This is a genomic window from Methylobacterium sp. NEAU K, from assembly GCF_030700285.1.
GTDB lineage: Bacteria > Pseudomonadota > Alphaproteobacteria > Rhizobiales > Beijerinckiaceae > Methylobacterium.
Genome location: NZ_JAUYZJ010000006.1, coordinates 115,344 through 170,956 on the forward strand (window position 1 = coordinate 115,344; position 55,613 = coordinate 170,956).

Consider the following 55,613-nt stretch of genomic DNA (forward strand, 5'->3'; position numbering starts at 1 on the left):
ATCGAGCCGATCCAGGGTGAGGGGGGCGTGCGCGTGATTCCGCATGCGGACCTGCGCCGGCTGCGCGAGATCTGCGACGCGAACGGCCTGATGCTGATCATGGACGAGGTCCAGACCGGGGTCGGGCGGACCGGCAAGCTGTTCGCCCACGAATGGTCCGGGATCACCCCGGACATCATGAGCGTGGCCAAGGGTATCGGTAGCGGCTTCCCGCTGGGCGTCTGCCTCGCGACCCGCGAGGCGGCGCGGGGTATGACGGCGGGCAGCCACGGCACGACCTTCGGCGGCAACCCGCTCGCCATGGCGGTGGGCAACGCGGTGCTGGACGTGGTGCTGGAAGACGGCTTCCTCGACCGGGTCGCCCGTTCCGGGTTGCTGCTCAAGCAGAAGCTCGCAGCTCTGCGTGACCGGCACCCGCACATCGTCGAAGAGATACGCGGCGAGGGTCTCATGATCGGTCTCAAGCTCGGTGTGCCGAACACCGATTTCGCCGCGGCCGCCCGGGCGGCGCACCTGCTGGTGATTCCGGCCGGCGACAACGTCGTCCGCCTTCTGCCGCCCCTGATCATCGGCGAGGCCGAGATCGACGAAGCGGTCCGGCGGCTGGACGAGGCCGCCTCCAGCTTCGAAGCCCTGCGCGGGGCCGCCGAGTAGGCAGGTCCCGCACTTTTCGAATCACCGTCCGCCGCCGCGACCCGGCGATTGGCGGTGCGAAGCGTTTTCGGGCGCGGCGGATCCTGCCGCGCATGACGAGAATGCCCCTCACCAGGAGATAGAGTGTCGTTCATGATCAGGTGATCGTGGAGCAGGCTCTAGCGAACGTGACGCGATGAAAGCCCAGATTGACGGCCGGGCGGGCGCCCCGGCCCCGCACCGGAACGGTGCCGGCCCCCGCCACTTCCTCGACCTCAAGGATTTTTCCGGGGCGGAGCTGCGCGGCGTCCTCGACGCGAGCGCCGCCATGAAGGCGCGCCGCAGCAAGGGGCAGCGGGACACCGAGCGCCCGCTGGAGGGCAAAACCCTCGCGATGGTGTTCGACCGGCCCTCGACGCGCACCCGCGTCTCGTTCGACGTGGCGATGCGTGAGCTCGGCGGAGAGACCCTGATGCTGACCGGCTCCGAGATGCAGCTCGGCCGGGGCGAGACCATCGGCGACACGGCCAAAGTGCTGTCGCGCTTCGTCGACGCGATCATGATCCGCATCCTCGACCATGGTCAGATGCTGGAGCTGGCCGAGCACGCCACCGTGCCGGTGATCAACGCGCTGACCAAAGTCTCGCATCCCTGCCAGATCATGGCCGACGTGCTGACCTTCGAGGAGCATCGCGGGCCGATCCAGGGCCGCACCGTTGCGTGGTCCGGCGATTCCAACAATGTGCTGGCAAGCTGGGTCCACGCGGCCGCACGCTTCGACTTCACCCTCAACATCGCGAGCCCGCCGGAACTCGCGCCACCGCCCGGCCTGATGGCCTGGGCGAAGCAGGAGGGTGCGAAGGTCCGCGTCACCACCGACGCTTTCGCGGCGGTGGCGGGTGCCGATGCCGTGGTGACGGATTGCTGGGTGTCGATGGGCGACGACGACGAGGGCCACCGGCACAACCTGCTGAGCCCGTACCAGGTCAACGCCAAGCTGATGGCGGCCGCGAACCCGGACGCGATCTTCATGCACTGCCTGCCTGCCCATCGCGGCGAGGAAGTAACGGCCGAGGTCATGGACGGGCCCAATTCGGTGGTGTTCGACGAGGCCGAGAACCGCCTGCACGCGCAGAAGGGGATCCTGGCCTGGTGCCTGGACGACGGCTCACGCTGAGCCCCGGGCTCGCGCTCGCGCTCGCGGGAGTGGCGCCCCATATGGCCTTGAGCGGGCGGCTCACGCGGCCCGCTTCCCCATCACGGCTGCCGGATGGCAGTCTCCCCGCGACGGATGTGGCGCATGGCGCTCCCTCTCCTGTGCGGGCGCGGGCGGGGTGAGGGATCAGATCTATCCGGACAGGTCACATTCCTCACGCCATCCCTCTCCGCACGCGAGAGGAATCCGTGCCCGGCCTCGCCGGAGCGGCCGCCGCGGGGGCAGGACGTATCGATCGGAGAGGGCATGACCTCAGGAACAGAGTCGCAAACCCAGCCGCAGCACCAGCATGGCGGGAACGGCCATGCCGGCGAGGACGACGCCGTGCTGCCCTTTGCCGTCGAGGCGCTCGACGTACGCGGGCGCGTGGTCCGGCTCGGCCCGTCCGTGGATACGATCCTGCGCCGGCATGGCTACCCCGATCCCGTGGCCCGGCTGCTCGGCGAGGCGGCAGCCCTGACGGTGCTGCTCGGCTCGTCGCTGAAATTCGAGGGGCGTTTCCAGCTCCAGACCAAGACCGATGGCCCGGTGGCGATGATCGTGGTCGACTTCGAGGCGCCGGACCGCCTGCGCGCCACCGCCCGGTTCGACGCCGAACGGGTCGTCGCCCTAGGCTCCGGCCCGCTGAAGGATGCCGAGCTGATCGGGTCTGGACATCTGGCCATGACCATCGACCAGGGCACCACCGCCAGCCGCTACCAGGGTGTCGTCGCCCTCGAGGGCCAGAGCCTCGAGGAGGCAGCACACCAGTATTTCCGCCAATCCGAGCAGATCCCCACGCAGGTGCGCCTCGCTGTGGCCGAGGCCGTGGAGGAGGGCGCGGGACGCTGGCGGGCGGGCGGCCTGCTCGTGCAGTTCCTGCCCCAGTCGATCGATCGGGCCCGCTTGGCCGACCTGCCGCCGGGTGACATCCCGGAAGGCCATACGCACCTCTCCGGCGAGGCAGCCGAGGACGATGCCTGGGTCGAGGCGCGCTCCCTGGTCGGGACCGTGGAGGACCACGAACTGGTCGATCCCCACGTGTCGAGCGAGCGCCTGCTCTACCGCCTGTTCCATGAGCGCGGCGTGCGGGTCTTCGACCGCCAGCCGGTGCGCGAGACCTGCCGTTGCTCGCGGGAACGCGTGATGGGGATGATCCGCTCGTTCTCGCCGCAGGAGCGGCGCGACATGGTGGCGGATGACGGCCGCATCGTCATCACCTGCGAATTCTGTTCCCGGCGCTACGACCTCGATCCGCAGGAGGTCGAGTCGGAAATCGGCGCCCAGCCGAATCAGTAGATCCAAGGCCGTTCGCTGCAAAGGATCGATCACGCCGCCACCTTATGGCCAAGCTTCCACCCTTTAACGCTCGAATATCGGTATTCGTTGCGTGAATTTTTGGCGCTTTCGGTGCGAACCATTCCGCGACCTTCGACGTTGCGTGGCAGATTCAACTTTGGAGGATTTGCCATGCGAAGGTTGTCGATTGGATTGGCCGCGCTGCTGGTCAGTACCTCGGTCTATGCGCAGCAGCAGGGCGGCGCGGAGCGTAGCCCTGCAGCTGGTGGTCGTGCCAGCCAGGGCGGGACCGAGTCGAGCATGAAGGCCGGCGGCGAACGCGGTGCCATGCAATCCGACACGCGCGCCAACGCCGGCCAAAGCGGCGCCGAGACGGGCCGGTCCGCACAGGGCCGTGAGGCCGGACGCGATGCCGGCGGCGAGGGCAGGATGGCTCAGGACCGGGGTCGTGCCGGTCAAGACCGAGGCGACCGCGATGGCGCCCGTGCAGACCGGGCTGACCGCGGTGATCGCACCGGCGCGCGCGCCGAGCGCGATGGCCGTGGCGAACATCGTGGCGACCGCGCCGGCTTCCGCGGACGTACGGATGTCAGCAGCCGCACCGATGTGCGTTCCGACCGGGTCGCGGGCGGCTTCCGCCGAGAAGGGCGCTACGTGGTCATCGGCGGTCGTCGAGTGGTGTACGGCTCGCCCGAATACCGGCGGCTGATCGTCACCGAGAACCGCGGCCCGCGCGTACGTTATGTGGTCATCCGCGGTCAGCGCGTCCTCTACGGCTCACCCGAGTACCGGCGTCTCGTCAGCATCCGCGAGCACGGCCCACGGGAGCGCTATGTGGTGATCCGCGGTCACCGCGTCCTCTACGGCTCGCCCGAGTATCGGCGCCTCGTGTCGGTACAAGAGGATCGGTTCGTGACCATCCGCGGCCACCGCGTCCGCTACGGCTCCGACGAATATCGTCGCCTCAGCGGCGGGGGCACGGTCAATGCCAGCTTCCGCACGGAAAACCGCGCGAGCGCGCGATTCGACGCCCGCGGCGGGCGTGACGGTGTCCGGAACGCATCGCGCAACGAGGGCCGGGCGATGGATCGCGGCGCCGACCGGGGCATGGATCGGACAGCCGGTCGCGACGGAAAGGGGGACGGCAAGGGCAACGGCATGCGCAACAGCGACATGCGCGGCGGCCAGCAGGACGGGATCCGGAACGTCTCTGATCGCGGCGGCCAGCAGGGCGCCACGAAGCCGGCCGGCAACGAGGGCGGTCGGATGTCCGGCGCCGAGCGCGGCGGCCAAGGTGGTGGCATGGGTGGCGGCCAGGGCGCCGGCAAGGCCGGACGCGAGCCAGGTGCCGGCCGCTGATCGGCTCTGACCTTCAAGGGGAGGGGCCCGTTGCGGCCCCTCCCTCAGGCCTTGAGCACGGGTTCGGCGATGTCGCCGCTGCCCCGGGCCTTGAGATAGTCCGGCTGGAACAAGCACATCCGCACGGCGTCGCGATAGCGGCCGTTCACGAAGAACTCGTCCTTGAGCACGCCCTCCGGGCGGAAGCCGCAACGCTCGTAGATGCGCACAGCCCGTCCATTGTCCCGGTCGACGTGCAGGTAGAGCTTGTGGATGTTGAGCACGCTGAAGGCGTAATCCATGGCAATCCGGGTCGCCTGCCACGCGTAACCCCGGCCCTGGAAGCTCGGATGGATCGCGATCTGGAACTCGCAGCGGCGATGCAGGTGGTTGATCTCGACGAGCTCGATCAGCCCCGCCGGCTCTCCGGATGGATCGGCCACGATGAAGCGCCGCTCGGTCTGGTTGTGGATGTTGCGCTCATAGAGCTGCTGCAGTTCGGCGAAGGACTCATAAGCCTCCTCGAACCAGTAGCGCATGATGCTGTCGTTGTTGTTGAGCTGATGCACGAAGCGCAGGTCCTCGCGCTCCAGGGGCCGCAGCTTGATGGTGATTCCAGAGAGCGCGTTCATGACGCACAGGCCTCGATCAGGGCTCGCAGGAACCGTTCGCCTCGGCGGAGGGCGTCGAGGGTGATGAACTCGTCCGGCTGGTGAGCCTGTGCGATGTCCCCGGGCCCGCAGACGATCGTCGGGATGCCGGCCCGCTGGAAGCGCCCGGCCTCGGTGGCATAGGGCACCGCAATGGTACGGTTCCGCCCGGCGAGACGCAGGCCGAGTCGCTCGGCCTCCGAGCCGGCTTCCGGCGCCAAGCCCGGGATGTCGACCTCCTCGAGAGTCTCGATGCGCCCATAATCACCGTAGCGATTCAGCCGTTCGCGCGTGACCCTCTCGACCTCGTCCGCAAACAGACGTGGGATCTCGCCCGGATCGAGGTCCGGCAGGCCCCGATACTCCCAATGGAAGCGGCACACCTTGGCGAGGATGTTACGGGCCGTGCCGCCATGGATCGTGCCGACATGGACCGTGGTGGCGGCGGGATCGAAACGCCCCGATGGGTCGCCGCGCTCAATCATCAGATCGGCGATCCGGTTGAGGCCGGCAACGAGTTCACAGGCGGCCGCCACCGCATTCGCCCCGAGCGCCGGCCGGGCGGAGTGGGCCTCGTGCCCGTGCACGGTGGTGAGGCAGGTGACGATGCTCTTGTGTGCGTCGGCCACCTCCATGCCGGTCGGCTCGCCGACGATCACGGCGCCCGGCCGCGGCACGTCGGCGCCGAACCGGGCGATCGCGTCCATCGAACCGAGGCAGGTCGTCTCCTCGTCGTAGGAGAGCAGGATGTGGATCGGCCGCTTGAGATCCGCCGCGAGCATATCGGGCACCAGCGCCAGTACCAGCGCGTCGAAGCCCTTCATGTCGACGGCGCCGCGGCCGTAGACCCGGCCATCGGCAACCCGCAGCACGAACGGGTCGCTGCTCCAGGACTGGCCGGCCACAGGGACCACGTCGGTATGGCCGGAGAGCACGACGCCGCCATCGATCGCCGGGCCGATCGTGGCGAACACGGCCGCCTTGTCGCCTGTCGCATTGGGCAGGCGCAGACAGGGGACGCCCCAGCCCTCCAGATAGCTGCAGACGAAATCGATCAGGGCAAGATTCGGCTTGTCGCTCTCAGTGTCGAAGGACACGAGGCGGGCGAGCATGTCGAGCGGGCTGAAGCGCTCGCCGTTCCCAAGCATGGATCCCTCCGGAGCGAGGCCCCGAGACCGGGACCTCAGTGCAGGCTGCGGCGCACGTGGGGGCTGTCGAGGGAGAAGGCGGGGATCTCGGCCTCGAAGCTCTCGCCGGCCACCGTCGCCATGGTGTAGCTGCCGGCCATCAGCCCGTCGGGCGTGTTGAGCGGGCATCCGCTCGTGTAGCAGAACGACTCGCCCGGCTCCAGCACCGGCTGCTTCCCGACGACGCCCGTGCCGCGCACCTCCTGGCAGGCGCCGTGCCCATCGATGATGCGCCAGTGGCGGGACCGCAGCTGAACCTGCTCGCTGCCATTGTTCACGATCTCAACCGTGTAGGCGAAGAAATAGCGACTTTCGTTCGGAGAGGATTCCTCCTCCACGAAGCGCGGTTGGACGGTCACACTAATTCCCCGCGTCTCGGCCTTGTACATCGCCCTATTAGTCCCTTCTTCGGACCGTGCGATTCGTTGAAGACGAATTGAACGCGCCTCACAGTGGCGTGGTAGTAGGCGGCGGAATCGGCGTCAATTGCGGCGGACTACCTCGCAAGGAGGATGTGTCCAGCCACTTCCGAGACGCCACCGCGGCGGACGGGTGCATGCTGGGACAAGTTGGGTTAAGCCCACATTAGCCAGTCCGGGCAGAGAACGTACGACGACGCGGATCCGGCGGGGAGCGCGCGAGGGAGTCGAGGCGCGATGAACGCGGGCGCAGGCATGCAGGACGCCGATCCGGGCGCGGAGACCCGCGCCGGCATCCTGCCGGCCCAGGCGATCGCCGCCCTCGCCGAAGCGGGCGGCATCCGGGCTGCGAGCGCCTTCGCGAGCGACCAGATCCAGCCCGCGAGCCTCGACCTGCGCCTCGGCGCGAAGGCCTACCGGGTGCGCACGAGCTTTCTGCCCGGGGCCACCCGCACCGTCCAGGCCTGCGTCGCGCGTCTGTCGCTGCACGCGATCGACCTGCGCCCCGGTGCCGTGCTGGAGACGGGCTGCGTCTACATCGCCGAATTGCAGGAAAGCCTGGCGCTGCCGGGCGATCTGGCGGCGGCCGCGAACCCGAAAAGCTCCACCGGGCGCATCGACGTGTTCACCCGGGTGATCACGGACCGGGGCGAGGCGTTCGATCAGGTCGAGCCCGGATATCGCGGCCCGCTCTACGCGGAGATATCGCCGCGCACCTTCCCGGTTCTGGTCCGGACCGGCTCGCGCCTGTCCCAGATCCGCTTCCGCCGCGGGGCGCCGCGGCTGACGGAGTCGGAACTCGGCCTGCTGCACGCGCGATCGGCGCTGGTCGACGTGGGCAGCCCGTCCTTCCAGGGCGGCGTGGCGGTCTCGGTGGACCTGTCCGGCTTCGACGGCCTGATCGGCTACCGGGCCAAGCGCCATACCGGTCTCGTCGACGTGGACGCACCGGGCCGGCACCGCGCCGCAGACTTCTGGGAGCAGCTGGCGGCCGACGGATCGGGCAGCCTGATCCTCGATCCCGGACAGTTCTACATTCTGGCCTCCAAGGAATCGGTGCAGGTGCCGCCCGACCACGCCGCCGAGATGGTGCCGTTCGATCCCCTGGTGGGCGAGTTCCGGGTGCACTACGCCGGCTTCTTCGATCCGGGCTTCGGCCATGCCGGGGCCGGCGGCGAGGGCGCCCGCGCCGTGCTGGAGGTGCGCTCGCGCGACGTGCCGTTCCTGCTGGAGGACGGGCAGATCGTCGGCCGGCTCGTCTACGAGCGCATGCTGGCGGTGCCGGGCACGCTCTACGGGGCGGGCGCGGGCTCGAACTACCAAGCCCAGGGACTGAAGCTCTCGAAACACTTCTCCCTGTAGGCGCGTCGGCCCGGAAACCGGACGGGAGCATCGATCGCATGGATGCGGTGGACCGGAAGATCCTGGACGTCCTCCAGCAGGATGCCTCGCTGCCGGTTGCCGCGTTGGCCGAGCGGGTGGGCGTGAGCGTGGCGCCCTGCTGGCGCCGGGTCAAGAAGCTGGAGGCCTCGGGCGTGATCCGGCGCCGCGTCGCGCTGGTCGATCGCCGTAAGGTCAACGTCTCCACCACGGTGTTCGTGGCGGTTAAGGCACCCCGCCACGCCGCCGACTGGTCCGACGCGTTCCGACGGGTCGTCTCCGGTTTCCCGGAGATCGTCGAGGCGTGGCGCCTCACCGGCGAAGTCGACTACCTGCTCCGCATCGTCGTGCCCGACATCGAGGCCTACGACGCCGTCTACCAGCGCCTCATCGCCAAGCTCGACTTCTCGAACCTCTCCTCCTCCATCGCCATGGAGGAGTTGAAATACACGACCGCCGTACCGACGATCTACGTGGAGTAGGGCCCGAAGCCCGACCTCGCGCTTCAGGCGGCCGCAACCGCGTAGGTGCGGTGGATCGAGGACGATTGGGCCCGGTGATCATACCCGTAGACGTGGATCGAGATGGCCTCGTCAGGGCCGTCATTGGCGATCCGGTGCAGATTTGGTCCCGAGGGCATCATGCAGGCGACATAGCCCGGCTCACGGACCGCATCCCTGGAGGCGACCGCGTGCGTGTCGCTGATCGGGCGGTACCACGTCTCGCGCAGGCGGCCGGTCAGCAGGCCGAAGCAGCAGGAGCAACAATGGTCGTGCACGGGCGTGACGGCCCCGGGGCTCCACACCATTGCCCAGACGCTGATCTCTTCCGTCCCGAACAGCAGATTGCGGCCGAGATCCCCGCTCTGGCGGACGAGCCGCGTCCGGTCGAGCAGTGCCGGGCGCGCCAGCAGCCGCAGCAGGCTCGACCGAGCCGCGGCCAGATAGGCGTCCGGGGAGTGCCGGGCAGACACGGCGAGGTCCGCCATCGTCGCTTCGACCTCGGGCGGCATGGTCAGCGGCATGATACTCGGTCTCCTTTGACACGCTCCGTCGGCCAGCGAAGAGCCTAGCCCGCCGCCGCCGGCGAACGGTTGCGAAGTTTCCCGCCCAAGCGGCAGATACGGCAATGCCATTGCGCAGATCGGGGCAGAGGCAGAATTTCGTTTCGCACTCGCTCGCCGTCATGTTGGTACGCGCGCGACGGGGGCGGAACCCCCGCAACGGCGCGGTTGCCCGGCGGCTCGGGCGCAGGCAGGACGAAGCGTCGGGTAGTGCATGACCATGTCGGACAGGGGCTTGGCCGCGCCCGGATCGCGGGACGCGGATCAGGACCCCGCGACGGAACGCTCGAAGGCGCGCACCAGGGCGGCGTCGAGCTTACCGTCCATGCCTTTCAGGATCTTCAAGGCCTCGGCGGCCGGCATCGGCGCCCGGTAGGGACGGCGCTCCACCAGGGCCGCATAGACGTCGCAGACGGTGATCAGGCGGACGATGTCGTCGATGGCGTCGCCCGCAAGCCCGTCCGGATAGCCCGAGCCGTCGAGCAGCTCGTGATGGTGGCGCACCACCGCCAGCACGGCATCGTCGAAGCCACCGGCACGGACCAGGATCTCGTGACCGAGCACTGCGTGCTCACGCATCACGGCCCGCTCCGCCGGGTCGAGGGGGCCGGCCTTGTTCAGGATCTCCAGCGGGATCTTGGCCTTGCCGACATCATGGACCAGGGCGGCGCGCACGAGCTGCTGGCGGTCGGCCGCCGAGAAACCGAGGTCGATCGCGAAGGTCGCGGCGAGGCCCGCTACCAGGAGGCAGTGCTGATAGGTGGCGTCGTCGTACGCGCGCACCGTATCGAGCCAAGCGGTGAGGCCTCCCTGGCCAATCGCCCCGAGGATCGGATCGAGGCTGCGGTCGACGAGCGTGGCATCGACCGTCCCGGAACCGCGTGCGGCGTCGAGGAGCTTGGCGATGACCGCGCCCGCCTGGTCGGCGGCCTGCACGATCAGCGGGGCGCCGGCCGCGCGCTGGTCAGGTCCCCGCTTAGGTGCCGGCGGCGAGAGCTGGGCGCGCAGGGCCTCGACCACGGTTTCGGCGGGCGTATCCATCGGCAGGCAGAGCCGCGCGCCGAGGCTGCGCGCAGCCGACAGGCTCCGCTCGCCCATGCTGCGCATCAGGAAGACCCGCGGCAGCGCGGGGGTTTCGGCGATCAGAGTCCGGAGGCCGACGAGCGGCGAAGGCTGCAGAAGGTCGAGATCCGCGACGAGGGCAAGGCAGGGTCCGGAGGGCGGCATCGCGGCGGCGTCGAGCACGGCGCACGGTGCGATCTGCTGGAGCGCGAGCCGGAGGTCGGCGCGGCGCGCCGGCTGATCGGTGTAGAGGACGAGGGTGCCCGCGCGCATCTGGCCCTTCGTGGTAATGGACCGCCACGGCGACGCGGTCGGGTCCGAACGGCGCAGCCGACATGCATCGGTACCACACCGAGCTTGCCAGACCGTAACGCCCCGCGCGCAAGGTCAGCGCGCCGCAGCCTCATCGAGCAGCCACGCCACGTCGCCCACACTGGTCACGCGGCCCGCGGGCAGGTCCTCGCCGGCAGCGAGGCGGGCCAGGGGATCGCGCTTGCCGGCGCCGGTGACCAGGAACAGCACATGCCGCGCGGAGCCCAGCGCCGGCAGGGTCAGCGTGATGCGCGGCACGAACGGCGCCAAGCCGGCTTCGGGCACGGGCGCCACGAGACGCAGGGTCTCGGAAACCGCCGGCTTGCCAGGGAACAGGGAGGCGGTGTGCCCGTCTTCGCCGAGTCCGAGCAGCACCAGATCGAACAGCGGGCGGGCCGGATCGAGCGCATCGGCACCATAGAAATCGAGCAAGGAGCGCTCGTAGGCCCGGGCGCCGGCCTCCGCGCCGTCTTCGGAGGGCATGAAGCACAGATGAGTGGGCGGTATCCGGGAGCCGTGGCCGAACGCCTCGCGGACCATCCGCACGTTGCTGCGCGCGTCGTCCCACGGGACCACCCGGTCGTCACCGAAGAACCAGTGGATCCGCTCCCAAGGGACCCGAGCGGCAAAGTCCGGTCCGGCGAGAAGGCCGTAGAGCACCTTCGGCGTCGAGCCGCCGGACAGGCAGATCGCGATCCGCTCGGCGGCGGTCTCGCCGCAGGCCGCGATCAGCCGCTCAGCGGCCTCGCGGGCGACCGCTTGCGGGTCGGCCAGGACAAGAGTTCCGGCGGGAAGGCTCATGCGGGCGCCTCTCGGGCTGGGTCAGGACTTCTTGGGTTCCTGGTGGCCGCCGAAGCCCTTGCGCATGGCCGAGAGGAGCTTGTCGGCGTAGCTCGCCTGCTCGCGAGAGCGGAAACGGCTGTAGAGGGCATTGGAGAGGACGGTAGCGGGTACGCCCTCCTCGATCGCCGCATTGATCGTCCAGCGGCCCTCGCCGGAATCCTCGACATAGCCCGAGAACGCCTCGAGTCGCTCGTCGCCGGCGAGGGCCTGGGCGGTCAGGTCGAGCAGCCAGGAGGAGACGACGCTGCCGCGCCGCCAGACCTCGGCGATATCGCCGATGTTCAGATCGAAGCGGCGCTCGGCCGGCAGGGCCTCGGCATTGGCGTGGCGCAGGATGTCGAAGCCCTCGGCATAGGCCTGCATGAGGCCGTACTCGATGCCGTTGTGGATCATCTTCACGAAATGGCCGGCGCCGGTGGGCCCGGCATGGATGTAGCCGTGCTCGGCCCGCGGGTCGCGGCCCTCGCGGTTGGGCGTCTTCGGGATGTCGCCGATCCCCGGCGCCAGGGTCTTGAAGATCGGGTCGAGGCGGTCGACCGTCTCGGTGTCGCCGCCGATCATCATGCAATAGCCGCGCTCCAGACCCCAGACGCCGCCCGAGGTACCGACATCGACGTAGTGCAGGCCCTTCTCCTTCAGCGCGATCCCGCGCCGCACGTCATCGCCGTAGAAGGAGTTGCCGCCGTCGATGATGCAGTCGCCGGCCTGCATCAGGCCTGCGAGCGTCTGGACCGTCTTCTCGGTGATCGCGCCCGCCGGCAGCATCACCCAGGCCGCGCGCGGCACCTCCAGCTTGGAGACCAAATCCTCCAGGCTCGACGCGCCGACGGCGCCGGCCTCCGCCAGCGCCTCGACGGCCGCCGGGTTCTGGTCGAACACCACGGCTTGGTGCCCGTCCCGCAGGAGACGCCGGACGATGTTGCCGCCCATCCGGCCGAGGCCGATCATGCCGAGTTGCATTGCTGCCTTCCCTTACCGATCGCCCCCGCCGCGCGGGGCTCAAGTCTGTATCGGCTTCGTCGAAACCGATGCTTGGAACCGCCCTCTCCTCGACGCCTGTAACGCCGTGATACGTGACCCAAGATCCAGAGAGCCATGTGCAGCCAGGCGGCTCGATCTTGACCCAGCATCTTGAAGTCGCAGGCGTCGCGCCTTCTCGATCCGGATCCCGGGTCGCATTCCGCTCACGCCGCATGCGCCCGGGAGAGGGGCGGCGCGGAGTTCGACATCGCCTAAGCCACCGCGGCCTTGAGCGCCGCCGCGACGCGATTCAGGCCGGCGGCGAGATCGCCCTTGATGTGGACCCGCAGCGCCCGCCGGCCGCGCTCGGCGAGCACCGCGAAGTCGCCGCGCGCCTGCGCCGCCACCACCGTGCCGAAGCCGAGCGACCGGCCGGGGATCGGCAAGTCCTCGGCCGCATCCGCGGTGATCTGCAGGAACACACCGGTGTTCGGGCCGCCTTTGTAGGCCTGCCCGGTGGAGTGCAGGAAGCGCGGGCCGAATTCCAGGCAGGTGGCGACCTTCCGGGCATCGCGCACCGCGATGCGCGCTTCCTGCAGGGTCGCGGCGACCTCGGCGTTGCGCGGCACATAGGCCAGCAGCCCGAGGTAATCGCCGTCCTTCAGCCGGGCGATCTGAGCCTTGAGCGCACCCTCGAGTCCCGCAGAGGCCTGCGGAAGCCCCTCGGCGTTCTTCGGATCGGCATAGAGGGCGATCGCATCGTCCTCGAAGAGCGGTTCCTCGACCGGAAGGGCGCCGTTCCGCTCCGCCTCAGCGAACAACTTCTTGGTCTCGACCTTGCTGGCCTCGACGTCCGGCTGATCGAACGGGTTGATGCCGATCACCGCGCCCGCCACCGCGGTCGCGATCTCCAGGCGGAAGAATTCCTGCGGGAGCTGCTCGATCTTGTCGAGAATGATGCGGGCGATCGGGTGGCCGTCCCGCTCGAGGGCGCGCAAAGCCTCGTCCTGCCCCGCCTCGGCATGGCCGTCCAGGCGCAGGTAGATGAAGAACCGGTCTCGGCCGTAGACCGCCGGGACGCTGGCCGGCTCGCCATCCACCGGCACCAGGCCCTTGCCCTGCTTGCCGGTCGACTCGGCGATGAGCTGCTCGGCCCAGGCTCCGAAGCTGTCGAGGCCCGGAGAGGCGACGATCGTCACCTTGTCGCGGCCGGCGAGCGCCGCCGCGCCCATCGCGGCTCCGAGCAGCACGCCCGGGTTCTGGGCGGGCGGCACCAGCGGACCGCAGGAGCGGACCATCACGCGGGCCGTCTCGAGGAGCGCCTTCACGTCGAGGCCCATGGCGGCCGCCGGCACGAGGCCGAAGGCCGAGAGCACCGAGTACCGCCCGCCGATCTGCTTCACGCCGAAGAAGATGTGCTTGAACCCGTCCGCCCGGGCCGCGCGCTCCATGTCGGAACCGGGATCGGTCACGGCGACGAAGTGCTCACCGGCCCGGTCGCCGAGCGTCTCTTTCGCGCGGGCCAGGAAGTAGTCGCGGAAAACGTTGGGCTCCAGTGTCGAGCCGGACTTGGAGGCGACGATGAACAGCGTCCGCCCGAGATCGATGCTCGCCTCGAGGGCGCGCACCTGATCGGGATGGGTCGAGTCGAGGATCTGCAGCCTCGGGAAACCGTCGCGCTGGCCGTAGGTCAGGCTCAGCACCTCGGGGCCGAGGCTCGAACCGCCCATGCCCAGCACCACGGCGTCAGTGAAGGCTTGTGCCTTCACCCATTCCGAGAAGGCGGCATAGTCGGCGGCCTTCTCCAGCTCATCCTCGACGATGTGCAGCCAGCCGAGCCAGTTGGACTCGTCCTGGTCGGACCAGACCGAGGCATCTCCCGCCCAGAGCCGGCGGATCGCACCGCTCGCGCGCCAGGACTCGACGATCTTCTTGGCCTCCGTCGCGAGCGTGTCGTCCATGACCAGATTCTGGCCGTCGAGGCGCTGGCCCAGCAGCGCGGCGCGCTTGCCGGCAACGGCGCCCAGCAGGCTGTCGGCCGCATCGATGAAGAGCTGCACGCCCTCCTTCACCAGTTGCTCGGCTACCGCCTCGATGTCGATGCCGGCCCGGGCGAGCCGGGCCATGACCGCCTCGGCCCCCGGCACGTCCTCCTCGATCGTCGCCCGCACGGTCCCGTGGTCGCGGAACGCGTCCATGGTGGCGGGCGGCATGGTGTTGACGGTGTTCGGCCCGATCAGCTCCTCGACGTAGAGCACGTCGGAATAGGCCTTGTTCTTCACCCCCGTGGAGGCCCAGAGCAGCCGCTGCGCCTTGGCGCCCTTCGCGGCCAGCGCCGTCCACTTCGGCTCCGCGAAGATCCTGCGGTAGCGCTGGTACGCGAGCTTGGCGTTGGCGATCGCCACCTTGCCCTTGAGCTGGCCGAGCGCCGCCTTCTCGTCAGGATCGTTGGCCGCTCCGATCTTCTCGTCGAGCAGCTTGTCGACCAGCACGTCGATCCGGCTGATGAAGAAGCTCGCGACGCTCGCGATCTTCGAAACGTCGTGGCCTGCCTTCGCCCGGGCGTCGAGCCCGTCGATGAAGGCGTGTGCCACCGCCTCGTAGGCCTCCTGCGAGAACAGGAGCGTGACATTGATCGAAATGCCTTCGCTGGTGAGCTGGCGGATCGCCGGGATGCCCTCTCGGGTGGCCGGCACCTTCACCATCAGGTTGTCGCGGGCGACCGCACTGTGCAGGCGCCGCGCCTCGGCGAGCGTCGCCTCGGTGTCCAGAGCCAGGTAGGGCGAGACCTCGAGGCTGACGTAGCCGTCGGCCCCGTCACTCGCCTCGTAGACCGGCCGGAGCACGTCGGCGGCGGCCTGGATGTCGGCCACGGCCAACCCCTCGTAGAGGTCGATGACGCGCCTGTCGCCCGTCTCCTGCGCAGCCTTCAGGCTGCCATCGTACGCGTCCGAGTGGCCGATCGCCTTCTCGAAGATCGACGGATTGGACGTGACCCCGCGCAGGCCGTCCTGTTCGACGAGCCGCTTCAGCTCGCCCTTCTGGATGAAGCCGCGGGCCACGAAGTCGAGCCAGACCGCTTGATCCTGTTCGTCGTGCAGGGCCTTGAGCGCGTTCATGTCCGTTCCTCGTAGCGGTCTGCAATCCGCGCCGCTTCCAGATCTCCTCCCCCTGTCGGGGAGGGGCTGGAGGTGGGGGTCGTTCAGGATGGGGCATGACGGCGCCTTCTGCACCACCCCACCCCTGGCTCCTCCCCCCGCCCGGGGGAGAGGAAAGCGCCTGCCTTTCAAAGTGTTGAGATCGGGCAGGGACGCCTGAGTCGACAATCCCGCAAGCGGGACAGGCGCTATTTCTTGTGCTTGGCCAGCTGGGCCCTGGCGGCCTCCAGGACCTTCTCGGGGGTGAAGCCGAACTTGGTCTGCAGATCCTTGATCGGCGCCGACGCGCCGAACGTGTCCATGCCGATCACCGTCCCCTCGGTGCCCGCGTAGCGGTCCCAGCCGATCACGCTGCCCTGCTCGACGGTGACCCGTGCCTTGACGGCGGGGGGTAATACCGAGTCCCGGTACGTGGCGTCCTGGCGCTCGAACAGGTCCCAGGACGGCATCGAGACCACCCTGGCCTTCACGCCCTCGGCTTTCAACGCCTCGTAGGCGCCGACGCAGAGATGCACCTCGGATCCGGTGCCGATCATGATCACATCCGGCACGCCCTCGCAATCGGCGAGCACGTAGGCGCCCCGGGCGGTGCCCGAGGCCGCGCCATACTTGGTGCGGTCCAGAGTCGGCAGGGGCTGACGGGAGAGCGCCAGGACGGCCGGCTGGTCCTTGAGCGAGAAGATCACCCGGTAGGCCTCGGCGACCTCGTTGGCGTCGGCCGGGCGCAGCGTGACGAGCCCCGGGATGCACCGGAGCGACAGCAGCTGCTCCACCGGCTGGTGGGTCGGTCCGTCCTCGCCTACGCCGATCGAGTCGTGGGTGAAGATGTGGAAGACCGGCAGCTCCATCAGGGACGCGAGCCGGACCGGTGGCCGCATGTAGTCGGCAAACACCAGGAAGGTCGCGCCATAGGCCCTGAGCCCGCACAGGCCCAGGCCGTTGACGATCGAGCCCATCGCGTGCTCGCGCACGCCGAAATGCACGTTGCGGCCGCCCGGCGAGAATGGCCCGAACGAGCCCGCTCCCTCGAAGGTCAGGTTCGATTTGTTGGACGGGGCCAGATCCGCGGAGCCGCCGAGCATGAACGGCACGTGCTGGGCGATGGCGTTCAGCACCTTGCCGGAGGATTCGCGGGTGGCCATGCCTTTGGCATCGACGTCGAAGACCGGGATGTCCTTGTCCCAGCCCTCGGGCAGGCGGCCCTCCAGGAAGGCGTTCAGGTCCTCGGCATGGTCGGCATCGGCTTGCCGGGCCTTGGTCAGCAGGCCCTGCCACGCGTCGTAGAGGGCGGCCCCGCGCGTGCCGATCCCGTCGCGGAAATTCGCTTGGACGCCGTCCGGCACCAGGAACTGCGCATCCTCGGGCCAGCCGTAGGCCCGCTTGGCACCCTTGACCTCGTCCTCGCCGAGCGCGTCCGAGTGGGCCTTGGAGGTGCCCTGCTTCTTTGGGGCACCGTAGCCGATCACCGACTTGACGATGATCAGCGTCGGCCGGTCGCGGGAGGCGAGGAACGTCTCGATCGAGCCGGCCAGCGCGTGCAGGTCGTTGGCGTCGGCGACCCGGAGCACCTGCCAGCCATAGGCAAGGAACCGGGTCGCGACCTCCTCGCCGAAGGCCAGTTCGGTGTGCCCTTCGATGGTGACCGTGTTGTCGTCGTAGATCCAGCAGAGGTTGGCGAGCCGCAGGTGACCGGCGAGCGAGGCGGCCTCGGAGGCCACGCCCTCCATCAGGTCGCCATCCGAACAGATCGCGTAGACGTTGTAGTCGAAGAGCGGCAGGCCTGGCCGGTTGAGGTGCTGGCCAAGGAAACGGCCGCCCATCGCCATGCCGACGGAGTTCGCCACGCCCTGTCCGAGGGGGCCCGTGGTGGTCTCGACGCCGGTGGTGAAATGGTACTCCGGATGGCCCGGCGTCCGGCTGTCGAGCTGCCGGAACTTCTTGATCTCCTCCAGGGTCACCGCAGGCGCGTTGCCGCCGTCGCTCTCGGCGACGTTGGAAAGGTGCAGCAGCGCGTAGAGCAGCATCGAGGCGTGCCCGCACGACAGCACGAAGCGGTCGCGGTTCGGCCAGTGCGGATGCGCCGGGTCGTAGCGCAGATAGCGGTTCCACAGGGTGTAGGCGACCGGCGCTAGGGCCATGGGCGCACCGGCATGGCCCGAATTGGCCTTCTGCACCGCGTCGATCGCGAGCGTCCGGATGGTGTTGATGCTGAGCGTATCGATCTCAGCGAGAACCGCCTTGGCGGGAGTGTCAGCGCCGCTCATGATGTCGCGTCTTCCAGTTCGCCTCTTGCGTGCCGCTTCGCGGCTTCACGCTGCCGAAGGACGGCGGGTGGGGCTCCGTTGGCCTTACCACCCTGCCGATCCGCCGGCCCTTCGCCGCGCGTATAGCTGAGCAGCGTGTTGACGAGAGCGACATGGGTGAACGCCTGGGGGAAGTTACCCACAAGGCGCTTCGCCTGCACGTCGTATTCCTCGCTCGCAAGGCCGAGGTCGGTGCAGATGCCCACGAGGCGCTCGATGATCGCCCGCGCCTCGTCGCGCCGCCCCAGACCGATCAGGTTGTCCGCGTACCAGAACGTGCAGGGCAGGAACGCCCCCTCGTTGCCGGACAGGCCGTCCGTGGTCTGCCCCTCCGTCTCGTACCGCAGGATGAAGCCGTCGCGCATCAGCCCCTTGCCGATCGCCTCGACCGTGCCGACCACCCGGGGATCGTCCTGCGGCAGGAAGCCGGTATGGGCGACGAGCAGGAGGCTCGCGTCGAGCGCCTTCGACCCGTAGGATTGGACGAAGCTGTTGAGCGACGGATCAAAGCCCTTCGCACAGGCTTCGGCGTGGATCTCGTCCCGGATCTTTCTCCAGCGCGCGGCCTGGTCCTCGGTGGCTCCGGATTCGTGCATCTCGTGCATGCGCAGGGCCCGGTCGAAGGCGACCCAAGCCATCACCTTAGAATGGGTGAAATGGCGCGGACCGCCGCGCACCTCCCAGATGCCTTCGTCCGGCTGCCGCCACGCCGTCTCCAGATGGCCGAGGATCGCCAGACCGACGCGCAGGCCGTCCTTGCTCAGGGGCAGGCCCCGGGCATGGGCCTGATAGAGCGCGTCGAACAGCTCACCGTAGACGTCGAGCTGGAACTGGGCGGCCGCGGCGTTGCCGATCCGCACGGGCTTCGAGTTCTCGTAGCCGGGCAGCCAGTCCAGCTTGATCTCCGGCAGCAGCCGCTCGCCGGCGATCCCGTAGAGGATATGCGCCTGCTCCGGGTTGCCGGCGACAGCCCGTAGCAGCCAGCCCAGCCAGTTGCGCGCCTCGTCGATGTAGCCGCCATCCATCAAGGCGATCAGCGTCAGGGTGGAATCGCGCAGCCAGCAGAAGCGGTAATCCCAGTTGCGCTCGCCGCCGAGTCCCTCGGGCAGGGACGCGGTTGGCGCGGCGACGATGCCTCCGGTGGGCTCGTAGATCAGGGCCTTCAGCGTGAGCAGGGAACGCTGCAGCATCCGATCCCAGGCTGTGCCGCCGGCGCAGCGGCCAGACCACTCGCGCCAGGCCTGATCGGTGGCATCGAGCTCCTTGCGCGGCTCGATCGGAGGCGGATCATCCTCGTGCGAGGGGCCATAACTCAGAACGAAACGGTGTGACTCTCCGGCGTGGACGGTGAACTCGGCGACCGTAGTCTGCGCATCCGAGCCCCTGAGATGGACGTCGCTGCGCAAGACGACCTTGTGGGGCCCCGAGACGGCGCGCAGATCTCCGAGTTCCGAGCGCGAGACCCACGGCACGGCAGAGCCGTAATCGAACCGCACAGCCATCTCCATGCGCATGGCGACGCGCCCGTGCACGCCTTCGACGAGGCGCACGAGGTGAGATCCGTCGCCGACGGGCATGAAATCCGTGACCAGGACTTCACCCAGCCGGGTCTTGTGCCGCGTCTCGAGCACGAGGCTGCAGGGACGGTAGGCCCACGTCGTCTCGACGTGCTCGGCCTCGGGGTAGATCTTCCAGAACCCGTGCGCGTCCGTGCCCAGCAGGCCGGTGAACAGGGCGGCGGCGTCGAAACGCGGCCAGCACAGCCAGTCGATGCTGCCCTGCCGGCTGATCAGCGCGGCGCTGCGGCAATCGCCGAGAAGTGCATAATCCTCGATGCGTGCTGCCATCCGGCCCCGGCTCCGGTGCGCGCCGGCGGCCCGAGCCGTACGCTGCGACGCACCTAGGACGCCCGGTTCCGAGGACCAGTGGCCACGCGGCCAGCGCGTTCCGCAACCGGCCCGTCGCTGCCAGTTCGGCCTGTCCCGCTCAGCGCAGGCAGTCGACCACCGCCAGGGCGACGGACCCCTGGACCGCCGCCGCGCCGTCGCGCACCAGATCGGCCGCGTCGACGACGACTCGTGCGGCGGGCGCCAGCCTCTCCGCCACGGAAGCGGCGAACGGCAGCGCCAGCGGCGGCAGGTTGTCCGCGTCGGGCTCCGAGACCTCCGAGCGGGCTGCGGCGAGCGGATCGGCGGCGGGCTGCGGCGTGTCAGGGCAGCGGCGACCGGGGCAGGCGTGCCGGCCCGCGACGGCGACGTGCGACGTCGCCCGCACGGCCATCGCCGGACGAGGCGGAGTTGTGGCGGCCTCCGCAGGCGATGGCACAGCGAGCGGGTAGACGTCGGAGAAGGCCAGGGAAGCCGGGCGGCGTGTCGGCGCCGGGATCGGTGCGACAACCGCGAAGTCCGCCGGGGCGAAGTCCGTCGAAGTGGGGGCCGCCGGAGCGTGCAGCTCAGCGCGGACCTCAGGAGGCGAAGGCTTCGATGAGCAGTACAGTGAGGCGATGCCCAGGATCGCCACCACCGCCATCGTCGGCAGGAACGGCATCGACACGCGCCCGGTGGCAGTGTCCTTCAGGGCAAGCTGGTCTTGCCTGCGCATCCGATTCACCGATCCCCGCGACGGTTACGAGGTCGTCAGGATGGCCGCAGCATTGCGGCGGAAGCTAGACCGTTTCTTTGCCCAGCGGTAACGCTAATCGCGGTTGCGTGCATAGGGGCGGCTTCCCGCCGTCGGGTCTCGGAAAGGCATATAACTTGCCTGTCGGAGGTGCCCAAACCGGGCCATCCTCTCGAGAAGACCCGCGCCCACCGGGCTCCGATGATCGAATCCAATCTGACCGTCGCCGTGATCGACCCGAGCCGCGCCCGTGCGGCAATCCTGGAGGAGGGGCTGCGCGCGGCCGGGATCGGCCGGGTCGTGGTGATCCCGGATACCGTCGATCTGTTGGAGCGCGTGACTGCGCTGAGGCCCGATGTGGTGGTGATCCATCTGGAGAGCCCGAGCCGCGACATCCTGGAACAGATGTCGGGAGTCTCGCGGCAGGTGGAGCGGCCGGTGGCGATGTTCGTCGACCGCTCCGACACCACGATGATGCAGGCCGCCGTCGATGCCGGGATCTCGGCCTACGTGGTCGACGGTCTGCGGGCGGAACGGATCAAGTCGATCCTCGACATCGCGATCCTGCGCTTCAACGCCTTCGCGCGGCTTCAGCGCGAGCTGTCGGAGGCCCGCGGCGAGCTGGCCGACCGGAAGCTGATCGAGCGGGCCAAAGGAATCCTCATGAGCATGAAGGGACTTTCCGAGGACGAAGCGTACAAGCAGCTGCGCCGCAAGGCCATGAACGAGAAGCGCAAGATCGCCGACATCGCCCGGGCCATCGTCACGACGGCGGATCTGCTCGGATGAGGCTCCAGCTCGGTTACGTCCCGCTCTGCGATGCCGCGCCGCTCATCGCGGCGCACGAGCTCGGCTTCGCCCGGGCGGAGGGTCTGGAGCTCGACCTCTCGGCCGAACCGTCCTGGGCGACCCTGCGCGACCGCCTCGCGCTGGGGCATCTGGACGGCGCGCACATGCTGGCGCCGCTTGCGCTGGCGAGCCGGCTCGCCTTGTCGGGGCCGCCTTCGGATCTCATCGTACCCATGCAACTGAGCGCCAACGGCAATGCCATCACCCTCTCGCGGGCCCTCTGGGAGGCGATGCGCCCGGAAAGCGAGGCGCTGGCGGAGGTGGCCCGCGCCTTCGCTCGGGTCGCTGCCGAACGCCGGGCCGCGGGCCGGCCGCTGACGCTCGGGACTGTCCATCCCTTCTCGTGCCACAGCTACCAGCTCAGGCTCTTCGCAGAGGCCGGCGAGCTCGATCCGTCGGCCTTCCGAACCGTGGTGGTTCCGCCGCAGCACAGCGTCGAGGCGCTCGCGCGCGGCCTCGTCGACGGGTACTGCGCCGGCGCTCCCTGGAACGACGTGGCCGTGGCGGCGGGGCACGGGCGGATCGCGGCGCTCGGCTGTGAGCTCGCCCCGGACGCCCCCGAGAAGGTCCTTGCCGTGTCCAAGCGGCTGGACGGCGCGACGCTGCCCCTGGTTCGGGCGATAGCGAGATCGGGATCGTGGTGCGCCGACCCGGCAAACCGCACCGAACTCGCCCACCGCCTCGCACGCCGGAACTACCTCAACCTCGACGCAGAGCTGATCGGCCGGGCCTTCGCAGGCGACGTGATTCTCGACGCATTCGGCGCCAGCAGGCCGGTGCCGAGCCATCTGCGCCTCGGCACTCCGGTGCAGGAGCCGCGCATGAAGGACGCGCACTGGCTCGTTTCGCAGATGCGCGCCGCGCGGCAGATCCCTCACGAGAGCGGCGCAGCGGCGGAAGTGGCGTCGATATACAGGCCCGACATCTACAGCGCCGCCGGCATCTCCTGAGGGGATAGACAAACCCGCGATTCCGTCATCGGCCCGCGACGGCGGCGCCGGATGGCGGGGAACGTCGCGGCGCTTCGGCCGTTACGTCTCCGCCATGCCCGGATGCCGCAAACTCGATACCGAATCGTCGACGTCGCAGCCGCGCATGCGGATCGAGCTTCGACGCTATGTCCGCCGCAGCGCAAAGGCGCCGCGCGCCAGCAATGACAATCGCCGTCCCGGTCGGATCCACGCTTGGTACTGGGTCTTCGTCGTCGGCGCGATGCCGACCCTGGGCCTCCTGGCGGTGCTTTCGACACTGATCTGATCCAGCTGTCGGCCCGCCCGATCACCTGCGGTGAGATGGTCCATCGCGTCTGACTCCGTGGCCGTCGCGGTAGCGCCCCTGCATCGACAAGTGCGATCGGGTCAGCACGAAGGTCAGACGCAATCGCGGAACCCGGCACCCTCCGCGCGACCATGAGTGCGTGCGCCGCGACGCGTCTCAGCCCGGCACCCTGACTATTTGGCGACCTCCCGCCCACTTTTTGTGCAGCGCACCCCCGGATGCCGTGGCTCGCCCAGCTCGTGGGCGCAATCGGTATTCCACCATATTCTCCAACATCTTATCAACTCATCACGGGCTTGGCACGAAACCTGCCATGAGGTGTCCGTCCGTCAACGGCGACGGGCAGCGCCGTCAGCGAGGCCGCTGATCCGGTTCTCCTGGGGCAGAAGCCTGCCTGGGAGACGACCGGCAGCGGCTTTTTCGTGGGCGGTCCGCCAACGATCCTGCAATCGAGGTTTCAGACGCGATCGAGAGATGGCGACATACTCCATGGATACCAGCGCACACGAAGCGTGCGACGAGAACGGGCTGCCGCGCGAAAGGCTCGTCGTCGTTGGCAACGGCATGGCCTCGCTCCGCTTCCTTGAGCGCCTGACCGAGGGCTCCTCCGGCCGTTTCGACGTTACCTGCGTCGGCGCCGAGCCGACGGCTGCCTACAATAGGGTCCTGCTCTCCTCTCTGCTCGGTGGCGAGATCGACGAAGCGGCCTGCGCGTTCCGCGGCCTCGACTGGTACGAAGCCCATGGCATCCGCCTGATCACCGGCGCCCCGGTCACGCGGATCGACCGCGATAAGGGGCTCGTGGTCGTGGGCGAGACCGACGTCCTACCCTTCGACAAGCTGGTTCTGGCGGTGGGCTCCCTGCCGATCCGCCTGCCGAAGCCCGGCATGGACCTCCCGGGGGTCATCACATTCCGCGACCTCGCCGACGTCGCGGCGATCCGCAGGGCCGCCGTGCAGCACGCCAGGGCGGTCGTCATCGGCGGCGGCCTTCTCGGGCTCGAGGCCGCGGTCGGCCTCGCGCGCCTCGGGGTCGACACGACGCTGCTCCACGTCATGGACCGCTTGATGGAGCGCCAGCTCGACCACCATGCCGCCGGGCTCGTGAAGCGGGCCATGGAGGCGAGGGGCGTCCGCGTGGTCCTCGAGGCCGACACCGCCCGGGTCGAGGGCGCGACCCGCGTCGAGCGCCTCGTCCTGGCGGACGGGACCGTGCTCCAGGCCGACTTGGTGGTGATGTCGGTGGGCGTGCGCCCATCGGTGGCGCTGGCGCAGGCTGCGGGACTGGAGATCGGCCGCGGCATCAAGGTCGACGACCAGATGACCACCTCGGATCCCCGCATCTTCGCGCTGGGCGAATGCGCCGAGCACCGGGGCATGATCTACGGGCTCGTCGAGCCGGCCTACGAGCATGCCGACACCCTGGCCCGCCATCTCGCCGGCCAGCCGGCCGGCTACAGCGGCACGGCCCTGTCCACGAGCCTTAAGGTCTCCGGCCTGCCGGTCTTCTCGGCCGGGCTGGTGGATACGCCCGAGGACGCCGAGGCGATCGTCCTGTCCGATCCCGGCGCCGGGCTCTACCGCAAGCTGCTGATGCGGGACGGCAAGCTGATCGGCGCCGTGTTCGTGGGCGACATCGCCGAGCAGGGTGCCTGCAAGGGCCTGATCCGCTCCGGCGATCCGGTCGAAAACGTCGACGACCTGATGTTCGGGCGCCCGGTGCCCGAACCGCTGGCCGCTTAGGGAGGCGCCGATGGCCGAGAACCCCACACAGACGAATTCGCTCGGCTTCGATGCCGAGCAGAGGCGCTACCTGGAAGGCTTCGCATCGGGAGTCGCGGCAGCCCGTCTGACCGGCGGCCTGGCGATCGGGCAGGGGCCGGCGGCGGCGGCCGAGCCCATCGGGCCGGACGCGATCCACATCAAGGCGCAGGACAGGACCGTCAAGGCGGGCGGCAAGCTCTGCGAGCAGGAGAAATGGAAGCGCGCCGAGAACCCGTTCGACGGGCACAACCGCCTGATCCAGGAGGCCGCCGCCGGCAAGCAGCCCAAGCCCGAAGACAATTTCCGCTGGCGCTATCACGGCCTGTTCTGGGTCGCCCCGAACCAGGTGAGCTACATGGCGCGGCTGCGGATCCCCAACGGGATCCTGCATCACTGGCAGTTCGCCGGGGTGGCCGACCTCGCCGACCGGCATGGCGGCGGCTACGTCCACGTGACGACGCGGGCCAACCTCCAGGTGCGCGAGATCCACCCGGAGCACGCCCAGCCGTTCCTCGACGGGCTCGCGGATATCGGTCTCACGGCGCGGGGCTCGGGAGCCGACAACATCCGCAACGTCACCGGCTCGTCCACCGCCGGCATCGACACCCAGGAGTTGCTGGACACGCGCCCCCTCGCCAAGTCCTGGCACAGCTGGATCCTCAACGACCGCTCGCTCTACGGCCTGCCGCGCAAGTTCAACGTCGCCTTCGACGGCGGCGGCGTAATGCCGACCCTGGAGGAGACCAACGACATCGGATTCCAGGCGATCGAGGTGCTGGAAGGCGCCTCCGTGGCGCCGGGCATCTGGATGCGGCTCGTGCTCGGCGGCATCTCGGGCCACCGGGACCTCGCCCGCGACACCGGCATCGTGCTCAAGCCCGAGGATTGCAACGCGGTCGCGGATGCGATCATCCGGGTGTTCATCGAGAACGGCGACCGGACCAACCGCAACAAGAGCCGGATGAAGTACGTCCTCGACGCCTGGGGCTTCGACAAGTACCTCGCCGCCGTCGAGGAGAAGCTGGGCCGCAAGCTCGACCGGGTCGATCCGGGCCACGTGGCGCCGCGCAAGACCACCGACCGGTTCGCCCATGTCGGCGTGCACGGGCAGAAGCAGCCCGGCCTCAACTGGGTCGGCGTGGTCCTGCCGGTGGGCAAGATGACCAGCGATCAGGTCCGGGCTCTGGCCAAGATCGCCCGCGACTGCGGCGACGGCCAGATCCGCCTCACCGTCTGGCAGAACTTCATATTTTCGGGTGTTCCGGATGACCGCGTTCCCGAGGTCGAGCAGCGCGTGCTCGACCTCGGCCTGACCACCAAGGCGGCCGGCATCCGCGCCGGACTCGTGGCCTGCACGGGGGCCCGCGGCTGCAAGTTCGCGGCCTCCGACACCAAGGGCCACGCGCTGATCATCGCCGACCACGTCGAGAAGACCGTCCGGGAGCTCGACGTGCCGGTGAACGTGCATCTCACAGGCTGCCATCACAGCTGCGCCCAGCACTACATCGGCGACATCGGGCTGATCGGCGCCAAGGTCGTGGTCTCCGAGGAGGGCGACACGGTCGAAGGCTACGACATCGTGGTCGGCGGGGGCTTCGCCGAGACTCCGAAGATCGGCACCGAGATCTGGAAGGCCGTGAAGGCCGAGGACTGCCCGTCCCGCGTGGAAGCCTTGCTGCGGACCTACCTAGCCCGTCGCCAGGGACCCGAGGAGAGCTTCCTGGCCTTCACCAGCCGGACCGGCGCGGAGGCGCTCCGCGACGCCGCCGAGGATCAGCCTGCCCTGAAGGCCGCCGCATGACCCAGCACGTCTCACCCCCCCTCGTCCTGATTCCCGAGACGGCTCCCTTCAGCGAGGACCAGCGGGCTTGGCTGTCGGGTTATTTCGCGGCGCTGCTCGGCCCCGCCGTCGAGGGCGCGACGGCGCTCGCGCCCGGCGCGGCGCCGTCGACGGGCCCGAAGCTCGCCGACAACGACGACGCGCCCTGGCACGATCCCTCCGTCCCCATCGGTGACCGGATGGAGATGGCCAAGGACAGGCCCGAACCGCAGAAGCTGATGGCCGCCATGGCCCAGCAGGATTGCGGCCAATGCGGCTACAATTGCGCCGACTATGCCAACGCGATCTTCCTGAAGAACGAGGCGCGCCTGAATCTTTGCCAGCCGGGCGGCAAGGAGACCCTGCGGATGCTCAAGAAGCTGGAGGAGGATTTCGGCGCCTCCTCGGGCGGCGCACCCGCGGCTCCTAAGGCGGAGGGAGACGCGCCTCGGACAGCGGCCGATCTCGGGCCGCTGGGCTATTGCCGCGAGAACCCGGTGGAAGCGCTGTTCCTGTCCCGCCGCCGCCTCAACGACCCCGGCGGCGAGAAGGAGACCTGGCACATCGAGATCGGGTTGGACGGGACGCCGATCACCTACGAGGCCGGCGATTCGCTGGGCCTGTTCCCCGCCAACGCCCCGGCCCTGGTCGACGCGGTGATCGCGGAACTCGGCGCCCGGCCCGAGCGGATGGTCGGCGACAAGACCTTACGCGACCACCTGCTCAAGGATTATGCGCTCGGCGCCGCGCCCGACAACCTGTACCAGTTGCTGTCGCTCCTGACCTCGGGCGCAGCCCGGAAGAAGGCGCAGGCCCTGGCCTCGGGCGAGGACCCGGACGGCGACGCCGCCTATCTCGACGTGCTCGGCGCCCTGCACAAGTTCCCGGGCGCCCGGCCCGACGCGGAGGTGTTCCTGGAGGCGCTGGACGAACTGCAGCCGCGGCTGTACTCGATCTCGTCCTCGCCGAAGATGGATGTCGGTCGGGTTTCCCTGACCGTGGATGCGGTGCGCTACAATCACCGCTCGCGGCTGCGGCTGGGCGTCGCCTCAACGCATCTCGGCGAGCGCCTGCCCGAGCAGACCCGGGTGAAGGTCTATCTCCAGAAGGCCCACGGCTTCGGGCTTCCGGCCGATCTGTCCAAAGACGTGATCATGTGCGGCCCCGGCACCGGCATCGCGCCGTTCAGAGCCTTCCTGCGCGAGCGCGCCGCCACGAAGGCGCCGGGCCGCAACTGGCTGTTCTACGGCCACCAGCGCCAAGCCTCGGACTTCTTCTACAAGGACGAGCTCAACACGCTGAAGGACGACAAGGTGCTCACCAGGCTGTCGCTGGCCTGGTCCCGCGACGGCAATGAGAAGACCTACGTCCAGGACCGGATGCGCGAGAACGGGGCCGACCTGTGGAAGTGGCTGGAAGGCGGCGCGCATTTCTACGTCTGCGGCGACGCCAAGCGCATGGCCAAGGACGTGGAGCGGGCGATCATCGACGTGGCGGCACAGTTCGGGGGCAAAAGTCCCGAGGACGCGGTGGCCTATCTCGCCGCCCTCAAGAAGGCCGGTCGCTACCAGGCGGACGTGTACTGAGGGACCAAACCCGCCCCCTATGCGGGGGAGGGTGCCCCGCGCATGAGAGGCGGGCGAGGGGCAGCGCGACGTTTCAGGATGTATCGCCTGCAGCGGCATGCCCGAATGCGTCGCTCCCCACTCCCGACCCCTGCTGACGCGGGAGCCGCCCTGCCCCGCAGTCGGGGGAGGGAACCAGCGGCGCGCCTCTTGCTGCCGCCGAGAACAGACTTTCGAGGACCCAGCCATGCCCCTGTCAGTGGCGGAGCCGACGGTGCGGACGACCTGCCCCTATTGCGGGGTCGGGTGCGGCGTGCTCGCGACCCCGGACGGGGCCGGGGGCGCGGCGATCGCGGGCGACACCGAGCACCCGGCCAATTTCGGCCGCCTGTGCTCGAAGGGCTCGGCTCTGGGCGAGACCCTGTCGCTGGAGAACCGGCTGCTCCACCCGCAGGTCGACGGCGCGCAGGTCTCGTGGGACGTCGCGCTCGCCACCGTCTCGAACAAGCTCCGCGCGGTGGCCGAGGCGCACGGGCCGGAATCGATCGCCTTCTACCTCTCGGGGCAGCTTCTGACCGAGGATTACTACGTCGCCAACAAGCTCGCGAAGGGCTTCATCGGCACCCCCCACGTCGACACGAACTCGCGGCTGTGCATGTCGAGCGCCGTCGCGGCCCACCGCCGGGCCTTCGGCTCCGATACGGTGCCGGGCTGCTACGAGGACCTCGACGAAGCCGACCTGATCGTGCTGGTCGGATCGAACACCGCCTGGTGCCACCCGGTTCTGTTCCGGCGCATGGCCGACGCCAAGGCCCGGCGCGACACGCGGTTCGTGGTGATCGACCCGCGCCGGACCCAGACCGCACAGGAAGCCGACCTGTTCCTGGGGATCAGGCCGGGCAGCGACGTGGCGCTGTTCTCGGGACTGCTCGTGCACCTCGCCGAGAACGGGTTCCGCGACAGGGCCTTCGTCGAGGCCCACACCGCCGGGCTCGAAGCCGCCCTCGATCGTGCCCGCAGCATCGCACCGGACGTGGCCGCGGTCGCCGCCGCCACCGGCGTGCCGGCGTCCGATATCGTCGCATTCTACGCCTTGTTCGCCGGCACGCGCCGGGTGGTCACCGCCTTCTCGCAGGGGGTGAACCAGTCGGCGCAGGGCACCGATAAGGGCAACAGCATCATCAACTGCCACCTGATCACCGGCCGCATCGGCGAGACCGGGATGGGACCCTTCTCCCTCACCGGCCAGCCCAATGCCATGGGCGGGCGGGAGGTCGGAGGCTTGGCCAACATGCTCGCCGCCCACATGCACTTCGCCCCCGAAGAGGTGGACCGGGTACGCCGGTTCTGGGGCGCGCCCCGGATCGTCACTGGCGAGGGCATGAAGGCCGTGGCTATGTTCGAGGCCATCGCGCGGGGCAAGATCAAGGCCCTGTGGGTGATGGGCACCAACCCGCTGGTCTCGATGCCCCGGGCCGACATGATCCGCGAGGCGCTGAGAGGCCTCGACCTCTACGCTGTCTCCGAGGTGATGGCGGATTCCGATACCGCGCGGGGCCTCGGCAAGACCACGGTTCTGTTGCCCGCGCAGGCCTGGGGCGAGAAGGACGGCACGGTCACCAATTCCGAGCGGCGGATCTCGCGCCAGCGCCGCTTCCTCGCCAGCCCCGGCGAGGCGCGCGCCGACTGGGCGGTGCTGGCCGAGGTCGGGCGCCGACTCGGTCACGACCGGGCCTTCACGTTCGATTCTGCCGCCGCGGTATTCCGGGAGCATGCCGGGCTCTCGGCCTTCGAGAACAACGGCACCCGCGACTTCGACCTCGGCGCGCTGACGGATATCAGCGACGCCACCTACGCGGTCACCCTGCCGGTGCAGTGGCCGATCCCGAAGCGCTCAGGCCCCCGGGGGGCGCCGCAGGGCAAGGCCCGGCTGTTCGGGGACGGGCGGTTCTACACCTTCGACCGGCGCGCCCGCTTCGTGGCCGTGCAGCCGCCGAGCCTCGCCCAGGCGGTCTCGGCGGATTTTCCCTTCGTGCTCAACACCGGCCGCGTGCGTGACCACTGGCACACGATGACCCGCACGGGGAAGAGCCAGCGCCTCTCGGCGCACCGGGCGGTCCCGTTCGTGGAGGTGCACCCGGACGATGCGGCGGCCCACGGCCTGATCGACGGCGGCATCGCGCGGCTGCGGACCGAGCACGGCGAGGCCGAACTTGAGGTGGTGATCACCGACACGGTGGTGCCGGGCTGCCTGTTCATGCCGATGCACTGGGGCAGCGCCTACGCGTCGAAGGCCCGGGTCGGCGCCCTCGCGCGCGGCCTGCCGGACCCGGTCTCGGGCCAGCCCGAGCTGAAGGCTACGCCGGCCTCGGTGGCGCCCATCGCCTACCGGGCCCGTGGCTTCCTGCTGTCGCGCCGGCAGGTGGCCCTGCCGGAGGGGTGGTTTTGGGCGCGGGCGGCGATCACCGGCGGCTGGGGCGTCCAGTTCGCCACCGAGGCGAGTTCCCGCGCCGTGGCGCTGATGGTGCGCGGCCTGATCCAGAGCGAGGCGCTCGCAGGGTGCGAGCTGGCCGAGTACGCAGACCACGCCCGCGACCGCTACCGCTGCGCGGTCTACGACGGGGCGCGGCTGATCGCCTGCCTGGCCTACGCGCCCACGCAGGGCCGCCCGGACTGGGAGGCGGCCAAAGCCCTGTTCGCGGTGGAGGAGCCGGAGACGGCCGAGCGCCGGGCGCTGCTCTCGGGCCGCGCCGCTGCCGCTTCGGCGGGCCCTCTGGTCTGCGCCTGCCACGGCGTCGGCGCCGACGTGATCGCCGCGAGCATCGGGGCGGGCGCCGGGTCCGTGGAGGCGGTGGGCTCGGCCTGCAGGGCGGGCACGAATTGCGGCTCCTGCATCCCGGAGATCCGCAAGATGCTCACCGGCCAGACCGCCCGCGCCGCGTGATTTTTTGGTATACGCCTGATCGAAGACAGATCGGCCCGTCCCACCAACCCCCTCGTCCTGAGGTGCGGACGCGGAGCGGACGCCTCGAAGGACCCCTCCAGCGCTCACGACGAAGCCTGGAGCCCTCCTTCGAGGCCGCTACGCGGCATCTCAGGATGAGGTTGTCTGGCGGGATGATCGGCACGATGTAGGCTCAGGACAGACCCGTGACCGATTCCCCCGTCCCCCTGCGCGCAGCCCGCGCCCCCCGCGAGACCAAGTCCGCCGGCCTCGAACCGCTGGCTGTGCTGCCCGTGTTCGTGCCCCTGCGCGGCAAGCGGGTGGTGCTCGCCGGCTCATCCGGCGGGGCGCCCTGGAAGGTGAAGGTCCTGGCCGCCGCCGGCGCTCATGTCGACGTCTACACCCCCGAGCCCAGCGAGGAGCTGCGCGCGGTGCCGGGCGAGATCGTCGACGGCCGCGTCGCGCTGCACGCGCGGAACTGGACCCCCGACGACCTCTGGGGCGCGGCCTTCTGCATCGGCGCTATGGAGGACGAGTCCGATTGCGTCGCCTTCGTGGCCGCAGCTCGCGGGGCCGGGGCCATCGTAAACGCCGTCGACCGGCCGCACCTGTGCGACGTGAAGTTCGGCGCCATCGTCAACCGGTCGCCGCTGGTGGTCGGGATCTCCACGGAAGGCGCGGCCCCGGTCTTCGGCCAGACCGTGCGCGCCCGGATCGAAGCGATGCTGCCGCGCGGGTTCGCCCGCTGGGTCGGCGCCGCGCGCGACTGGCGCGACGGCGTCACCGCCCGCTTCCACGGGTTCAGTGAGCGGCGCAGCTTCTGGGAACGCTTCACCGACCGCGCCTTCGCGGAACCCGACCGCGCGCCCTCTGAGCAGGACCTCGCCGAGTTGCTCGGCGAGACCGAGGCCGCACCGAAGGGCGGCGCGGTCACCCTGGTCGGGGCAGGCCCCGGTGACGCGGAGCTGCTCACCCTCAAGGCTTTGCGGGCCCTGCGCAACGCCGACGTGATCCTGTACGACGACCTCGTCGCCCCCGAGATCCTGGACTACGCCCGCCGCGAGGCGCGCACGATGCTGGTGGGCAAGACCGGCCACGGCCCGTCCTGCCGCCAAGATGACATCAACGCGCTGATGGTGCAGCTCGCCCGTTCGGGCAAGCAGGTTGTGCGGCTGAAATCAGGCGATCCGCTGGTGTTCGGCCGGGCCGGTGAGGAGATCGAGGCCTGCGGGCAAGCCGGTATTCCCGTCACCGTCGTGCCCGGCATCTCGGCCGCGCAGGGAGCGGCAGCCACACTCGGCGTGTCGCTGACCCATCGCGACGCCGCACGCCGCCTCCAGTTCGTCACCGGGCACGACCGCCGGGGCGCGCTGCCGGATGACCTGAACTGGGGGGCGCTCGCCGACCCGAGCGTCACGACGGTGGTCTACATGCCGAAGCGCACCCTGCAGGCGCTGCTCGCCCGCGCGGTCGCGGAGGGGCTGGCACCGTCGACCCCGGCGCTTCTCGTCTTCAACGCGACGCGCCCGAACCAGATCTGCCTGCGCGGCACGGCCGCCGACCTCGCCGACCGCGTGGAAGCGGCCGGCCTAGACGGGCCGGCCCTGCTGATGGTGGGCGAAGCCTTCTCGGAGCTGAGGAGCGCGGCCGCGGTCGAGGCGACACCGGCGCGGGTGGCGATCTGAGCGGCAAATCTCTCGAGGATCGCGGGCGTATAGGCGCTACGCGCCCACGCGGCCTCGGCGCTCGCCGAATCTAAATTCAACACCCAACCCGGTTTTGAATTTCACCGACAGATCGACGCGTTTCGATGCATCCTCCAGAGCTGAAGCTGGTCTACCGGGTCGACGACACAGCGATCACCACGACCGGGGTTGCCGTGGGCAGGCCCAACCGGGAGACCGTGTGCCGGACGGCCCGCGAGCGATAACCGGAATTGAAGGCTCGTCAGGCGTCATCCGGACGTGGGCGGAGGCTGGTCGGGTCTCGAACGGATCGATCACGTCTCCCCCGCCACGAACGCCCGCATCAGGTAGTTGGCGATCGCCATGGGCGGCGGGGCCTGGATGCCCTCGGGATGCGTGCCCTCCAGCATGGCGGCGACCGCATTACGATCGAACCAACGGGCATCCTCCAGCTCGCTCGGGTCGGTCACGATGGCATCGTCGAGGGCCTCGGCGGCGCAGCCGAGCATCAGCGATGACGGGAACGGCCAGGGCTGCGAGGTCCGATAGCCGACGGCACCGACGCGGATCCGTGTCTCCTCGAACACCTCGCGGCGCACGGCGTCCTCGATCGTCTCGCCGGGCTCCAGGAACCCCGCGAGGCAGGAATACATGTTCGGCCGGAAATGCGGCCCTCGGCCGAGCAGGCAGGTATCGGCCCGGCGCACCAGCATGATCACCACCGGATCGACCCGGGGAAAATGGTGGGCCGCGCAAGCCGGGCATTCACGCCGGAAGCCGCCGGCCTTCAACACGGTGGCGGTGCCGCAATTCGCGCAGAAGCCGTGGCGGGCGTGCCAGTCGAGCATCGACTTGGCCACCGCCAGCAGGCCGAGTTCCTCGGCCTCGACGGCAGATTCGGTGGCGATGGCGCGCAGGTCGAGGGTGCGGGTCCTGTCGTCCGCGAACCGCTCTGCCGCCTCGGCGGGGGCCGCGGCGGCGAAGACCGGCTGCCCGTCCCGGTGCCCGAGGAAGATCCGCATGCCGTCGGTGAGGCCGTCCGCGTCCGCGGGCGCGATCAGCGCGGTGGCCCCACGCAGCACGATCCGGTCCCCGCAGAGCAGGACGAGGCGCGCCTCCGGTGCGTCGAAGGCGGGCACCGCCTCCTCGGGCTGTTCGGCCGAGTGCCGGTCGAGACGGCTCCTGACGAAGCCGAGGGTATCGCGGGGATCGGTCATGCGAGGGTCAGGCCGCGGAGAATAGGGCGCCGGCGCGTTCGATCAGCTGGGCGCGGGCATGGGGCGGGTAGGGTTTGCGGGTCTCGAAGCCCCAGACCGGGCCGGGCCAGGCCGGGTCTGAGCGAAAGCGGCCGACCACGTGGACGTGGAGCTGCGCCACGACGTTGCCGAGGGCGGCCACGTTGATCTTGTCGGGCTTCGACAGTCCCTGCATCACCCCGGTGGCGAGGCGGATCTCCTGCCACAGGGCCGCGGAATCCGCCTCGGCGAGGTCGGTGATCTCGGAGACGTCCGGGCGACGCGGCACCAGGATCAACCAGGGAAACCGGGCGTCGTCCATCAGCAGCACGCGGCACAGGGCGAGGTCGCCCACCTCGACGGTGTCGGCAGCCAGGCGCGGGTCGAGGGCGAAGGCGGACTCGGTCATCGGGCACCGATGTAGCGCAGCTTCGCGGCCCGCGCGTGGCCTCAATGCCGCGGCGGGTGACGGAGCGCACCAGCGGACATGCCGAGCCGTCAGAGAGCCGGCACGGCGCCCTGCCGTCCCACCGCGATCGTGCCGGCATCGAAGGTCCCATCCGGCCCGGGCCGGGCGAACACCGTGACGGCCGCGCCCGGCTCGAGCAGCGCCTTCTCGCCGGGCGCGATCTGGGTCACGGGGGTATCCGGCGGTATCCTGAAGGACGTTTGCCCGCCGCCATAGGCCAGCGTCAGCCGGAGCGGGGAATCGCCTCGGAGGTCAGCGACCCAACCGGCGGTCAGCGTCGCGCCGGGTGCGGTGTCCCAGACCTGAGTTCCAGCCTCGAAGCCGCGCTCGGAGGGGGAGTACAGGGTCACGGCCTCCGCCTGCCGTGGGTCGGAGCCGGCCGCGCCGAGAACGCTGGCGTAGCTCTCGGGCTTTATGTTGCGGAGCCTCGCCTGGGTCACCGCGAAGACACGGGTCTTCGGGTTCATCCGCAGGTTGAGGGTGCCGCCGCCGGCCTGGCGGATCTCCAGGATGTCGGCCTCGGCCCGTTCTACCGTGCCGCGGAACCGGGCACTCGTCGGCTCCGCACGGACGGAGGTCGCGGCGGCCGCCAGCAGGGCTGCGAGGAGGAGACGGGTCACGGGCGTCGTCACGGAGATCCTTGATCCGGCTGCGGGGGCGGAACGCGAGGCAAGCGCGGCGGTTCCCGGCGCGACGGACCCCGGTGCGCTCAATGCGCCATCAGCACCGGCATGTCGGCATGGGCCAGCACGTGGCTGGTGACGCCGCCGAAGATCATCTGGCGCAGGCGGCTCTGTGTATAGGCACCCTTGATCAGGAGATCACAGCCGAAGGCCTTTGCCTCGGCGAGAAACGTCTCGCCGGGCACGCGCCGGCCGGCGGGAAGGGCCCGGTGCGAGGCCGCCACGCCCTCGCAGGCCAGCGCCTGGGCGAGGTCCTGGGCGCTCGGACCCGGCACCATGCCGCCCTCGACGCTCAGCACCAGCACCCGCTCGGCCCGCCGCAGGAACGGCATGGCGAAGGCCACCGCCCGGGCGGTCTCGGTGGATCCGTTCCAGGCGATCAGGATCGCCTCGCCGAGGGATGCGGGCGGGGCGGGGGGCGCCAGCAGGATCGGGCGGCCGCCCTCGAACAGCGCGGTCTCGAAGGTTGTCATGCGGGGGGCGTTGTCGGTGGTCCCCGGGCGCCCGACCACGGTGGCCGAGAACAACCGGGCGTACTGGCCGAGGAATGCGTCTCCGGGGGGAACGTCCTGGCGCCAGCGATAGCGCGGCCCGGCATCCGGCACCCGCTCCGGGATGCAGAGCCCGTCGCGGGCGTGCCGCGGGATGCCGGCCGCATCCATGTAGGCGACGAAGCGGCCGCCGGCCTCCTCGGCCTCGGCGCGGTCGGCCTCCTCGTCGCGCAGCCAGGTCATGCCGCCGACCATGTCGACGGGCACGTACTCGGCCAGCGCCGGGCGCAGCGAGACCCCCTCGATCAGGCTGCCGAAGCGCGTCGCCGCCAGCCGCGTGGTCTCGAACACGGAGGGCAGCGCGTCGTGCATCGCCACGGGTACGAGCAAGGTCTTCATCGCAGCGTCCTCCTCCGGTGCCCAAGGCTAATCCGCGCGCGGCCCAGGGGGAACCGGGGCGGGCGCGGGACGCACACGGTTTTGCGTGCCGCCCGGATCGAGGCGGGCGCGCAGGGTCCGGGTCAGCGGCCGCTCCACGTAGCGATGGACGAGGACAGCCGCCACGACGCTCGCGGCCAGCATCACGACCATCCCGCCCCAGGGGTGAAGGGCCGAGGCGAGGCCGAGCCGCAGCAGCCCCTCGCGCACGAGTCGCAGCGCGAAGGGGTGGACGAGGTACAGGGCGTAGGACGCGTCCCCCAGGATCACCAGCCCGCGCACGGGGGCGGGCAGCGCCGCGACCTGGGCGGCATTCCGCTCCGGCCCGAGGGCCGCAGCCACGAGCAGCGCCGCGGGAACACCGATGAGGAGCGGGCGCAGGAACCCGTCGGCCTCGCCCGTGCCGGCGAGCAGGCGGGCGGCCACAGCGAGGCCGAGGAGGCCGAGGGCCGCGAGCCCGAGGCGATACGGGAGGCCCGGTTGAAATCCCTCCCGGCGGGCGAGGGCGAGCCCGGCGCCCAGCACGAATTCGAGCACGATCGGGTTCGCCCAGAACCGGACCGGCAGCGGCATGCCCGGCGCCAGTGCCCCCGCGGTGACGAGCAGCGTCAGGGCTAGGGCGAGCCACGCCACGGCGCCCCGCTGTCCCAAGCCGAGCCCGAAGGCGAAGAGACCATAGAAGAAGGCCTCGTAGTTCAGGGTCCAGCCGAGCCCGTAGAGGGGCTGGACGGTACCGTCCGGCCTGGCCGCCGGCCAGAACAGGAACCCGGCCAGGATCGCGTCCGGGTCGTGCACCAGGGCCGCCGCATCCCCCAGGAGGTCGGGCCGTGCCAGGGCGAGGGCCAGGTAGAGCAGGCTCACCAGCCAGTAGAGCGGCACCACCCTGGCGATCCGGTGGGCGAGGAAGCGGGCCCGCCCGCCCCGTGCCCCGAAAAGCCGCCCGCTCGCGTGCACGATGACGAAGCCCGAGATCACGAAGAACAGGTCAACTCCGCCCCACCAGGGCAGGAGCGCGCCGGGATCGAGCGCCGGCCCAGCGCCGCGTTCGGCCAGCAGCCCCGCCTCGTGCCGCACATGGTGCCACGCCACCATAAGGGCCGCGGCGGCGCGCAGGATCTGGACCGCGATGAGAATCACGGCGCCTTCGACCAATCGAGAGCCTGCATCGTCCTCGTCTCACAGCAAAAAACGGCAGGAACCATAGGCCGATGGCTCCGTTGACGCACCAATTCGCGAATCTTTTGCCGTGAGGTCTTGGGCCTCCGCACGGGGCTACCCTGCCGGTTCGCGTCTCAATTAGGATAAGAGGTCACAATGCTGAAGAACTCTGCTGCCGCGTCTGCGCTCGTCCTGGCGCTGTCGACCCCCGCCTTCGCGCAGGGGGCGAACGATTTCCGCCTGCAGTCGATGCAGGCGAACGCCTTCGAGATCCAGGCCTCCCAGATCGCGCTGTCGAAGTCGCGCAACCCGAGGGTCCGCTCCTACGCCCAGGAGGCCATCCGCGACCACCGCGCCGCGAACGTGGCCCTGGCCGGCGGCGAGGGCAACGTGATGGCCGCCCATGACCCGGGCCTCGGCGGCGTCATCGGGGCTCCGCTTGCGGTAGCAGGCAGCGCCGTCGGCGCCGGTGTCGGCGCGGCGACGGGCGTTGTCGGCGGCACGCTGTCGGGCGGCCCGATCGGCGGGCTCGAGGGTGCTGGTGCGGGTGCCGCCAGCGGGGCGGCGGCGGGCAGCCGTATCGGCCGCGGCGACGCCATGAGCACCGGTGCCGCGACGATCGTTCCGCCGAGCCCCGAGCAGCAGGCGATGCTCGCGGAGCTGTCTGCGACCCCGCCCGGCCCGCGCTTCGATCGACTCTACGCGACCCAGCAGATCCAGGCGCACCGGATGACGATCGCGATGACCCAGGGCTACGCCCAGGGCGGCCCGAACCCGGCCCTGCGGAACTACGCGCAGCAGGCCCTGCCGGCCCTCCAGATGCACTACGATCAGGCCCAGCGCCTGCCGGGCGCCATGTAGGACGTGTCGGCCCGGCCTCGGCCGGGCCACCCGGACAGACCGGCGGCGGGTGCGAGCCCGGCGCCGTTTTCAGGTTCGGTCGCGCCCCGCGCTCAGTCGCAGGAGATCGCGGCGCTGGGCAGGATCCGGCCGCCGGCGGCATCGACCGCGGGATGGAAATCGCCCGTCTCGGGATCGCGCACCAGAAGCACCCCGTTGGCGACACCGAAATGTGCGCCGTGGATCTTGAGCCTTCCATCATCCACCCGCTCTTTCACGAACGGGAAGGTCAGCAGGTTCTCCATGCTCTGGCTGACCATGGCGTGCTCCATCCGGGTCAGGTAGTCGGGCGCGCTCGAATCGCCGGCCTTCGCCTCTGCGGGTGCCACGAGCGAGACCCACTTGCCGATGAAGTTGCCCGTCGAGAGCGGCTTGGCCTTGTTCGCGTAGGCCTTGATGCCCCCGCAGGTGGCGTGCCCAAGCACGACGATGTGCTTCACCTCCAAGGCCTGGACCGCGAACTCGAGTGCCGCCGAGGTCCCGTGATAGTCGCCGTCGGTCTCGTAGATCGGCACGATGTTGGCGACGTTGCGGATCACGAACAACTCGCCGGGGCCGGCATCGAAGATCGCCTCTGGAGCCACGCGGCTGTCGCAGCAGCTGATCACCAGGATTTGAGGATCCTGGCTTTGGGCGAGCTGCGCGAAGCGGCGGCGCTCGGTGGGGAAGCGATCCGACAAGAACGACTGATAGCCCTTGGTCAGGAATTCAGGGAACATGCGATCTCCTCGTGTTTCGGGATCCTCGTAGCTGCGAGGCCCGGCTCAATGGTCGCGCCAAGTCAGAACGCGCGGAAGGCTAGGAATAGTCCCCGCCGCGAGGTCGGCCGCGAGGTCGGCTAGGCCGGCCGGCTCGACCCGCTCGCCGCTTGCCCGGAGGTCGGCGATCGGCCACCAGCGGGTTCCGATCACCGGGTTGTCCTCGGTCTCGGCGAGCCGGCTGGTGTCGACCCGATCGTCGGCGAGCCGGACCAGGAAGTAGCGCTCGCGGGCGTCCCGCGCTTGGCGGAACAGGTGGAACGGACCGTCGCAGGCGGCGACCTGCGGGCCGATCTCGACATCGCCGCGGCCGATCTCCTCCTCGAGTTCTCGCCGGCAGGCGGTGACGTGGTCCTCGCCGGGCTCCAGGCCGCCGCCGGGCATGAACCAGAAGCGCAACGGCTCGCCGTCCGGCCCCTTCGCGTGGACCGACGCGTAGGCGATCAGCAGGATCCGGTCCTGTGAATCGAGGACGATGGCCCGGGCGATGTGGCGGACCGGAAGAGGAGTGTCTGCGCTCATGGGGATTGAGCTAGAGCGTTGCGTCCCGGACGAACACCGGTCGGGCTCGACAGATCGATTTATTCAGGGGTTTATCCGGCTGGAACGGGGTCCCGGACTCGGGCGACCGGCCGCCGGGCGGGTATATGGCCGTCCATCCGGGCACGATCGAGCGCCGCCTCGACGGGAAGCGTCAGCACGCGCCACGTCACGCGTCATTTGCCAGTACTCGGATGTGCACGCGCTGGTTCGATCCGGTTCTCGAACGCCCTGTCGCAGCGATGGGAGAACCATCACCGTGCCCGCGCGGCCCAAGCAGGTTCTACAACCTCACGCGCATTCGATACTCAGGGCCACGCCCGCAGCCGCCGACCTCACGGCCCGGCCGCGCAGCACAGACGATATGGCTACGCCGAGGGCTGCGGCTGCGTCTGTACGGGCAGGCGCCCGGACCGACACAAAGAACAGCCCCGAGACGGCGCCGCATCAATGCCATGGATAATATTTATATATTTTTTATTAAGACATACCACGATGAACAAAGCCGCAATCAACAGTCAATAATTGGATAAATTTCGATTACATTGGCTCCGTCATCGATAAAAATACCTGGGAAGGCCTCGGCAATGCCCGGGGCACGATGACGGAGACGGTAGTGCTTGTTCGCGGCCGGGGCCCCTCCAGGCCGCGATTGCGTTCACGAAACCGGACGGCAACACGAGCAGTCGGTGCACCGGCAGGGTCACGACCGACGCACAAGGGCGCATGACGGCCGTCGGGAGGTTTAAGGTCGCGAAGGCAACCGGTGTCTTCGAGGGCTTGAAGAGCACTGGCTCGGCTGCCGCGACGTTCTCGGCGCCGACGGATCGGACCACCGTCTGGAAGGGCAATGGCAAGCCGCCGCTCGCCATGCCATCGAGCCGGTGAGCAGAGGCGAACGGAGCCGCCCGCCCTGTCGAGCGGGCGGGAGCCCCGGGTGACGATGTCGAACGGCGCCACCCCTTGCGGGCCGCGTCTCGGGCGGCGCGTTCCGACCTCACACAAGTGGCATCGGTTCGCGCAGTGCCGGTGCCCAGATCACGACCGGCAGTCCGTGCGCATCGCGCTCCGGCAACTCCGGCAGCGGCACGGCGCATCCGGACAGGAGATCGCGGGCCACCACCAGGGCCGCCAGCGCGTCGAGATGATCGTCCTTCGGGACGCCGGCGGCACGGGCGTCGAGCAGCGCCGTCGGAAGGCCAGCCGCGGCGAGGAGTGAACGCCGCATGGCCAATCCCTCCCGGGCGCGCGGTCCCTTCTTCGGCAGGCCCAGCGGTCGGCCGCCGTTGAGAGCGTGGAAGGCGACCTCCGGATGGACCTCGTGGACCCGCATCCGGACCTCCGGCCGGTCGCGCAGCAGTCCATCGACCGCCCGGACGTACCGGAAGATGTTGTAACCCTGGATCGATGGCGCGAAGGGCGGATCGCTCGCCGCGCGCGAGGCGGCCTTGGCCGCTGCATAGTCCGGCGCGTAGACGGCGGCCCGGGGCGGCATCGGGAAGACCGAGGACCGCGCCGGCCCGAGCCGGGCGCGGGCGGCCCGGTCGGCACCCCGACCGCCCCCAAGAATCCGGTCCGGCAGGCCGATCGGCACGTCGATGCCGACGATCAGCGGCTGTTCAGGCGCATCGAGGAGGGCCGCCACGTCGGTGAACACGGCGCAGCGGTGCCGGGCGGGATCGTCGAGATCGATCAGCGCGCCCGCCCAGGCGCCCCGGCAACCGTCGAGGCCAGCAACCCAGCGCGCCATCCGCGTCCTCCGAGGCGGGTCCGCCCCGCGATGCGTTCTTGCTCGGGACGCGGCGGAAAGCTATCGGCGACCGGATGGGCACAGCCGCCCGCCCGGGAGAAGCGTGATGAGCGAGATCCGTCCCCGCCGCAGCGTGCTCGCGATGCCCGGCTCAAACGCCCGGGCCCTCGAGAAGGCGCGGGCGCTTCCAGCCGACGTGATCCTGATCGATCTGGAGGACGGCGTCGCCCCAGAGATGAAGGATGCGTCCCGGGCGCGGGTCGCGGAAGCGGTCGCCGGGCGCGGCTTCGGACGGCGCGAGGTCGTGGTGCGGATCAATCCGCCCGAGACCGAGGACGGCGAGGCCGATCTGGAGGCGCTGGCTCAGGCCGGTCCGGACGCGATCCTGGTTCCGAAGGTCCGCACATCGGACACGTTGATCGCCGTGGGGTCCCGCCTGCGCCGGCTCGGAGCACCGCCCGCGACACGAATCTGGGCGATGATCGAGACACCGATGGCGGTGGTGAACGCCGCCGAGATCGCCGGGGTGGCCCGGGACGTGGACGGACGCCTCGCTGCCCTGGTGATCGGCCCGAACGACCTCCTGAAGGCGGCCCGGATCCGCCCCCCGGGGCGGGCCGCCCTGGTCCCCTGGCTGATGACGGTGCTCGCCGCCGCCCGGGCCTACGAGATCGAGGCGATCGACGGTGTCTTCACCGACCTCAACGACGCGGCCGGGTTCGAGGCCGAGTGCGGGCAGGGGCGCGATCTCGGCTTCGACGGCAAGATGCTGATCCACCCGAGCCAGATCGGCCCGGCCAACGCCGCCTTCGGGCCCGACGCCGATGAGATCGCTCAGGCGCGCCGGGTGTCCGAGGCCTTCGCGGCACCTGAGAACCGCGAGCGCGGGGTCATCGCCCTGGACGGGCGCATGGTGGAGCGCCTCCATGTCGAGGCTGCCCGGCGCACGTTGGCGGTGGCCGAGGCGATCGCGCGGCTCGGCGCGTGAGCGATCTGCCGGACGTCGGCCTGCGCCTGCTCGACCCTCGGCTCCCGGGCTGGGGCTTCCCCCGCTGGGGGTCCGCGGCGGCGGCGGGCCTCGACCTCCATGCCTGCCTCGACGCGCCGCTCGTGCTGTCGCCCCGGGGACAGGCCGTCCTGATCCCGGCGGGCTTCAGCGTGCTGATCCGCGATTCCGACTGGTGCGGGCTGGTCTTTCCCCGGTCCGGGCGCGGCCACCGCGACGGGCTGGTGCTCGGCAACGGAACCGGGGTGATCGACGCGGATTACGAGGGCCCCCTGATGGTCTCCGCCTGGAATCGCGACGACGCGAAGCCGATCCGGATCGAGCCGGGCGAACGGATCGCACAACTCGTGTTCACGCGGATCACCCGGCCGGCGCTGACCGTGCTGGAGGGTGAGGACGGCCCCGGCTCCGAGCGCGGATCGGGCGGGTTCGGGTCGAGCGGGCGTTAGGCGCGCCCGGCCGGATCCATCCTGGCACGGGCCCGGTAGGGTGAACGGGCGCCGGGGCGTCGATGCTCAATCCAGCGTTTTGCCCAACCGCCCGGCGAGATCCTGGATGAACTGGAAGGCGGTGCGGCCCGAGCGGGAGCCGCGGGTGGTGGCCCATTCCAGCGCCTGGGCGCGCAGCTGCTCCGGCGGAAGGTCGAGGCCGTAGCGGTCGGCATAGGCGCGGATCATCGCCAGGAACTCGTCCTGGCTGCATTTGTGGAAGCCGAGCCAGAGGCCGAACCGGTCGGAGAGCGAGACCTTCTCCTCCACCGCCTCGCCGGGGTTGATCGCGGTCGAGCGCTCGTTCTCGACCATCTCGCGGGCGAGGAGGTGCCGGCGGTTGGAGGTGGCGTAGAACAGGACGTTGCCCGGCCGGCCCTCGATGCCGCCGTCGAGCGCGGTCTTGAGCGACTTGTACGAGGTGTCGTCGGCGTCGAAGGAGAGGTCGTCGCAATAGACCAGCCAGCGATGCGGGTCTGGGCGCAGGACCGCCATCAGGTCGGGCAGGGCCTCGATGTCCTCGCGGTGGATCTCGACGAGCTTCATCGGCAGGGCGCCGCCGGGCCGGCGGGCGTTTATCTCTGCATGGGCGGCCTTGACCAGCGAGGACTTGCCCATGCCCCGGGCGCCCCACAGCAGCGCGTTGTTTGCCGGGAGGCCACGGGCGAAGCGCTCGGTGTTCTCGATGAGGATGTCGCGAGCCCGGTCGATGCCGGTGAGCAGGCCCATCTCCACCCGCGCCACCTGCGGCACCGGGCTCAGTCGCCGCTCGGGTCCCCACAGGAACGCGTCGGCCGCGTCCGGGTCGAAGGCCGGCGGGGCCAGAGGGGCCGCCCGCTCCAGCGCGGTGGCGATGCGCTCCAGGAGCGGCATCAGGGTCTCGAGGCTCGTCATCGGATCGGGGGTTCGCTTCCGGGTCGATCGAGCCATCGTCCTACGGCGTTCGCCCGCGGAAATCATCCGCCTCCGTTGACGAGGTCCCGAGCGCTGAACGCGCTCCGGGATCGGGCGTTTGATCTTCCGCGAGGACGAGCCGGATCGGCCGACACAAGGGGAGGGCGTCGATGGACGCGGGATCGACGATCCGCATCAGGCAAGTCGGGAACGGAGCCGGCGCCTACGTGTTCGCGGTGGATTTCGGCGGAGCGCGGCCCGAGCTCATGACCGACGAGGCGCTCCCGATCGGCGGCGACACCGGGCCGGTCCCCGAGCAGCTTTTGATCTCCGGGGTGGCGAACTGCCTCTGTGCTAGCCTGGTCTTCGCCCTCGGAAAATTCCGGCAGGACGCGCAGGGCGTCGAGGCCGAGGCGACCTGCCAAGTGGAGCGAAACCCGGAAGGGCGCCTGCGGATCACCGGAATCGACGTGCGCATCCGCCTCGGCGCGGCGGCGGCCGAGATGCCCCGGATCGACCGGGTTCTAGAGCAGTTCGAGCGGTTCTGCACGGTCTCGGAGAGCGTCAAGGCCGGGATCCCGGTCTCCGTCTCGTTGGCGGATGGCTGCGGCACGCGCTTGAAATGACCCGCGCCGGGAAAGATCGGCGGCCCGGCGCATTCTCTGCACGCGCACCCGCCACCGGATCGAGGTTCCCATGCCCCCTGACGAACGCGATCACGCCCGTGAGCCGGGCGCTCTGGCCCGCCTCTTCAACCGGCGGGCCAATGCCGGCGATGTCGAGGGGCTGGTGGCCCTCTACGAACCGGAGGCCGTGCTGGCGGCCGGGCGGGTCGTCGCCACCGGGCATGAGGAGATCCGGGCCTTCTACGCGAAGCTTCTGGCGCGCAAGTCGGACTTTCCCGCTGCCGAGGCGCTTCCGCCCCTGCGCAGCGGCCCGCTCGCCCTGACCTTCGCGCGGCTGCCCGACGGCACGCTCTCGGTCGAGGTCGCCCGCGAGCAGCCGGACGGGACATGGCTCTGGGCGATCGACCAGTTGAAGATCGCGCCCCCGAAGGACTGACGGTGCGCCCGCGCGCCCCCGCGCTTGTCCCTCCCGACGCGATGCGGCAAAGCGGATGGCGCTCCGACGCCGCGCACCTACGACCAGAGCCGATTCGATGCACGACATCCGCGCCATCCGGGACAACCCGGACGCCTTCGACCGCGACCTCGCCCGCCGGGGCCTCGCGCCGCTCGCGGCCGATCTGATCGCCCTCGACGAGGCGCGCAAATCCGCGGTCTCGGCGGCGCAGGCGAACCAGGAACGGCGCAACGCGCTGGCCAAGGAGATCGGCGGCGCCAAGAAGGCGAAGGACGAGGCCCGCGCGAGCGCGCTGATGGAAGAGGTCGCGGCGCTCAAGGGCGCTGAGCCGGGCCTGAAGAAGGCCCAGGATGAGGCCGACCGGGCGCTCGCCGACAGGCTGGCGTCGATCCCGAACCGGCCCAAGCCCGACGTGCCGGAGGGCGCCGACGAGCACGGCAACGTCCTCTACCGCAGCCACGCCTCGACCCGCGATCGGCTCGCCGAGGGCCGCGAGCATTTCGAACTCGGCGAGGCCACCGGACTGATGGATTTCGAGGCCGCGGCCAAGCTTTCAGGCTCGCGCTTCGTGGTTCTGAAGGGCCAGCTCGCCCGGCTGGAACGGGCGCTCGGCCAGTTCATGCTCGACCTGCACACGCAGGAGCACGGGTATCTGGAGGTCGCGCCACCCGTTCTGGTGCGCGACGCGGCGATGTTCGGCACCGCGCAGCTGCCGAAATTTGCCGATGACCAGTTTTTCTCCTCGAACATCCAGAGCCGAGCCGAGATGCTGCACGAGGCCCTGGCGCACGCCGGAGCGGCCGAAACGGCAGCCTTCCGCGAGGGCGCGCTGGGGCTCACCGATGTGGTCGACCGAGCGATCGAGGCGGCTCCGACGCGCGAGGATTTCTGGCTCATCCCCACCGCCGAGGTGCCGCTCACCAACCTCGTGCGCGAGTCGATCCTCCGCGAGGAAGAGCTGCCCCTGCGCTTCACCGCGCTTACGCCCTGTTTCCGCGCCGAAGCCGGGGCGGCGGGGCGGGACACCCGCGGCATGCTGCGCCAGCACCAGTTCAACAAGGTCGAGCTGGTCTCGATCACGACGCCGGAGGACTCCGCCAACGAGCACGAGCGGATGCTCACCTGTGCGGAAGCGGTCCTGAAAAAACTCGATCTGCCCTACCGGGTGATGACGCTGTGCACCGGCGACATGGGTTTCGCCTCCCAGAAGACCTACGACATCGAGGTCTGGGTGCCAGGCCAGCGCACCAACCGGGAGATCTCGTCGTGTTCCGTCTGCGGCGAGTTCCAGGCGCGCCGCATGAACGCGCGTTACCGCGGCAAGGATGGCAAGCCGGCCTACGTCCACACCCTTAACGGCTCTGGGGTCGCGGTCGGCCGCGCGCTCATCGCCGTGATGGAGAACTACCAGAACCCGGACGGGAGCATCACGATCCCGTCGGTGCTCCACCCCTACATGGGCGGGCTCAACCGGATCGAAGGGGCCCGCTGATGCGCATTCTTGTCACCAACGACGACGGCATCCACGCACCGGGGCTCGCCACCCTTGAGGAGATCGCCAGGGAGCTGTCCGACGATGTCTGGGTGGTGGCCCCCGAGAGCGACCAGTCCGGCGTGTCGCACTCGCTCTCCCTCAACGACCCGCTGCGCCTGCGGCAGGTGTCGGAGAAGCGCTTCGCCGTGAAGGGGACGCCGTCCGACTGCGTGATCCTGGGCGTGCGCCACATCCTGGGCGAGCACGGGCCGGACCTCGTCCTGTCGGGGGTCAACCGCGGCCAGAACGTCGCCGAGGACGTCACCTATTCCGGCACGATCGCGGCCGCCATGGAGGGCACGATCCTGGGGATTCGCTCCATCGCGATGAGCCAGGCCTACGGGGCAGGCGGGCGCGGCAATCTCAAATGGGATTGCGCCCGCGAGCATGGGCCGAAGGTGGTCCGGAAGATCCTAGAGACCGGGATCGAGCCGGGCATCCTGGTCAACGTGAATTTCCCGGATTGCGAGCCCGACGCCGTTCAGGGCGTCGCCGTGGCGGCGCAGGGCTTCCGCAATCAGGCGCTGCTGTCGATCGACGCCCGGGTGGACGGGCGCGGCAACCCGTATTTCTGGCTGGCCTTCGCCAAGGCCCGGTTCGAGCCAGGCCACGGCTCGGACCTGAAGGCCATCGCGGAGAAGCGGATCTCGGTGACGCCGCTCCGCCTCGACCTCACGGACGAGCCGACGCTGACGCGCTTCGCGCAGGCTTTCGCCGAGTGATCGACCTGGGCAGCCTTGAGGAGGCTGCCGGCAACGCCGCCTTCGTCATGGCGCTCCGGGGCCGGGGCCTCCGGGACACCGCGATCCTGCGGGCGATGGAGCAGGTGCCGCGGGAGCAGTTCGCGCCCGCGGCCCACCGTGCCCAAGCCCGGCGGGACATCGCTCTGCCGCTGCCCTGCGGCGCCTCGATGACGGCGCCATCGACAGTGGCACAGATGCTGGCGCTCCTGCGCGTCGAACCGGGCCACCGCATTCTGGAGATTGGCACGGGCTCGGGCTACGTCACGGCGCTCCTGGCCAAGCTCGGGGCCGGCGCGGTTCTGAGCCTGGAGCGCTACGCGACGCTCGCCGAGGACGCCGCCGCGCGGCTGGTCCCACATTCCGAGGTGCGGGTGGTCCAGGCGGACGGGCTCGCACCAGACCTGCCGGACGGCGGCTTTGACCGGATCCTGGTGCACGGCAGCGTGGACGCGATCCCACCGCACTGGCGCGCGGCGCTCGAGCCTGGGGGCCGCCTGGTGCTGGGGATCATTCTGGACGGCGGCTGCCGGATCGCCGCTGTGGCGGAGCCGGACGCTGCGCCGGAGCCGGGGGCACCGACCCGGCTCGCGGCGCTGGTGCCGGGGCTGGCGCGGGTGCTCTGACGTGACGTGGACCTGCTTCGCTTCAGTGAGGAGCGGTCTGGTCGGCGATGCGCGTCTGGACGTGGACGGGGCTGACGAAGCCGCGCGCGGAGTGGCGCCGCCGGAAGAGCATGTCGGCCGTATGCCGGAAGCGTCGGGGCTTCCGGGCTTCGAGCCGTTCTCTCGCACGCCGCGCCACGCGTCGCCGCCCCGCCTCGAGGCCCTGCTCGCGCAACTGGTGCGTCACGCACGCTCTGCCGCAGGTCTGGTGCGGCAGCGCGCAGGCCGAGCGAACATCGGCGGGCGATCCTCGCGCCGGGGACGAGGGGCGGGGCGGTGCTTTCAGGCGCAGTCGCCGCTCGGACGACACATCGCATTAGGCATATTGCCCTAATGACACCCCGTCGTACTGCCTTGGAAATCATATGAGGCCAAGCATATCCGTATGTATATACAATAAGTTAGCCTGCAGCTTAGGTCGCCAAACTATGCCAACGTAGAAGCGTAGTGGACACCGAACCCTGACCTTCGGAGCCGTCCCTTCGCTTTCTCGACCTGCCCTTGCCGTGCTCGACCGCACGGCATCCACGCACCTTGTGCGCGGACCCTCCTGGTCGTGTCCCTGGTGGTGGTGTAGCTCGCCGGTAGCGAGGAAGCCCGTCCGCGAGCTCTCCACAGCGCTGTAGCGGGCGGGCTTCCTCGCGGGGTGGTCATCGGCGGTTGCCGGGTAGGTTCGGGTTGCGACAGCCAGCCCCGAACCGAGAGCCCCCCGATGACCGACGAGATGATGGCCCCGCATTGGGCGTCCGTCGATTCGGAGCCGGGTTCGATCCCAATCATTCTACCGAGATCCGGAGGAAGGAAATAGCAGGTCTTCGATTGCCGAAGTGGCAATCCACAGGGGGTGCTAGGCGAAAAGGCAATAACAAATATTATATTTACCGCTCAAATTTACAATCAATTCTTCATGCGAAAGAGGACATTGATCCAGCGCAATGTGATCGCTCGGGCAATCCCGTGAACTCGCCCAGCTTGGGGGAGAATGGGATTTCTGCAATGGCCAATCGCCTTGCTCACGCGCTCGACGGTCCTTGTGATTTCCTCGATTCCTTGCAGCCACAGGATGCCGACCAGCCCCCCTCCGCCGACAGCGTCCATGGCGTCGTCACGAGCGCAACCTGTGCCGTTCTCTCAGAGCTCGGCGCAGATCCCGTTCGCCTCCTGCGCGAGGCAGGTTGTGATCCGTGGGCGTCCAGGGACGATGGCAGGCCGATCCCGAATGCCGCTCTCGGCCGATTGCTTCAACTGGGTGCGAGCCGCACGCAGTGCGGCCATCTCGGCCTGCTCGTGGGACAGCGCATCGCCCTCTCCAAGCTCGGGCCGAGCAACGTCCTGATCCGGAACGCGGAAACGGTCGGCGACGCGCTGCATGTGCTAGAGACCTGGCCCTGGGCGTGGACGTGCGGCTCCGCGGTCAGACTCTGCGTCGAGGCCGACTTGGCGCTGCTTCATTATTTTCCGTACGAGGCCGGCGCGACGGCGGTCGGCCTCCAATCGGAGGGGGCGCTCGCCACCGTCGTCAATATCATCCGCGGGCTGTGCGGCGCTCACTGGTCCCCGTCGGAACTTCTGCTGCCGCGGGCGCCGCCGGACCACACGGGCCCCTATTGGCACTTCTTCCGCGCGCCCGTCCGGTTCGACCAGGAATGGGCGGCCATCGCCTTCTCGTCACGCCTTCTGGAGCAGCCGATCGCGGGTGCAGATCGAGCGGCCCACCGGACGGCGGAACACCGCATCCGACAGTTCGGGGCAGCAGTTCCGCTCCAGATGTCGCAGCAGCTGCGGCGGCTGCTGCGCGAGGAGTTCTTCCAGAACCCGTGGTCCGGCAATGCCGTCGCGCGTCACCTGGCGGTTCATCGGCGCACCCTCAGCCGCCGCCTGAGGACCGAAGGCACGAGCTTCCGATCGGTTGCCACGCAGATCCGGTTCGAGAGGGCGAAACAGCTCCTGGCCGATACCAACATGACGTTGGCGCATATCTCAGCCTGTCTGGGCTTCTCCGAGGCGGCCGCCTTCACGCACGCGTTCCGACGCTGGTCCGGCACAACGCCCAGCATCTGGCGGCACGCGAGCCGGCATCCGGAAACGGCAGCCGATCCGACGCGGCCTATTCCCCTCCCTCATCGTGAACGGGATGAACGGGCCAGCCTTTCAGACCATGTCTGGGATGCATTCTAACGGACACCGTACCACAGTCATTTTATAAATCTAAGGCCCGATATCGGCGCGCGGATCCAATAAAAATCGCTGAATTATATCATCTCAAGAGTCGTATTTAGGAGCACCCGATGAAAACGACGCGGTTGATCTCGCTCGTGGCCCTCACGCTGACTGTCTTGCTGGGATTGAGTTCTCTCGACTCGGGCGGGCTCGGCATCGCGCCTGCTCAAGCCGCCGGCGGGTGTGGGCCCGGCTTTCATCGGGGCCCCTATGGCGCCTGCCGACCGAACGTTTACGGCGCACCGGGATATTACGGATACCGGGGCGGCGGGGTCTACGGATACCGTGGCGGCCCCCGTTACGGGTACCGGGGCGGGGCCGTCTATCGGGGTGGGCGCGTGTATCGGGGCGGCCGGGCCGTCTACGGGGGCCGCGTCGGCGGGTACCGGGGCGGGTTCCGGCGGGGCGGCTTCCGCCGCTGACCGCGTCGGCTGTCCGCCGCTCCGGGTGACCTGCGCGCGCGCCGTACCCGGGCGCCTCGCGGCCGGGTACGGTTTCGAGTCCTTGATGGCGCGCTCTAATAGGCGCGATAGACTGGCTGATGGGATGGGGCCGGGGGAGCGCCGTAGCGGACGGAAGCCGGGATCCTGACGGCGATCGGCGCATTCGGGTCGAACGGCAGAAGGGCGGCCCCGGCGGCGATGAAGCCCGCCAGCGCGCGGATATCGTCCGGTTGCCGCAGATCGCGCGAGATGCGGTCTGTCTCCCACTGGAGCCGCAGGTTGCAGGCCCGTGAGGGCAAGCCGCCGATGGGGGTGCAGGCGTCGTGGCGCGCGCAGGCGGCATCGAGCGCATCGACGGGCGGCCACGGGGCGTTGTTGCCGAGGCCGCAATAGTTGCCGTGGATCAGCGCCGCGGGCTGCTGCAGGCCGGACGCTTGCACGAGCGCCGCCGCGCTCAAGCAGGTTGCGAGAAGGAGCGGGGCGACGATTCGAAAGGTCATGGCGTTTCACCGAACCCATTCTGAGGCCGGTCTGCCGAAACGGGCCGCTCGGGCCGCCAGCTCTGGCCGGATGATCGGGGGCCGGGGCCTCTCTCGCCTCGGCCCTGTCGCAAGGGCGTCAGTACGGACGGCAGACGCCCGCATAGGCATCGTAGTAGGCGTAGGGTCCGCAGCGGCCGTAGGTGGCGCCGCAGCCGGCGGCGGCTCCGACAGCAGCCGCGCCCAGGCTGTAGCCGTAGGGACGGACGCCGTATCCGTAGCGACCGTAGCGGCCATATCCGTACCCGTAACGGCCGACCCCACCGTAACGGCCGACTGCGCCGTAACGGCCGCGATAGCCCCCTGCCACCGCCCCGCGATAGCCGCGGACCCCACCGACCCGGACGCCCTGGAAGCCGCCGGCGCGGACTCCGCCGCCTCGAAAGCCTCCTCCGCCGTGGAAGCCGCGCGCTTCGGCCGCCACACCGCTCATCATCAGGGCGGCACAGGCCACTGACGCAATCCGGAGAGTTCTCATGGGATGGTCTCCGCTCTGGCGGACGACCTGCCGAGGGGAGCCAGAGCCAGGCGCGAAGCTCTCTGGCCCCTCGGATACGATCGATTGCACGGTAACGCCGAGCTGTTGACGCCGCTTGATCCGCGAGGACGCGCCCCGGTGAACGGGCGCGGCAAACCTGTGCCGCTCCTGCGGCCGCGGGTCGTCTTGCCCGAGCATCCGTACCCGAAACGGGGCCCGCAGATCTCCATCCTGCCCGCCGCTTCTGCACGGTGCCCGGGCCGCCCGGGCGTGGCCGATCCCCGGTTCGGCCGGTGTCTCGCCCGATCAAGCATGTGATCGCCGCGGACGCATACTACGTCCTTCGCTTCGGTGCGGTGATGCATGGGTAGATTGCTGACCTTGCATCGCCCGATCAGGGCGGGACCGATCCCGGCTTCACGGCGGTCGGCGCATTCCGCTCTTCCCCGCTTCCGGCAGAGCGCTGCCTCCGGTCAGGCCAAGGGTGCGCGAAGCGGTCTGGGCATTCGAGAGATGCCACGGTTGGAAATGATGCAGCGTGAGGAGATTGCCATGCCGGTCAAGACACCGAAGGAGCTGTTCGTGCGCATGCTGAGTGATGCCCGGCATCACGCGGAACGTGCGACGAAGATTTACGAAGAGCTGGGGCAGGCCGCGCAGGATCCGGCCATCCAGGAGGCCCTTCAGTCACGCGCCTTCATCCAGGATAAGACGATCAAGTCGCTCGATCGCTGCTTCGAGCTGATCGGCGAGAAGCCAATCACGGCGAACGGCCGGCTTCAGGAAGTCTTCCTCGAAGACTTTCGGCGCGAACTGGCGGAGATCCAGACCCCGGCGGCCAAGGCCCTGTTCATCCTGATCAAGGCCAATCACCTGATGCATCTGCGCATCGCCGAATACGTGGCCCTCGTGGCCATGGCCGACGTGAGCGGGCATTTCGGGGTAGGCGTCCTGCTGGAAAGCTGCCTGGCGGACAAGCTGGCCTTCACCGAGAGGACCCGCCGCCTGATCCGACGCACGATCGAGAGCAAACACGCCGTCATGCTGGCCGCCTGACCGCGGCCTGTCAGGCCCGGAATCGGGCAACCGATCCGGGGCCTCAAGCGTGGGAGCGGATTCGGTACACCGGCGGATCGGTTCGGCGCGCAGGTCCGCTTCAAGGCGCCCTTCAGCGGGACGATCGACACCCCAGTGCGAGGGGCGGATCGGACGTGACGCCGGCCGGAAACCGCGTTCGGCGAGCGCCCGGGCGCTTGCCGGAAGCCACCAGGAACAACCCGCAGGAACAGCCCGGATGCGCGCCCCGGGTCGTGAGCTGACGGGAGCCGCGGAGGACAAGCCATGCCCCCAGTCTTGTCTCAAGAGACTGCTTCCGGCGCCCCTGGCACCGGGGATCTGTCACGTGCCGAAGCAAGCATGCCGGTCCGATCCCTGAAGCGACGGGCCGCTGCCGAGGCGAAGCGCTACCTGGCCTTTGCGATCTACCTGATCGTCGTCTTCGGCACCTTGATCCTCTTCAGCATCAACATCTACGCACGGATCGACCAGGATATCCCGCACTATCCGAGCTACCATTTCTACGCGCTCGGGCTTATCAACGCCCTGGTTCTAGCCAAGTTCATGCTGATCGCCGAGGCGGCGAAGCTCGGATCGCTCGGCCTCGGTCGGCGCATCAGGCGAAGGCCCCTCGTCTACGTGATCCTGTACCGTTCTCTCCTGTTCACGGCCGTCCTGGTAGCGGCCTACGGTCTGGAAGAGGTGCTGGTTGGCGCTTGGCATGGGAAGGGACCGGGCGCCGTCCTGCCGGAAATGGCCGGCGGCCCGCGCGGTGTGCTCACCTTCGCCTGGGTGATGTTCGTGGCGCTACTCCCGTACTTCACTTACCGGGAGATCGGCCGCGTGCTGGGCGCTGGTCGCCTGCGCGCCCTGCTCCTCCGCGCGCCGGAGGCAGGGTAGCACCGCTCGCAAAGGCCGCGGCTTCCCGAAGAGCCGGCGGCAGCCGCCGTGTGCCCCATCCTGGCCTGTCGTCAATGGGCGACCACGAGCGTCGGCGCGGACGGGAGCGCTGTCTCCGGCCCGAGGCTCGCCCGACGTCGGTCGAGGGCATGGCGCGCGTGCGCCAGGGCCGTCGAAAAGGCCGACAGGCAATCGTGGCCGACGGCGCCTGACGAACAGCCCAGCATCGCCGAGACGAGTTCCCGGAACTCGCCCTCCAGGGCGGCGAGCCCTGCGCGGTCGGCACAGGGTGCCGCGTCGGCGATCTCGACCAGCCGCCGGACTGGGCGCCACTCTGCCTCCGATCGGCGTCGGGCCCAGCCCGCCGAGGCGGCGGCGAGGAGCGATCCGGCGAGGCTGATAACCAGGCCGCCGAGATAGAAATACTGCTGGGCCTGGTCGAAAAAGCTCTGGTCCCCGTTGCTCAGGTAGGCGGCGACGCCCGGATGGACGGGCAGGATCGGGCTCTTGTTGTCCGGATCGGGCGCCTCGATCTGGGTGGCGAGCGGCGTCACGGCCGCGAGCTTGGCCTTGGTTGTCAGGATCGACCGGGCGATGGCTGCCGCGACGACGTTGGGCATCAGCTCCGACGCGGCGAACCGATAGGTGACCGCCAGCGTCGTAACGGAGTCGCTCGGCGTGGCGGGGCGCGCCCGGAACGCGCCCATGGGCACGTCGATCGATTCGAAGCTGGGGAACCGCTTGCCGATCGCCTCCGCCTCGTCGAGTCCGAGAATGCCCGGCGTCCCCTTGGTGGCGCGCGCGACCGCGGCGACCACGTCGACGACCTCGCCCGGCGCCATGGGACCGACCGCCAGGATGGCCGCCAGCTTCTTCTGCCGGATCGATTGGGCCAGCTCGTCCACCGGAAGAAACGTCCTTCCGACATCCTTCTCGGGCAGGTTGAAGAAACTCAGCACGGTGTCGAGGACGCGCGCGTTGGTGTCTTGAAGCCGCCCGGCCACGATGCCGACCGTCTTCCCCGCCAAGTTGGCGACCGACTTCACGGGGCTGTGCGGGGGCAAGACGAAGGCGACGACGTCCCTGCGCAGGATCACGATGGTCTGGGCATTGGCGGGCGCCGCCGCGTCGCTGCGCAAGATGGCGAGGTCGGTCCGGCGCTCCTCCAGCGCCTTGGCGCTCCCCGCGAGGTCGTCGACCCGCACGAGGTCCAGGTTGACGCGGGGATGCTGCACCTTGGAGACGGATGCAAAGGCCGTGATGAAGCGCTCGGCCGTGCTGCCGGGTGGGCCCAGCGTGATGCGCAGGTTGGCGTGCGGCGACCAGATATGGGCAAGGGCAAAGCCGGCGGCGGCGACGAGGAACACGCCGCCCGCCATGAGAGCCCGGATCCACCGCCCACGCCGCGGCGCGCGGCGTGCGACATTGCCCGGTCCAGCCCGGTCGGGATCGACAGAAGCGGGTATGGTGTCCTGCATCACCATCTCACGCCGGGACTTCGGACGACCACGCGGATTCCCCTGAGAGCGGCACCGGCCCGGCCCACGCGCGGGTGCGCCGTCCGGAACCGCCTAGCAATCGTCGCAAGCCCCACCACGCTCAGGGAGCCTTCGATCAATGCGATGATCACGCCGATCCCGATGCCGCTCCTGCGCCCCTCTTTCGCCGCCCGGTAGACCCTCGCCCACATCGAGCGGAGGCGTGGTGATCGCCTCGCGTTCGAGACGGTTGAGTTGCGCGTCGCTGGGGATGGTGACGCTGCCCTGCGCGAGGCGGACACGCGCATCCGCGCGGATGAACCCAACCGCGACCGAGGCTGGGAGGGAGAGCATCAGGACAGCAGCGCAGGCCCGTGAGATCGTCATGACGGCCTTTTCGGCAGCCCCCGAACGGACGAAACCACTTCATCCTAGCCCGTATCGACGGGCGGTCCTTGACCGAATCGGACAGGGACTGCGCAAACCGCGCCGCGGACCAGATTTCCCGAGAACACGAAGCCGCACTTCTCTCGCCATGTTCGGGGATGCTTCGTGCCGGGTTGTCTCGCGCAATCAAGCGCGCGGGACGAATTCAATCATAATGCGAGGGCCACGGTGGAAGGCCAGGCGACAGGACCTTGGCCCGAGCGAGGATCGAGCCATGACTTGGATGAGCTGGCGGCTTGCACGGAGCGGCCTGATCGGCGCCGCCGCGTTCGGGATAGGCCTCATGACCGGTGCGCCGCCATCCGGGTTGTTCAACGGCCGCCCCTCCGTATCCCAGGCCGAGGCCCGGATCGGACGTCCGGCGACCGCGACGAGCGTCGCCGGCGTCGCCCGGCGCTACGATTAGGGCCATGCCTCCGCTCGCCCTACCGGCTCCCGCCTCGGCGGCGAGCGCTCCGGCCGGGGCGGAGCACGCCGGCTCGGCGAAGAGCAAGCTCGCTGCGTCTTGGGTTGCCCCCCTGGTGAGGGAGCCGCTCGTGCACTTCCTGTTCGCCGGTGCCGTCCTGTTCGGCGGCTATTCCTGGCTGAACCGCGGCGCGCAATCCGAGCCAATGCCGGAGCCGATCAGGATCGGGGAGGGCGAGGCGCGCTGGGTCCGGGAGACCTTCTCCAGCCAGTGGCGGCGGGATCCGACCCCCGACGAGATGCGGGATCTCCTCACGACGCTGCTCGACGAGGAACTCCTGGCGCGGGAGGCCAGAGCCCTCGGCCTCGACCAGCACGATACGGTGGTGCGGCGACGGTTGGCGCAGAAGCTCAGCTTCCTCGTCGAGGACACAGTCCGTCTCGCCGAGCCCGGTGAAGACCAGATTCGGCAATTCTACGTGGAGCATGC

At 69.6% G+C, this 55,613-nt stretch carries 51 protein-coding genes and 1 pseudogene (2 of these 52 cut by a window edge); 28 read left to right on the top strand and 24 right to left on the bottom strand.

The genetic code is table 11. The features are described 5' to 3' along the window. The 4 genes from Q8W67_RS06920 to Q8W67_RS06935 form a co-directional block, all read left to right on the top strand. Positions 1 to 654 carry the 3' portion of an aspartate aminotransferase family protein gene (locus tag Q8W67_RS06920; RefSeq protein WP_305542766.1) on the top strand. The gene continues 537 nt to the left of window position 1, outside the view, so 654 of the gene's 1,191 nt are visible here — the last part of the coding sequence; its start codon lies beyond the left edge, outside the window; its stop codon occupies positions 652 to 654. Between the two features lie 175 nt (positions 655 to 829). Beyond that, entirely contained in the window at positions 830 to 1,810 is a 981-nt protein-coding gene (gene argF / locus Q8W67_RS06925; protein ID WP_305542769.1) for an ornithine carbamoyltransferase, read from the top strand. 285 nt (positions 1,811 to 2,095) lie between these two features. Then, a complete protein-coding gene (locus Q8W67_RS06930; RefSeq protein WP_305542780.1) occupies positions 2,096 to 3,127 on the top strand; it encodes an Hsp33 family molecular chaperone in 1,032 nt (343 codons plus the stop codon). 171 nt (positions 3,128 to 3,298) lie between these two features. Further along, entirely contained in the window at positions 3,299 to 4,486 is a 1,188-nt protein-coding gene (locus Q8W67_RS06935) for a hypothetical protein (RefSeq protein ID WP_305542783.1), read from the top strand. A gap of 44 nt (positions 4,487 to 4,530) precedes the next feature. On the opposite strand, the gene speG is transcribed toward Q8W67_RS06935, so the two are convergent. Genes speG through apaG form a run of 3 tightly spaced genes read right to left on the bottom strand, consistent with a single transcriptional unit; the run spans position 4,531 to position 6,691 of the window. Beyond that, positions 4,531 to 5,079 carry a spermidine N1-acetyltransferase gene (gene speG / locus Q8W67_RS06940; RefSeq protein WP_305542990.1) on the bottom strand — a complete coding sequence of 183 codons (549 nt, stop codon included), beginning with the start codon at positions 5,077 to 5,079 and terminating at the stop codon, positions 4,531 to 4,533. Positions 5,080 to 5,093: 14 nt separating this feature from the next. Next, the gene (gene argE, locus Q8W67_RS06945) at positions 5,094 to 6,263 is read right to left on the bottom strand and encodes an acetylornithine deacetylase (RefSeq protein WP_305542785.1); all 1,170 of its coding nucleotides are present in this window, start codon (positions 6,261 to 6,263) and stop codon (positions 5,094 to 5,096) included. Between the two features lie 35 nt (positions 6,264 to 6,298). Further along, entirely contained in the window at positions 6,299 to 6,691 is a 393-nt protein-coding gene (gene apaG / locus Q8W67_RS06950) for a Co2+/Mg2+ efflux protein ApaG (RefSeq protein ID WP_305542788.1), read from the bottom strand. A 267-nt stretch (positions 6,692 to 6,958) separates the two neighbouring features. On the opposite strand from apaG, the gene Q8W67_RS06955 reads away from it, so the two are divergent. Continuing rightward, on the top strand, positions 6,959 to 8,083 hold the full coding sequence (locus tag Q8W67_RS06955) for a 2'-deoxycytidine 5'-triphosphate deaminase (protein WP_305542791.1): 1,125 nt from the start codon (positions 6,959 to 6,961) through the stop codon (positions 8,081 to 8,083). Between the two features lie 38 nt (positions 8,084 to 8,121). Beyond that, positions 8,122 to 8,583 carry an Lrp/AsnC family transcriptional regulator gene (locus Q8W67_RS06960; RefSeq protein WP_305542794.1) on the top strand — a complete coding sequence of 154 codons (462 nt, stop codon included), beginning with the start codon at positions 8,122 to 8,124 and terminating at the stop codon, positions 8,581 to 8,583. Positions 8,584 to 8,606: 23 nt separating this feature from the next. Here the strand turns inward: Q8W67_RS06960 and Q8W67_RS06965 are convergent, their stop codons facing one another. From Q8W67_RS06965 to Q8W67_RS07000, 8 genes are all read right to left on the bottom strand, one after another. Then, positions 8,607 to 9,125 (bottom strand): cysteine dioxygenase family protein, encoded by a 519-nt coding sequence (locus tag Q8W67_RS06965; protein WP_305542796.1) that lies wholly within the window; start codon positions 9,123 to 9,125, stop codon positions 8,607 to 8,609. A 303-nt stretch (positions 9,126 to 9,428) separates the two neighbouring features. After that, positions 9,429 to 10,499 carry an HD-GYP domain-containing protein gene (locus tag Q8W67_RS06970; protein WP_305542798.1) on the bottom strand — a complete coding sequence of 357 codons (1,071 nt, stop codon included), beginning with the start codon at positions 10,497 to 10,499 and terminating at the stop codon, positions 9,429 to 9,431. A 114-nt stretch (positions 10,500 to 10,613) separates the two neighbouring features. Beyond that, entirely contained in the window at positions 10,614 to 11,339 is a 726-nt protein-coding gene (gene pgl / locus Q8W67_RS06975; RefSeq protein WP_305542799.1) for a 6-phosphogluconolactonase, read from the bottom strand. Between the two features lie 21 nt (positions 11,340 to 11,360). After that, positions 11,361 to 12,341, bottom strand: a complete 981-nt coding sequence (gene gnd, locus Q8W67_RS06980) for a phosphogluconate dehydrogenase (NAD(+)-dependent, decarboxylating) (RefSeq protein WP_305542802.1) — start codon at positions 12,339 to 12,341, stop codon at positions 11,361 to 11,363. A 272-nt stretch (positions 12,342 to 12,613) separates the two neighbouring features. After that, the gene (locus Q8W67_RS06985; protein WP_305542805.1) at positions 12,614 to 15,460 is read right to left on the bottom strand and encodes a bifunctional transaldolase/phosoglucose isomerase; all 2,847 of its coding nucleotides are present in this window, start codon (positions 15,458 to 15,460) and stop codon (positions 12,614 to 12,616) included. Between the two features lie 227 nt (positions 15,461 to 15,687). Continuing rightward, positions 15,688 to 17,763, bottom strand: coding sequence for a transketolase (tkt, locus tag Q8W67_RS06990; protein WP_305542808.1), 2,076 nt, complete (start codon positions 17,761 to 17,763; stop codon positions 15,688 to 15,690). Beyond that, positions 17,760 to 19,649: a glycoside hydrolase family 15 protein gene (locus tag Q8W67_RS06995; protein ID WP_305542811.1), complete on the bottom strand. Its 1,890-nt coding sequence runs from the start codon at positions 19,647 to 19,649 to the stop codon at positions 17,760 to 17,762. Before Q8W67_RS06995 ends, tkt begins: the two co-directional genes overlap by 4 nt. A 139-nt stretch (positions 19,650 to 19,788) precedes the next feature. Next, positions 19,789 to 20,403: a hypothetical protein gene (locus Q8W67_RS07000; RefSeq protein WP_305542814.1), complete on the bottom strand. Its 615-nt coding sequence runs from the start codon at positions 20,401 to 20,403 to the stop codon at positions 19,789 to 19,791. 219 nt (positions 20,404 to 20,622) lie between these two features. On the opposite strand from Q8W67_RS07000, the gene Q8W67_RS07005 reads away from it, so the two are divergent. From Q8W67_RS07005 to cysG, 8 genes are all read left to right on the top strand, one after another. Next, a complete protein-coding gene (locus Q8W67_RS07005) occupies positions 20,623 to 21,210 on the top strand; it encodes an ANTAR domain-containing response regulator (RefSeq protein ID WP_305542818.1) in 588 nt (195 codons plus the stop codon). Continuing rightward, entirely contained in the window at positions 21,207 to 22,220 is a 1,014-nt protein-coding gene (locus Q8W67_RS07010; RefSeq protein ID WP_305542821.1) for a CmpA/NrtA family ABC transporter substrate-binding protein, read from the top strand. Before Q8W67_RS07005 ends, Q8W67_RS07010 begins: the two co-directional genes overlap by 4 nt. A gap of 145 nt (positions 22,221 to 22,365) precedes the next feature. Further along, on the top strand, positions 22,366 to 22,527 hold the full coding sequence (locus tag Q8W67_RS07015) for a hypothetical protein (protein ID WP_305542824.1): 162 nt from the start codon (positions 22,366 to 22,368) through the stop codon (positions 22,525 to 22,527). A 510-nt stretch (positions 22,528 to 23,037) separates the two neighbouring features. Beyond that, complete coding sequence (locus Q8W67_RS07020) at positions 23,038 to 24,291, top strand: NAD(P)/FAD-dependent oxidoreductase (RefSeq protein WP_305542826.1); 1,254 nt, start codon at positions 23,038 to 23,040, stop codon at positions 24,289 to 24,291. Positions 24,292 to 24,301: 10 nt separating this feature from the next. Further along, on the top strand, positions 24,302 to 26,113 hold the full coding sequence (locus tag Q8W67_RS07025) for a NirA family protein (protein WP_305542829.1): 1,812 nt from the start codon (positions 24,302 to 24,304) through the stop codon (positions 26,111 to 26,113). Beyond that, positions 26,110 to 27,717 carry a sulfite reductase subunit alpha gene (locus Q8W67_RS07030; RefSeq protein ID WP_305542831.1) on the top strand — a complete coding sequence of 536 codons (1,608 nt, stop codon included), beginning with the start codon at positions 26,110 to 26,112 and terminating at the stop codon, positions 27,715 to 27,717. The genes Q8W67_RS07025 and Q8W67_RS07030 overlap by 4 nt, the downstream gene beginning before the upstream one ends. Before the next feature lie 226 nt (positions 27,718 to 27,943). Beyond that, complete coding sequence (locus Q8W67_RS07035) at positions 27,944 to 30,640, top strand: nitrate reductase (RefSeq protein ID WP_305542834.1); 2,697 nt, start codon at positions 27,944 to 27,946, stop codon at positions 30,638 to 30,640. 206 nt (positions 30,641 to 30,846) lie between these two features. Further along, a complete protein-coding gene (gene cysG / locus Q8W67_RS07040) occupies positions 30,847 to 32,325 on the top strand; it encodes a siroheme synthase CysG (protein ID WP_370693829.1) in 1,479 nt (492 codons plus the stop codon). A gap of 314 nt (positions 32,326 to 32,639) precedes the next feature. On the opposite strand, the gene nudC is transcribed toward cysG, so the two are convergent. The 5 genes from nudC to Q8W67_RS07065 all read right to left on the bottom strand — a co-directional run bounded on the left by nudC (position 32,640) and on the right by Q8W67_RS07065 (position 36,778). Beyond that, on the bottom strand, positions 32,640 to 33,542 hold the full coding sequence (gene nudC / locus Q8W67_RS07045) for an NAD(+) diphosphatase (protein ID WP_305542837.1): 903 nt from the start codon (positions 33,540 to 33,542) through the stop codon (positions 32,640 to 32,642). Positions 33,543 to 33,549: 7 nt separating this feature from the next. Then, a complete protein-coding gene (locus tag Q8W67_RS07050; RefSeq protein WP_305542840.1) occupies positions 33,550 to 33,969 on the bottom strand; it encodes an HIT domain-containing protein in 420 nt (139 codons plus the stop codon). Between the two features lie 89 nt (positions 33,970 to 34,058). After that, complete coding sequence (locus tag Q8W67_RS07055) at positions 34,059 to 34,661, bottom strand: hypothetical protein (protein WP_305542842.1); 603 nt, start codon at positions 34,659 to 34,661, stop codon at positions 34,059 to 34,061. Positions 34,662 to 34,738: 77 nt separating this feature from the next. Then, positions 34,739 to 35,602 carry a universal stress protein gene (locus Q8W67_RS07060; protein WP_305542845.1) on the bottom strand — a complete coding sequence of 288 codons (864 nt, stop codon included), beginning with the start codon at positions 35,600 to 35,602 and terminating at the stop codon, positions 34,739 to 34,741. Between the two features lie 27 nt (positions 35,603 to 35,629). Next, entirely contained in the window at positions 35,630 to 36,778 is a 1,149-nt protein-coding gene (locus Q8W67_RS07065) for an acyltransferase (protein ID WP_305542848.1), read from the bottom strand. A gap of 177 nt (positions 36,779 to 36,955) precedes the next feature. On the opposite strand from Q8W67_RS07065, the gene Q8W67_RS07070 reads away from it, so the two are divergent. Next, positions 36,956 to 37,660: a DUF4142 domain-containing protein gene (locus Q8W67_RS07070; RefSeq protein WP_305542850.1), complete on the top strand. Its 705-nt coding sequence runs from the start codon at positions 36,956 to 36,958 to the stop codon at positions 37,658 to 37,660. A 92-nt stretch (positions 37,661 to 37,752) separates the two neighbouring features. Here Q8W67_RS07070 and Q8W67_RS07075 read toward each other — a convergent pair whose 3' ends face one another. From Q8W67_RS07075 to Q8W67_RS07085, 3 genes are all read right to left on the bottom strand, one after another. Beyond that, positions 37,753 to 38,418 (bottom strand): carbonic anhydrase, encoded by a 666-nt coding sequence (locus Q8W67_RS07075; protein ID WP_305542853.1) that lies wholly within the window; start codon positions 38,416 to 38,418, stop codon positions 37,753 to 37,755. A 45-nt stretch (positions 38,419 to 38,463) separates the two neighbouring features. Next, positions 38,464 to 38,979 carry an NUDIX hydrolase gene (locus Q8W67_RS07080; RefSeq protein ID WP_305542859.1) on the bottom strand — a complete coding sequence of 172 codons (516 nt, stop codon included), beginning with the start codon at positions 38,977 to 38,979 and terminating at the stop codon, positions 38,464 to 38,466. A 1,015-nt stretch (positions 38,980 to 39,994) separates the two neighbouring features. Beyond that, positions 39,995 to 40,747, bottom strand: coding sequence for a DUF429 domain-containing protein (locus tag Q8W67_RS07085; protein WP_305542862.1), 753 nt, complete (start codon positions 40,745 to 40,747; stop codon positions 39,995 to 39,997). A 106-nt stretch (positions 40,748 to 40,853) separates the two neighbouring features. Here Q8W67_RS07085 and Q8W67_RS07090 point away from each other — a divergent pair, with 106 nt between their 5' ends. Both Q8W67_RS07090 and dut read left to right on the top strand, forming a co-directional pair. Beyond that, positions 40,854 to 41,735 carry a CoA ester lyase gene (locus Q8W67_RS07090; protein ID WP_305542865.1) on the top strand — a complete coding sequence of 294 codons (882 nt, stop codon included), beginning with the start codon at positions 40,854 to 40,856 and terminating at the stop codon, positions 41,733 to 41,735. Then, positions 41,732 to 42,202 (top strand): dUTP diphosphatase, encoded by a 471-nt coding sequence (gene dut, locus Q8W67_RS07095; protein WP_305542867.1) that lies wholly within the window; start codon positions 41,732 to 41,734, stop codon positions 42,200 to 42,202. The genes Q8W67_RS07090 and dut overlap by 4 nt, the downstream gene beginning before the upstream one ends. Positions 42,203 to 42,268: 66 nt before the next feature. On the opposite strand, the gene Q8W67_RS07100 is transcribed toward dut, so the two are convergent. Beyond that, the gene (locus tag Q8W67_RS07100) at positions 42,269 to 43,135 is read right to left on the bottom strand and encodes an ATP-binding protein (RefSeq protein ID WP_305542869.1); all 867 of its coding nucleotides are present in this window, start codon (positions 43,133 to 43,135) and stop codon (positions 42,269 to 42,271) included. 170 nt (positions 43,136 to 43,305) lie between these two features. On the opposite strand from Q8W67_RS07100, the gene Q8W67_RS07105 reads away from it, so the two are divergent. From Q8W67_RS07105 to Q8W67_RS07125, 5 genes are all read left to right on the top strand, one after another. Next, positions 43,306 to 43,761 (top strand): OsmC family protein, encoded by a 456-nt coding sequence (locus Q8W67_RS07105; RefSeq protein WP_305542872.1) that lies wholly within the window; start codon positions 43,306 to 43,308, stop codon positions 43,759 to 43,761. A 70-nt stretch (positions 43,762 to 43,831) separates the two neighbouring features. Then, on the top strand, positions 43,832 to 44,197 hold the full coding sequence (locus Q8W67_RS07110; protein WP_305542875.1) for a nuclear transport factor 2 family protein: 366 nt from the start codon (positions 43,832 to 43,834) through the stop codon (positions 44,195 to 44,197). 97 nt (positions 44,198 to 44,294) lie between these two features. Beyond that, positions 44,295 to 45,710 carry a serine--tRNA ligase gene (gene serS / locus Q8W67_RS07115; RefSeq protein ID WP_305542878.1) on the top strand — a complete coding sequence of 472 codons (1,416 nt, stop codon included), beginning with the start codon at positions 44,295 to 44,297 and terminating at the stop codon, positions 45,708 to 45,710. After that, positions 45,710 to 46,474 (top strand): 5'/3'-nucleotidase SurE, encoded by a 765-nt coding sequence (surE, locus tag Q8W67_RS07120; RefSeq protein WP_305542889.1) that lies wholly within the window; start codon positions 45,710 to 45,712, stop codon positions 46,472 to 46,474. Before serS ends, surE begins: the two co-directional genes overlap by 1 nt. Further along, positions 46,471 to 47,118 (top strand): protein-L-isoaspartate O-methyltransferase, encoded by a 648-nt coding sequence (locus tag Q8W67_RS07125; RefSeq protein ID WP_305542892.1) that lies wholly within the window; start codon positions 46,471 to 46,473, stop codon positions 47,116 to 47,118. The genes surE and Q8W67_RS07125 overlap by 4 nt, the downstream gene beginning before the upstream one ends. A 112-nt stretch (positions 47,119 to 47,230) precedes the next feature. Here the strand turns inward: Q8W67_RS07125 and Q8W67_RS07130 are convergent. Next, positions 47,231 to 47,398 (bottom strand): annotated as a pseudogene (locus Q8W67_RS07130) (IS3 family transposase); the annotation flags it as partial. A 755-nt stretch (positions 47,399 to 48,153) separates the two neighbouring features. Between Q8W67_RS07130 and Q8W67_RS07135 the strand changes: the two are divergent. Both Q8W67_RS07135 and Q8W67_RS26775 read left to right on the top strand, forming a co-directional pair. After that, positions 48,154 to 49,335, top strand: coding sequence for an AraC family transcriptional regulator (locus Q8W67_RS07135; RefSeq protein ID WP_305542895.1), 1,182 nt, complete (start codon positions 48,154 to 48,156; stop codon positions 49,333 to 49,335). A 110-nt stretch (positions 49,336 to 49,445) separates the two neighbouring features. Next, positions 49,446 to 49,799, top strand: a complete 354-nt coding sequence (locus Q8W67_RS26775) for a GCG_CRPN prefix-to-repeats domain-containing protein (protein WP_370693830.1) — start codon at positions 49,446 to 49,448, stop codon at positions 49,797 to 49,799. 95 nt (positions 49,800 to 49,894) lie between these two features. Here Q8W67_RS26775 and Q8W67_RS07140 read toward each other — a convergent pair whose 3' ends face one another. Together Q8W67_RS07140 and Q8W67_RS07145 are read right to left on the bottom strand one after the other, a co-directional pair. Then, entirely contained in the window at positions 49,895 to 50,320 is a 426-nt protein-coding gene (locus Q8W67_RS07140) for a hypothetical protein (protein WP_305542897.1), read from the bottom strand. Between the two features lie 118 nt (positions 50,321 to 50,438). Next, the gene (locus Q8W67_RS07145; RefSeq protein ID WP_305542900.1) at positions 50,439 to 50,837 is read right to left on the bottom strand and encodes a hypothetical protein; all 399 of its coding nucleotides are present in this window, start codon (positions 50,835 to 50,837) and stop codon (positions 50,439 to 50,441) included. Between the two features lie 363 nt (positions 50,838 to 51,200). Between Q8W67_RS07145 and Q8W67_RS07150 the strand changes: the two genes are divergently transcribed. Continuing rightward, positions 51,201 to 51,893, top strand: a complete 693-nt coding sequence (locus Q8W67_RS07150; RefSeq protein WP_305542902.1) for a DUF892 family protein — start codon at positions 51,201 to 51,203, stop codon at positions 51,891 to 51,893. 360 nt (positions 51,894 to 52,253) lie between these two features. Then, a complete protein-coding gene (locus Q8W67_RS07155) occupies positions 52,254 to 52,793 on the top strand; it encodes a hypothetical protein (protein WP_305542905.1) in 540 nt (179 codons plus the stop codon). 71 nt (positions 52,794 to 52,864) lie between these two features. Here the strand turns inward: Q8W67_RS07155 and Q8W67_RS07160 are convergent, their stop codons facing one another. After that, positions 52,865 to 54,172: a TAXI family TRAP transporter solute-binding subunit gene (locus Q8W67_RS07160; RefSeq protein ID WP_305542908.1), complete on the bottom strand. Its 1,308-nt coding sequence runs from the start codon at positions 54,170 to 54,172 to the stop codon at positions 52,865 to 52,867. A 760-nt stretch (positions 54,173 to 54,932) separates the two neighbouring features. On the opposite strand from Q8W67_RS07160, the gene Q8W67_RS07165 reads away from it, so the two are divergent. Continuing rightward, positions 54,933 to 55,124, top strand: a complete 192-nt coding sequence (locus tag Q8W67_RS07165; protein ID WP_305542911.1) for a hypothetical protein — start codon at positions 54,933 to 54,935, stop codon at positions 55,122 to 55,124. A 130-nt stretch (positions 55,125 to 55,254) separates the two neighbouring features. Continuing rightward, positions 55,255 to 55,613, top strand: partial view of a peptidylprolyl isomerase gene (locus tag Q8W67_RS07170; RefSeq protein WP_305542912.1) — the beginning only. It continues 493 nt past the right edge of the window; 359 of the gene's 852 nt are visible here — the first part of the coding sequence; its start codon is at positions 55,255 to 55,257; the stop codon falls past the right edge of the window.

Excerpts from the sequence above, each read along its gene's own strand:
- Q8W67_RS07160 (WP_305542908.1), bottom strand. The coding sequence starts at position 54,172 with ATGGCGGGCGGCGTGTTCCTCGTCGCCGCCGCCGGCTTTGCCCTTGCC.
- gnd (WP_305542802.1), bottom strand. The coding sequence starts at position 12,341 with ATGCAACTCGGCATGATCGGCCTCGGCCGGATGGGCGGCAACATCGTC.
- Q8W67_RS06995 (WP_305542811.1), bottom strand. The coding sequence starts at position 19,649 with ATGGCAGCACGCATCGAGGATTATGCACTTCTCGGCGATTGCCGCAGC.
- nudC (WP_305542837.1), bottom strand. The coding sequence starts at position 33,542 with ATGACCGATCCCCGCGATACCCTCGGCTTCGTCAGGAGCCGTCTCGAC.
- argE (WP_305542785.1), bottom strand. The coding sequence starts at position 6,263 with ATGCTTGGGAACGGCGAGCGCTTCAGCCCGCTCGACATGCTCGCCCGC.
- Q8W67_RS06970 (WP_305542798.1), bottom strand. The coding sequence starts at position 10,499 with ATGCGCGCGGGCACCCTCGTCCTCTACACCGATCAGCCGGCGCGCCGC.
- Q8W67_RS07075 (WP_305542853.1), bottom strand. The coding sequence starts at position 38,418 with ATGTTCCCTGAATTCCTGACCAAGGGCTATCAGTCGTTCTTGTCGGAT.
- Q8W67_RS07060 (WP_305542845.1), bottom strand. The coding sequence starts at position 35,602 with ATGAAGACCTTGCTCGTACCCGTGGCGATGCACGACGCGCTGCCCTCC.
- Q8W67_RS07140 (WP_305542897.1), bottom strand. The coding sequence starts at position 50,320 with ATGACCTTTCGAATCGTCGCCCCGCTCCTTCTCGCAACCTGCTTGAGC.
- Q8W67_RS07090 (WP_305542865.1), top strand. The coding sequence starts at position 40,854 with ATGAGCGAGATCCGTCCCCGCCGCAGCGTGCTCGCGATGCCCGGCTCA.
- pgl (WP_305542799.1), bottom strand. The coding sequence starts at position 11,339 with ATGAGCCTTCCCGCCGGAACTCTTGTCCTGGCCGACCCGCAAGCGGTC.
- Q8W67_RS07035 (WP_305542834.1), top strand. The coding sequence starts at position 27,944 with ATGCCCCTGTCAGTGGCGGAGCCGACGGTGCGGACGACCTGCCCCTAT.
- Q8W67_RS06960 (WP_305542794.1), top strand. The coding sequence starts at position 8,122 with ATGGATGCGGTGGACCGGAAGATCCTGGACGTCCTCCAGCAGGATGCC.
- Q8W67_RS06930 (WP_305542780.1), top strand. The coding sequence starts at position 2,096 with ATGACCTCAGGAACAGAGTCGCAAACCCAGCCGCAGCACCAGCATGGC.
- surE (WP_305542889.1), top strand. The coding sequence starts at position 45,710 with ATGCGCATTCTTGTCACCAACGACGACGGCATCCACGCACCGGGGCTC.
- Q8W67_RS07030 (WP_305542831.1), top strand. The coding sequence starts at position 26,110 with ATGACCCAGCACGTCTCACCCCCCCTCGTCCTGATTCCCGAGACGGCT.
- apaG (WP_305542788.1), bottom strand. The coding sequence starts at position 6,691 with ATGTACAAGGCCGAGACGCGGGGAATTAGTGTGACCGTCCAACCGCGC.
- Q8W67_RS07005 (WP_305542818.1), top strand. The coding sequence starts at position 20,623 with ATGATCGAATCCAATCTGACCGTCGCCGTGATCGACCCGAGCCGCGCC.
- Q8W67_RS07050 (WP_305542840.1), bottom strand. The coding sequence starts at position 33,969 with ATGACCGAGTCCGCCTTCGCCCTCGACCCGCGCCTGGCTGCCGACACC.
- Q8W67_RS07165 (WP_305542911.1), top strand. The coding sequence starts at position 54,933 with ATGACTTGGATGAGCTGGCGGCTTGCACGGAGCGGCCTGATCGGCGCC.
- Q8W67_RS07100 (WP_305542869.1), bottom strand. The coding sequence starts at position 43,135 with ATGACGAGCCTCGAGACCCTGATGCCGCTCCTGGAGCGCATCGCCACC.
- Q8W67_RS07150 (WP_305542902.1), top strand. The coding sequence starts at position 51,201 with ATGGGTAGATTGCTGACCTTGCATCGCCCGATCAGGGCGGGACCGATC.
- argF (WP_305542769.1), top strand. The coding sequence starts at position 830 with ATGAAAGCCCAGATTGACGGCCGGGCGGGCGCCCCGGCCCCGCACCGG.
- Q8W67_RS07025 (WP_305542829.1), top strand. The coding sequence starts at position 24,302 with ATGGCCGAGAACCCCACACAGACGAATTCGCTCGGCTTCGATGCCGAG.
- Q8W67_RS06935 (WP_305542783.1), top strand. The coding sequence starts at position 3,299 with ATGCGAAGGTTGTCGATTGGATTGGCCGCGCTGCTGGTCAGTACCTCG.
- Q8W67_RS07145 (WP_305542900.1), bottom strand. The coding sequence starts at position 50,837 with ATGAGAACTCTCCGGATTGCGTCAGTGGCCTGTGCCGCCCTGATGATG.
- Q8W67_RS07080 (WP_305542859.1), bottom strand. The coding sequence starts at position 38,979 with ATGAGCGCAGACACTCCTCTTCCGGTCCGCCACATCGCCCGGGCCATC.
- tkt (WP_305542808.1), bottom strand. The coding sequence starts at position 17,763 with ATGAGCGGCGCTGACACTCCCGCCAAGGCGGTTCTCGCTGAGATCGAT.
- Q8W67_RS06985 (WP_305542805.1), bottom strand. The coding sequence starts at position 15,460 with ATGAACGCGCTCAAGGCCCTGCACGACGAACAGGATCAAGCGGTCTGG.
- Q8W67_RS07105 (WP_305542872.1), top strand. The coding sequence starts at position 43,306 with ATGGACGCGGGATCGACGATCCGCATCAGGCAAGTCGGGAACGGAGCC.
- Q8W67_RS07155 (WP_305542905.1), top strand. The coding sequence starts at position 52,254 with ATGCCGGTCCGATCCCTGAAGCGACGGGCCGCTGCCGAGGCGAAGCGC.
- Q8W67_RS07070 (WP_305542850.1), top strand. The coding sequence starts at position 36,956 with ATGCTGAAGAACTCTGCTGCCGCGTCTGCGCTCGTCCTGGCGCTGTCG.
- Q8W67_RS07085 (WP_305542862.1), bottom strand. The coding sequence starts at position 40,747 with ATGGCGCGCTGGGTTGCTGGCCTCGACGGTTGCCGGGGCGCCTGGGCG.
- serS (WP_305542878.1), top strand. The coding sequence starts at position 44,295 with ATGCACGACATCCGCGCCATCCGGGACAACCCGGACGCCTTCGACCGC.
- Q8W67_RS07015 (WP_305542824.1), top strand. The coding sequence starts at position 22,366 with ATGCGGATCGAGCTTCGACGCTATGTCCGCCGCAGCGCAAAGGCGCCG.
- Q8W67_RS26775 (WP_370693830.1), top strand. The coding sequence starts at position 49,446 with ATGAAAACGACGCGGTTGATCTCGCTCGTGGCCCTCACGCTGACTGTC.
- Q8W67_RS07020 (WP_305542826.1), top strand. The coding sequence starts at position 23,038 with ATGGATACCAGCGCACACGAAGCGTGCGACGAGAACGGGCTGCCGCGC.
- Q8W67_RS06965 (WP_305542796.1), bottom strand. The coding sequence starts at position 9,125 with ATGCCGCTGACCATGCCGCCCGAGGTCGAAGCGACGATGGCGGACCTC.
- Q8W67_RS07010 (WP_305542821.1), top strand. The coding sequence starts at position 21,207 with ATGAGGCTCCAGCTCGGTTACGTCCCGCTCTGCGATGCCGCGCCGCTC.
- Q8W67_RS07110 (WP_305542875.1), top strand. The coding sequence starts at position 43,832 with ATGCCCCCTGACGAACGCGATCACGCCCGTGAGCCGGGCGCTCTGGCC.
- Q8W67_RS07000 (WP_305542814.1), bottom strand. The coding sequence starts at position 20,403 with ATGCGCAGGCAAGACCAGCTTGCCCTGAAGGACACTGCCACCGGGCGC.
- Q8W67_RS07135 (WP_305542895.1), top strand. The coding sequence starts at position 48,154 with ATGGCCAATCGCCTTGCTCACGCGCTCGACGGTCCTTGTGATTTCCTC.
- Q8W67_RS06955 (WP_305542791.1), top strand. The coding sequence starts at position 6,959 with ATGAACGCGGGCGCAGGCATGCAGGACGCCGATCCGGGCGCGGAGACC.